This window comes from Sneathiella sp. (assembly GCF_036960985.1).
In the GTDB taxonomy this organism is placed as follows: domain Bacteria; phylum Pseudomonadota; class Alphaproteobacteria; order Sneathiellales; family Sneathiellaceae; genus Sneathiella.
Genome location: NZ_JBALWD010000029.1, coordinates 1 through 56,897 on the forward strand (window position 1 = coordinate 1; position 56,897 = coordinate 56,897).

Below are 56,897 nucleotides of genomic sequence, written 5' to 3' on the forward strand. Positions count from 1 at the left end.
ATGATGAAGGGATTGATCGTATCAATCTGTTAGATGCGCACCGCCGCGCCAATCAGGACTTTCTTCGGCATCGGCAGAACAAGCGACTACGATCCCGAATATTTGGAATTGTCGCGGCGATCGTGGTTGTTCTCTCTTTTGTCGGCAGCTATTGGCATTACGCCCTGGGCTAACTGGCTTATGCCGCCGGGGCGTCTTCATCTTCGGTCATATGGCGTTTGATCAGCGGGATTTGCGTAAAGAAAAACAGGCAATTGAGGCCGAGGATGCCATAGACGCGAAAGGCCACCCACATCTCGTTTGAGGTGATATGGCGGACCCCTTCGTTCAAAATTCCGATGGCGATGAGAAACAGGCCCAGCCGGAAAGTGAGCTTGCGCCAGCCCTCGTCATCCACGTCCAGCACCTGACCAAAGGCGGTTTTCAGGAAGGATTGCCCAAACATCAAACCGGTCAACAGGAAAGCGCCGCACAGCGCGTTGGTGATGGAGACTTCGATCTTGATAAATTCTTCGTCGCCCAGAAGCAGCGTGAGACTGCCGAAAAATAGCACGAAAATTAACGAGACAGTCGGCAACACCGGAATTTTTCGTGTCATACTCCACGAAGCCATAAACGAGATGACACAGGCGATCACCAAGGCGCCGGTGGCAACGAAGATATCCGACATTTGATCGACCACGAAAAACAGCAGAAGCGGCCCGATATCGATGAGCAACCGGATTAACGGCGACATTTGCGGGGCGGGGCGTGTCGAACTTTCTTGCGTCATGGGCCAAATCTCGAATTCAGTTATACGGCGTTGCCCGGTACGTGTCGGGCTCTGATCCGCCAAAGTAGCGCGAATTTCCTAGTATTTCATTAAAAACCTGCGGCGGCAGGTTTACACCTGTTGCGTCAGTTGGATAGGGCGTTCCTTTTTAAGATCTCGCCGAGCAGCGCATCTGACCCTTTTCCCAGATGTCTGAGGTTGTTCACCGCCGTTGCCATCGTGGCGTCGATCGGTTGAATGCGATCCTCAGTAAAAATGCAAACGGATCCCGACCAGGGGTTTGGCGCGCCCGGCAAATAAACCGCCACATGACCCCCGGCAATCCGTTCAATCTCGAAGGCTATTTGGTAGTTGTCGTCCAGTTTCGCCAAAACAGCCTTCATGTTGTTGCCTTTTTCGCCTTCCTCGAAACTCTGCGTCATGCCTTTGACAAACGCGTAAGTCGGAATTTGCGAGAGGAAATTATTCTCGATATAGCGGACAAATGTCGTTGCCCGGTTTGACCTGGCGGCAATGCCAGCACCAAAGCAGATAAAGACGATGAGCAGGAGGGCTAAAATATTGACGATGGCGATACCACCAAGCATGTCGATCGGGACAATAGCAGATAAGGGTTCGGCGACCCTGGACATGATATCAAATGCCTTGCCCAGAATTATCAGAATGACAACAATTGGGACAAGAAATAAAAGTCCACCGATGATTGTTGTTTTCAAGAAACTGTATTTGTTACCCATGACTACTCCCCCTGTGGCATGAATTTGGAGCCATTCCAAATTGCGCTGCGTCTTGACTAAAAAGAATGGACATGTGCCAGACGATCTCAAGACTAGCGCAAATATTAGCATAATAGAAAGTTTGACATAACTGGCGGTGTCACTCCTCCGTGGTTTTTTTACCCATTGTGGCAAGGTTAGGGACAATAAAAGAGACGCCGGATATGATATTCTTGAGGCCGGTGCGGAGAAAAATTCAATCTATAAAAGTTTAAAAACTTGACATTTAATATATAAACGGGTACAGTATTGGTCTTAGGAGTCATTCAGGGTTTCTTCCTTACAACGAGCGGTACTCGGGTACACAGGCTCCCTGACATGAGAATAGAGGCACGAACGCCGGGCGATGCGAAACATCCCCCAAAAAGCTGCCTCGCCCTTGAATTACTATTTTCTGGTTATGTTTTTGCGGGCAGCTTTGCCCGATGGAGGATGATGTCATGGGGAGTGAAGGCCAGCAACAAATGGAACGAGAGCTCGACGAACGGGCGATGCGGGCCCGGGCGCTTGGCTCAACCAATACAGACTATATAAATAAGCTTGAGAAAGACCGGGCGTGGCGGTGGAAATGGAAATTCCGTCTTACGTTCCTGGCCGTTATCGGACTTGTGACCTTTTTGGCCAGTTTGTATTTCAATACGTGAAACGAACCGGCCGCTGCCAAGAAAGTGGTTGAGGCGGCGACGTTGATCACGCTATTTTGCCTCTGCAAAAGGGGGAGCCGCCCTTATATGTAGCGCAAGCTATTCAAGCAGTTCAATCCGGGGGAGCGGTTTGTTTTCCGTTAATAAGCACGACGGAGCGACAAAGTGCTTATGCTACTTTTAATCATAAAAAATGCCTTACGGACAGGTGACGGATCCGGTTGCTTTTCTTAGTGAAAACATCCAGCTTTGCGGAGCTGTCGTCTTGGGATCTCGGTTGTCTTCGCCATAATTGATATGAGGTGTCACCGAAACTTTGCCACGGTTCACCTTGCCTGAGGCATTGTCAAAAAGGAAAGTGCAGTTTTCCCTGGTGTCTGCTTGCAAGGAATCCGGGGAGAGCACCATCGCCCAGATCCCGGCCACCAGAGCCAATAGGAGAAATCGGTCCAACAGTTTCATGAGAAGGTCCTTTATTGTCTAATTGCGAGATTGTAACTCTGTCATTTAAATTTGCGGATGACATCGCCGCGGAAACTGCCATGATTGAAAAACGGGAGAGCCCTAAAGTCAATCACTTATCAAGTTGAGGAGAGCAGGATGTCGGGGATCAAAACAAAGTTGGGAGCAAAACCAGCGCGGGCGGCGGCGATCCTGCTGTTTGGGGCAGCGTTAACTGTCGGGGCGAGTTATGCGCTAGCGGCGGAGAAAAATACCACCGATGTGGAAGATTTCGTTTTTGGCCGGGCCGAAGCGTTGCTGGTGGCGTTCAATAATACGATCATTTCACTGTCCGTGGATACGGAGCGAACAGCCATTGATATTGCGGCCCTCACACACCGCATGGGACGGCTTGAGCTGAAGCTAGCCGATATGGAAAAACAGTTGGCGGCGGCTCAAAACAAAGAATAATGTTAATCGGTCGCTTCGGCTTTGCGTAACGCTGCGGCGATCATCGGATCACGGCTGTCCAGTTTTTTCAGATTGGCAATGATCTTTTGCCGGACATTTTCTGAATCAGCGAACGTCAGACGTGGCGCCCAGAATAACTTGGAGTGTCGGAAAAACCCGGCTTCATCCAGAAACGAGACGCCAAAATAATAGGCGTCGCCGATATTGTCATAGGCATCTTCATAAAACCGACCCTGACCATCCATGGAAAGACGTAAGGATCGCGCCAGCATAATGGAGATTTCGGCCGACACGGCGGCCCGTTCAAACGCGCCGAGATACGGCCAGCCATAGCGCAGTAATTTGACCACATCATAACTGTGGTGATTGTTTTTGGTGCCGCGATCCTGCCATCCATACGGATAAGGCTGTTCGCGCAGATTAAGGGTGGTAGCGACGATTTTGTCCAGATGCGGGACATCGCCGTTGCGATAGGCGACGATATGAAAGGTAATACTCAAATCATCGCTTTTGTTCATGTCACCATCGGTTTCATACCAGGCGCCCCAATAGCCTGTTTTGGGATTTTGCCAGCGTTCATCGACAATTTTGATCAAGGCTTCCGCCATTTCTTCCCGCGGATAATCTGTCCCTTCGAGGATGCCCGCATAGTCGGGTATCCACAGAAGTTGCCCCAAAGATGAGGTGACGTAATTGAGATCCCGGCGATGGCTGACCCCATCGACTTCCAGGCGGGAGACAATAATTTTGTCGTAGAGGGCGTTAAGTTTCTCCGGTGTATTCACCGGTTCTAGAAACTTGAGCGGATATTTTGCTTTCTTGCCGACCAGTACAAGTTCTTTCAACGGATCAATTGAGGCATGCAGCCGGAACATCCAGGTCTTGTAGCAAGGTCCCCACGAACCATCACTTTGTGTTTGTTCCAAGGCCCAGGATTGATCCTTTTCCTTGAGGCTTTCCTTTAAATCCTCCAGTCCTTGCAACACTTTGGCGTCATATGAGGTGTAGTTGATCAACCAATGGACTTCCCGTGCAATCTGGATGGAGCAGGTGACCGTATCGCCGGCATCCTGGCGGCGGGTGACTTCCTGTGTGAGGGGGGTCAGAAGGGGTTGAAATTTCTTCTTCATCGCTTTCTTGATTTTGCGTTCCGGCTTCTCAAATTCGACCGAATAGCTATAACGCAGCTCGGTCGCGGACGCGGGCACGCTTGCAAAAACGAAAGTGGCGGCCAGCAACGCCGCTCCGAAAGCATGAAGTTTCCTCATAGACATCGCCCCCTACATCACCTAATAACCCGGTCTAAATTCATATAGGTCAGGCTAGCATGAAAGGCCAACGTGTGTGAAATAATTGAAACATCGAAGTTCTGCCAATGTGCCATCTTGCCTTTGACAGCCGGTAAGGCGTAGGCTTCCCAAAGCAGCGGATCGATGAAGCGGAGGAGATTTCGATGACGATGACCATCACACCGACCCAGCTTATTGAACGGTTCTATCACGAACTCTGGAATAAGCCGGACGAGGCGGTGGCCTTTGAGATCCTACATGCCGATTTTCGCTTTCGCGGATCTTTGGGGCCGGAAAGGCGCGGGCCTGAGGGCTTCCTTGATTATTTGCGATCTGTTCGCGACGCCCTGCCAGATTTTATATGTATTATTCAGGACATCGTTTCTGAAAACCGGCAGGCAGTCGCCCGCATGGAATTCGTCGGCACCCATGACGGCGTTTTCTATGAAATGTTTCCTACCCACAAAAAAATCACCTGGGCTGGCGCGGCTTTTTTCAAAACCGATGGAGCGCAAATCACGGAGCTTTGGGTTTTGGGCGATATCGACGCCATCAAGCAGCAACTCGGGACGGGGGATCCCACAAACTTCGGTTGAGATAGGCGGGTGGTGTTGGCGCTAACTATTGCCAACGGTTTCCTTGATTTTTTCCAGGATAAAAGCTTCTGCCTGTTCCGGATTGCCTGCCGACACGGTCTCTGACGTTATACCCGCCAGTTTCGAGACCGCTCCGGTCAGTTTGATGATATCCGCATACCGATGATCATTGGTGACCACGGCATTGAAAAAATGGGTAATGCCACCTTTGGTCAGCATTTTGCTGAAAAACAGCATGTCATCATAGGACAAGTTATTTTCGTGCCCCTGACTATTGTCAACAATACAGAAATAATGCGGAGATTTGGTGAGTTTCAAGGTCTCTTCATAAATTGGGATACGTTCTTCACGCCCGAGGGGGCCGAGCACTTTGATGCGGTGAAGGACGGTGTCGCCGGCCGCTTGTGTTTCGATCTCGCAATGCTTGGAATCAAAAAACGATATTTTCCGAAATTTCATTGGGCGCTCGCAATTTTGGAGAACAATGAAGTATCTGTAATTGTATATAAGAAAAATAAAATACGCAAATTCGCCCTTTGATAGTGTAAATTCTACTCCTTAAAACGCTTTGAAAATCCCGCCAGCTGATTTCCTGATTTACCTCAAGGAGTATCTAAGTAATAGTCATTATCAATTAACAAAAAATGTCTATTTGGTTGAGAAAGCCACTTTGACCATAATTCTTTTGTCTTATCAGGGAGATATCGATGGCTCTTTCAATCATTGGCGCGGGCTTCGGCCGAACCGGGACAGACTCATTGAAAACCGCCTTGGAAATGTTGGGTGTTGGCAATTGCTATCATATGCATGAAGTCATTCCCGATCAGGCACGGGTCGATAGCTGGCGCGCGGTAGCCACAGGGAAATCACCAGATTGGGACAGCATATTTCACGGTTATGGCGCGACGGTGGATTGGCCGGCGGCTTTTTACTGGCGCGAACTGAGTGAATATTACCCGGAAGCCAAAGTCCTGTTGAGTGTGCGGGATGCGGACCTCTGGTATGACAGCATCGAAAAGACCATCCTCACCAGTTTGCGTAAGAGTACGGATCCAGCGTCTCTGGGGCTGACACTGATCCGCGATCAGGTTTTCGGTGGCAATATCGACAATCGGGCGCATGTGATTGCCGCGTACAATAAGAATACCGCCGATGTTCAGGCGAGCATCCCACCAGAACGGTTATTGACCTATCACACGGGAGATGGCTGGGACCCGATTTGTGAGTTTCTCGACATTCCCATCCCAACCGACCCCTATCCCCATCGTAATCAGGCCGGCAGTTTTCACGACAAACTGGACGCCTTAAACAAGGTTCGCGACGCGGGTAAAAGCTAGCTGAATCCTATCATCTGCGTGATATGATCACTCGCTTTTGCCCTCAAATAGATTTTTAATTCCGGAACCTACAGATTCAAGAATATTGCCCACACCTTTCACGGTGCCTCCGATCAGGCCCGAATTCGTGGATTGTTCTTTTGTCAGGGTCAGATCCGCCGGTGCCTTGGTGTCGGCAACTTTTTCAAAGGCGAGGGCGCAGGGAGGTTTGTTGCCGCCCAGAATATCCGTGCCAAATACAGTATCGACAGCATTGACGGGATTAATAAGACTGAGTATTCCGGCACCGAGGTTCTTTGTTCCGGCGACGGGATTGGGAATGGCTTGTGGCGATTTCAAGGTGCCGGTAACCAAAATCGGGACCACCAGATCGGCAAGACCGATGCTTCGGGTTTTTGTCCCGATGGTGAGGCCGAGGGTTTCATCTTTCAGGTTGATGTCGCCGCTGGCGGCGATAACCAGGTCATCTGAATCGACCATGGCGACGGCCGGGGTCATCAACCCGTCCTTGATATCAAAGCGAATGACCATGCAGGAGAATTTCGCAACTTTCTTATCGCCGAAAAAGGTCGAGAAAATATTACCGGCGCCAAAGCTCAAAAACCCAAGAAACCCGCTGTCTATTTGCCCTTTGCGGGAAATCCAGTCGGTTCGTCCGTTAAGGCTGCTCACCAGCTTTCTGGGGCTATTACCAAAGGCCGTCAGGTCACTGTGGCTATCAAGGATCATCTGGACATCGTCGGTTACCACCACATGCAGATCCTGTATGGTTGAGCTTAAAGTGAGCTTCGGTATCTCGACTGCGGTGTTGTAAACAAGGCTTGTCTCCAGGGTTCCTTTGCCTTTTACCATCCGCAGAGGGTCGAGGGACAGAACCTTGTTTTCCAGCAGGATATTGGCGCTCACATCATGAAATTCCATGACATTGCTGACTTTCAGCTTCTTGATACCGACGATCATGTTGGCGTTGTACTGGGCGAGAAATTCAAGCGGTAAAGGCGTATCCTTGAAAATATATTTGTCGTCGCCGGTTGCCGCCGGTGTTGTTTTTACATCGGTTTTGGTAGCCGGTTTCTCCGTTTGGAAAATCGATAAATCAATAACATTTGAGGTCAAGGATCCTTGGATATCCCGAGGGTCGCCTGCCAGGCTGACCGTAAGTTGCCCTGCCAGGTCGGAGGGGCCGACGCGTGCCGTTAAGCCGCTCAGATTTATGGTTTTCTGGTTGGCGACAAGGCTTGCTTCGGCAGTGACCGGCGCGACATCGGGCAGGTCCTTAATCAGCGTTTGGAAGGCGGTCAGGCTGGGCGCCTCAAAGCTCATCTCAAGATGTGCCGTCGGCGCCGTCCGCGCGTTGGAGACTTTGCCAACAAGCGAGAGTTTGGACTCGCCCAAGCTCACCGTCAAATCGATGGGCATTTCTGAATCCTGCACCAGACTGATTAACCGGCCTGTTTTCAAGTCGGTTGTCAACGGTAACTCGATTTTATTCTTACCAAGGATGATCGTGCTATTTGCTTTTAATTCCAGGGTGTTGGGTGATTCAGGAATAATCAGGTTCAAGGAAATTTTCGAGAAACCTGCAACTTCTGTCCCACTGAACGTGATACCCGGAACGTTGAGGTTCAGTTTGCCTCGAAGACTGGCGACTAATGCCCGGGGGCTGCGCCCGGTCGCCGTGAAATCACCTTGGCCGGTGGTCCCATTTTCCAGGGCGACCTTGCTCTCCCGAGTTTTTGTAACGACGTCGCCTTTCCATTGCGCGATATTGAAATGGGCCTTGAAGTCATACACGGAAGGTTTGGTATCCAGGGTCATATCCGCCGTTAAATCAGAGCCGTCATATTGCAATGCACTGATTTTCGTATTCACCTTACCTTCTTTCAAGGCTGTGGTCGCGGCAATGGGCCCGATTTCAATATCTTCGTACACCGCTTTATTGATCTGCAGTTTCACGTCCATATCAAAGGTTTGTAAATCGGACAGATCCAGGGCTTTATCCGACAGGAAAGCAACGAAGTTATTGTCGGTTTTTTCATTCTTACTGGGATGATCCGGCCCCTCGGGCGTTTTCGGCAGCAATGTGAGAAGACGATCTACGTCTATAACATCGCCGTCTACGTTGAGTTGAAGCAACGGAATTTCTCTGCTGCCGTCAAATTTTCCGCTGGCCTTTGCCGCCATCAATGGGCCGGTAAAGGTCACTTTTTCAAAAATCGTTATCTGGTTTTGATGCAATAGGTTGCCGACGACGGTGATCGGGTCTGCATCGGCATCCTTATCTTTTTGCGGTGCCGGCAGACCAAGCCAATTGGCCAGGTTCTGCGCTGAGGTGGCTTTGAAATCCAAAGTCGCCTGCGTTTTCGGTGTCTCGGATAAATCGCGGCTGCCTGCCACATTCAACGTCGCCAACTCCGACTGCAGCTGCGCCTTGAATTTCATGCCAGTTAGCTTTTTCTCCGTGTCTGTGGGAACGACATTTCCGCTGAGCTTTACTTGCCGTCCTTTGAAAGTCATCGTGCCGTCAAGTTCGCCCGGTCCGCGAAGTTCTTTCCGTTCCAGGCGGATCTTGGCGGCCGTTATCATGGCGTCTTTGGATTTGTCGGTGATCGGGCTCAAAGCCAGATCCAGATCAAAACGGGCGTTCTGTGCGAGCAGCAGGATCGTTGAGCCGTCGCTGGTGAAAGTCAGGCTACCATTTCCGATACCGGACACGGGCAGGGTCTCTAGGGCCAGGCCCTCGCCAATTTTATCGAACGGAATTTTCTTCATGCTGGCGTTGGCCGTGAGGCTGGCATTGCCGTTTTTTTCAGTCAAGGCGACATCGCCGGACAGGGTGCCACCATATAAAGCGAGCTGTTCGACTTTTGCACTCAGGTTACCGTCTTTCAAGGTAGCCATGGCGACAACAGGGCCCATGGTGATGCGGTGCGTAATGATTTTTTCCAGCTTGATGTTAAAGGTCGCGTTTGCCTCTTTCAGGAAAGCGAGGTCCAACGGCTGATTGAATTTTTTGCCGGCTGTGGCGAGATTGACCTTGCCGTCTTCACTGACAATAGGTGGCGCCAGTTTGCTGTCGGCAGGGGCTGGGAAGTAGCGCGAGAAATCGAGGACCTTTCCCTCTAGCTTAAGAACGGCGGTTGGTGTGTTCGCCGCAAGGTCCAGTTCTCCGGACAGGGTTGCGTTCAGGTCCTTGCCTTCAAGCACGGCTGTCAGGGCAGTCTTTTGATCAACCTCACTCTTGAACGTGGTTTTAATGTCGACCGCCCCTGGATCGTCTTCAAGGGGCCGGTTGAGCCACTTCGCAATCGCGCCGACGGAAGTTACCTTGATATCCAGAGTACCGTCGATGTCAAAAGGTGGCGCAAGATCAAGCGTTAATGCTGTTCCCATGTCCAGGAACTCGGTTTTGACGGCACCGGTGATTTTCGCCTCGCGCCTATTTTCCAGATCAGCAAGGGTTGTCAGATCAAGCTTCCAGGTGACGACTTTGTCATTGAGCTTTGTCTCGCCATCGATCAATAGCGGAGAGGCCCGGTTTGGCAGACTAACATCCGTTTTTAAATCAACCGCCAAAATTTCCTGCCCCGTACGATGATCCAGGAAATGCACGCGGCCGTTTTCAATGCGGACATTGTCAAGGGCGGCGATGGCAACCGGTAAAGGGCTCGAAGAAGATGTGTCGTCCGTGCTGTCTTCGGCAGGTTGGCTTATATAAGGGCGCCAGTTGGTGTCGCCTTCTTCACTGACTACCAGCGCGATTTTTGGTTCCGAGATGACGAAAGACTGAACATTTAATTGTCTGATAAAGAGCGACAATATGCTGATCTCGCCAGAAATTTCCTTGATTGTTGCAAGGGGCGTCTTCGTCTTGAAAGTCGGTTCTACAAACTTCAGGCCGGTCGCGCGAAAGGTGAGGCTCGGTAACAACGTGAGCTCAATATCGCCGTCAATGGTCAATTCCTTACCGGTTTCGGTGGACACCAGTTCGGCGATCTGCGGCTTAAAATTGTTCCAGTTGATCAGGCGTGGCCCAACGATCAAGCCGGCAATCACCAGTACCAGTAATCCAAGTATCGAAAATCCAATTTTCCGCTTCACGGGGATAGCCTCCTGCCTCTGTGATGCCGGGTTTCCACCAGCGGTCTTCTCATCCCTTATGGTAGTGCGGATTAGGGCAAAAGGAAATTGCTGATGTTAATTTGCGAGAGAAGAAAATACAGACACTGATTGATTTTGTGCACGGAATGGCTTCGCGGCGATGTCACCTATTTCAGTGTACGCAATACCGACCTTATACGGCACATCCGCTTTAACATTTTTTCGACTGCCGTTAGCGACGTTAGTTCTACAAAGTTTTCATCTACGGGTGTGCTCTGTGTTCTATAAAGTTTTCATCTACGGGTGTCGTCTGGCATCCAACCAAGACGCTGGCTATTGTGATGACCAAAGCAACAATAAGAAATTTCAATTTCATGATTTTATATTCCTCCTGATTACATTAGGGATGATTTTTATTATTGAAACAAGCCCCTCCTTCACCAAAACATAACCGTTTTCCTTGATGACCTTGGCGGCGATGAAAGAGGGTAGATATGGTGGATGGCCAATGAATTAGAATTTAGCACATGTGACCAGTCACTAGGGGATTGTACTCTAAAGGATGGTAGAAATATTTTATCGGCCTGTGGTTCAGTAATCCTTCTTTGGCTCTTAGATCTCTATCCACGGAAGGCTAGCCTATTTGGGATGAATATTGGGGAAATTGAAGGAGACTGGGTTTGGTGGCTCTTCTTAATCCTAATTGCCTATTACTGGCTACAATTTCAAATGCAACTCCTTGGAGACTGGAATTAATTTACTTACGGCCCATGACTTTTGCTTCGGGAATACCGAATGGCGACGCCAATCACCGGTTAGGTAGTTTGTAGCCCAACAATCTGGAAAGGCATTAAAAATAAGTAGCAATAATGCCTAATTAAATGCGAAGGAAGTCGAATTGGCGGCCGCTAAATTCGGCTTTGGGCTGACTAAAATAGTTTACGCGAAAATGACAGACTATCTTTCTACTTCCAATCAACCGGGTGTTCGAGCCTAGCGAACGATATCGGTCACGTCGAAGAAATCATACCGATTGCTGTCGCTCGGGATCGCATAATTACGGTCTGGTAATAGCGCTAAGCTCGTTCCAAAGTATGAATTAAAGAGCAGCCGGAACGAATTTACAGGAGTGATTTGATTGTAAAATATTTCCGTACCCACTTGAGGAAAGTAGTAAGCGTTTAGTATCCGGGATTTTTGTCGTATTTCTTGGTCTGTTGCCGATGCCCATTGAAATCCATATTGATCTTTGCGGTAACGGGTTGGATATGGGCCTTCGTCTGCCTGGATTATAATGATGGGTTTTGGCCCAGGTTGGGACAGAAGCGCCTCAATTAAGGAAGTCAAAAACTTGTTAGCATACTGAAGCTGCGCCAGATAGCTTTCTTCCAGCGATCGCGATACGCTTTCTTCAAATTCCAGACAGCGTCCGTTTTTATCAAAAACAAATGGATCATGAGGAACAAGGAAATGTGCAAATGTAAATGTTGGGTCTTTGCTTACGGCCAGCTCCTTTAAACGTTTGAGCTTTTGCGGAACCCGTGAACACTGATCCGGATCAATTGAGCTACTAGATACGCCATTGTTGCTCAAAGAATAAAGGGGAGCGAAGATACTTCGCAGCAAAAATTTTCGGTTGAACTGCCCAAGGCTAGTCGTTCTGAAGTTCTCGTCCGCCATAGGGCTTGCTTCGCTGGGCCCCCACCACGACCCCATATGGGCATATTTGTAACCGATATTCTGCAGATATCGAGTTACGCTGTTTTCTTGCAACAAGCGAATAAATGGCACCAAATCATTTTTATGAGATGGAATTTGCTCGGCTGTAAAATTGTGATAGTCCATATTAAGGCTGGAGCTAACAGATTGCGCGGTAAAGGGATAGTTTGAGGCACTTTCCGTCGCGACGAAAAATCCATTTTTCTGCATAAAAGCAGTGAATTCAGAGTTGTCGAAATTATAGTCGGCTGTGAGAGTTCGCTGGTCCGCATATCGATCTAGAATGATATAGAAAATATTTGGCTTCTTGTTTGCTAACTTCATCTGAGCGGCCAGATCCGCGTTAAAACTACTATTAGTATTCGCGGTTGATGACCGATCTGCCTCATAGATAATTATGTTCGTGGTAGCAAAACCTGAACTAACAATAATCAGAACAGCGACGAACTGAACAGGCAATTTAAAGGTTGCCTTTGCACGCGCAAGGCCACGCGATATAAGTGCCAACAGGACAACAAAAATTACAATAGTTGCCCAAAAAGTTACGAGACCGTCCGATAGGTTAGACAACACCCGGAATATTATAAAGCCATAGACAGTCAAAATAACTATCAGAGAAGAAATGAGAGCAGATTTATATGGCCCTAGGCTTGTCGCCCGAAATACGAGTGTTATCGCGGCCCCGAACCCAACCATGGCAGTGAATAGTAAGATTGCATCAGAGGACCTGACGACAGCGATATTCGTCTCTAAGAAATTCAAGGCTGCGTATATTCCCACAATCGACGGTAATAAATATGCCAGTATGCAGGCAGGCGCCAATTTATCCGTTCTCATGTTTACGCCTTTGAATTAGAACCGTCGGAATTTCTCTTGAACCAGTATAAGACCCGGCCAGCCTCCGTAATTTTCTCCATCTTAACGATGTCAGCGTGTCGCGTAAGAAAATTTCGGAATGTTTCTTCGGAATATTCGTCGAAAATATCTTCGCGTAATTTGAGTAACTGACGAACCATCGGATCATTTTTGGGAACAAACTCGATGACCCCTTCAGGTGCAAGACTTACAAGCCAGCGAATGACATTTTCCAACGGAATATTGCGGCCAATGGCGATGTGGTGAATAAAGGCCAGCGCAACAATAGCGTCTGCATTTTTACGTTGGGATAAACTGCGCCTTTCAGTTTCGTTCCAACCTTGGCTCGGCGATGGGTTTGCGCCATCCAGGAAAAGCGGTTGAAATGCCAATCCTTCCTTTATTGCACGGGCATAACCTTTGTCTAATGCTCCTTGATCAAAATCGAAACCAATAGAGAATTCCGCTCCGTTTTCAAGAGCTATTTTTGAGTAGTCACCTGTATTGCAGCCGATATCCCAGAGAATTTTCGGTTTGATGGATCTTGTAAACTCAGCGACAAACTTTGTCTTCGCCAGTTGTTCCGCGTCCTGATAACTGTGCTGAGTTGAATATTCTTGCCATTCCGTTTTCGTCGCTTTCGCGGGCACAAGAACTTGAATCCAGTCTCTCATTTTTGTCAGCATTTTCTTGTAAGCTGAGAGCGGATATTCAATTTTTTCTGCTGCGCTAGCTGTTGAATTCAAACTTACATTCTGTAACGCTGATTGTGCCACTACTTGTGTCAGCATATTCCAGCTTGTTTTTTTATACCAAGGCAGGATGCGGTTCAAATCAGGCGTTGAAATTCCCTCTTGAGTACCTCGATACCAAGCGTTTGGTATCAAATCGATTTTCGCTCTTAGAAGCAGAGGGTTTAAAAATTGCTCGCAGAATTGCCGGTGGCCTTCCCATGTTTCGCCTTTTCGTAACTTACGAAAAGATAAAATATCGATAAACACGGGAGTGGAACCACGAAATTGCACATTATAGGCGGAGGCGTCTGATAGCGTTACGCCGACTTCCAATGCCTGCAAATGAATATCAAGATGAAGCAATGCCGCTGATTTCAGGAAGGAAAAGGACCACTCATATGGATAGGAAATAAACGGAATTTTGTCATGTTCGATAACTATCCCATCCGGCTTACTATAGTCATCGAGAACAGTATTCGACACAATTGAACTGCCTACAATTTGACCTTTATCGGCAAGAGCTGCTAGCAATCCGGTGCTTTGGACGAATTCAAAGTCTTTCTTTCCGCCTGCCCTTATCACTCTGTAGACTTTTTCACCATCAAGGAAAACCTGCCCTTTAGGGTCTCTGAAAGAACCCGGGTCGACCACCATTTTATTCATTTTTGGATGCGGCCTTTTCTTCATCTTCTGCAAACTCGAGTTCATCAGCATCATTAGTTAGCCCAAACAGGCTAGCAAATTTGTGAAAATAGAGCTTGCCCACGACCAATAGCCCAGCAAAACCACCTAACATAAGTTGGAGTAGCATACTTCCTGTACCTGGATCGAGGTAAGCATATGCAGGGCTTGCAACGCTTAGGCAAAAGAGAACAGCAGACACAAACAGAATAAATTTCGATTTTTTCATAGCTATAGCCACCTTTAATAACCCAAATCTTCAAATCCAGAGGTAGCCTGTAGATTAAGGAAAGTAGGTTAATAATTTGTAACTTTCTCACGAGATTTAGAAGTTTTCTGTGGTCGGAAGATTACGAATAAAATCCAATATATTTAGGAGAGTTGGTCGGGGCGAGAGGATTCGAACCTCCGACCCCATCGTTCCGAACAATGTGCGCTACCAGGCTGCGCTACGCCACCTCCCAAGTCACTCCCTATTCTTGCAATTCGTGTAGAAATTCAAGGAGCTAAATAGTAATTAGGGATCGCCAATACTACTTGAAATTGGTGTTTTACCTTGAAATTATGCTACTTAAATAAGATAATGATACTGGTGTTTGGCGCCAAAAAAATAGTAAAATTTCAATTCGTGCGATCTGGAAGTGATTAATAATGTTGAAAAAAATGGCTCTTTGTCTGTCCGTTCTCCTGGCTTTATCAGCGTGTCAGACGATTCCTACCGGCCCTGACTTTAGTGATATTGCGGTTCCCGTGCCTCCCCAAAATAAAGCGCTGATTATTGTCTATCGCAGCTACGCAGAGCCGACAGGAGTTGATGCAACTGTCTATGTTGATGGAGAGGAACTTTTTCCATTATATCAGAAAAGCTTTGCATTTGCCGTAGTTGAACCTGGTCGACGAAACTTGGAAATAAAATGGCCGGCAATTACCATGACGCCTGGTTGGCAGGGTGAAGGCAATTTCGAAAAGGACCGAACCTATTTCTTTCAATTAACGGGAACGTCAGGCAATGGGGTTTATTTTAAATCGATGTTGAGAGGCCAAAGTGAAGCTCTGGCTTCGGCCAATCTATCTTCGTGCTGCAGGTTAATTACCGACCTGAAAGATAGTGTTTCATTGGCAAATGCGACCTATAAAACGGAGGAACAGGCGAATGATGCGGTTGGCCGATTTGGAAATTTGAAAGTAGGTATGTCGCCTGAGGATGTGATCAACGCCATCGGCAAACCCGATCAAATGAATCTGAAATCAACAGGTAAAGCGTACATCCCCTTTTTTTTTGGGACAGATACCCTGCGATCATATTGGTCCTACAAGGGGCAGGGATACGTTGTTTTTACCCGCAATGAGTATACCGGATCATTGAAACTGGTCGAGACCATAAATGATCCAAAAATCTGATAGGTTGCATTGATGTCAACGGGTAAGAATATAGTGATATAAAAAATTGGTCGGGGCGAGAGGATTCGAACCTCCGACCCCATCGTTCCGAACAATGTGCGCTACCAGGCTGCGCTACGCCCCGACCGGTGGCAGGTATGCCAATAGACGCATTTTATACGCCCAAAACCGAGCTTTCTGCAAGCGAGAAATGGGTATTTGCAGGCGCCTAATAGGCACGCTCGATGGAAAAATCAACGGCGTCTTGCAAGGCCGTTTTAATGTCGCTGTCGGTGAATATTCCTAAGGCATCCTTAGCCATGGCGCCGTAATGCCGGGCGCGTTCGATCGTATCATCCAACGCCCGATGTTTTTGAATGATCTCAAGCGCGGTTTCAAGGTCGCCCTCTTTTTGATTACCGGCTTCGACAACCCGTTTCCAAAAACTGCGTTCCTCTTCATTGCCACGCCGAAAGGCGAGAAGGAGAGGTAGTGTAACTTTTCCTTCGCGGAAATCATCGCCAATGGCTTTACCCAATAATTGCTGCTCGGCAGAATAATCCAGGGCATCGTCGACCAACTGAAAGGCAATACCAAGGTTTCGACCATAGCTTTCGAGAGCCTCCGCTTCGGCTTTTGGACGGTTGGCGACAACAGCACCAACCTGACACGCGGCTGCGAATAAAGCGGCGGTTTTGGAGGCAATGACCTGAAGGTAACTGTCTTCTGTGGTATTGGTATCGCCAATATTCATCAACTGCATTACTTCGCCTTCGGCAATAACAGCCGACGCATTGGACAAAATGGCGAGAACCTCAAGAGAGCCATCTTCGACCATCAGTTGGAAGGATCGGCTGAACAGGAAATCCCCAACGAGGACACTTGCCTGATTACCCCACAGAACATTTGCGGTTTCATTGCCACGCCGCAGATCACTTTCATCCACCACGTCATCATGGAGGAGAGTTGCGGTATGAATAAACTCAACGCAGGCCGCGAGCTTCTTGGCGCGATCCCCTTCATATCCACACAGGTTAGCCGCCCCGAGTGTCAGGACGGGTCGCAATCTTTTGCCGCCGGCAGCGATTAGATGCTTGGCCAATGTCGGGATCAATTCCACTTCGCTATGCATGCGATTGAGGATGATCTGATTGGTCTCTTCCAGGTCCGCCTGTATAATATTCATCAACGGCTGCAACGATGCTTTGCCTTGCTGGTTTTTGCGCTCTTCTATATTGACAATAACGGCCACGTTCGTCTCGTTCCTCTTTACATGCTTAGGACTATGATTTGGGGTGAGCATAGCTTAAGATCAAGCCCGGTCAAGTAACAGCCCGGGGCTAGCGTTAATTTCTGTCTATCCGGATCAATTTGTAGGAGCACAGAGCCCTTGGAAGAGTTAATACGTAGTAACGATCCCGTGCTAATTTCCTATATTCTTGCGGTTTTGGCGGACGAGGACATAGAAGCCGTTGTGCTGGACGAGTATACGTCCATTTTGGAAGGGAGCATTGGCGCGATCCAGAAGCGGGTCATGGTTCTATCTGAAAAAATTGTGCAGGCAAAACGGGTTTTGAAGGACCTTGATCTCGCCGATGAAATTAGAGAAAAATGACCGGATTGCAGATTACCATCGACGGATTTTTGGACAATACCTTGAAGGTGAAACAGCCTCACGTTGGTTTTCGCGCTGGATCTGATGCTGTTTTATTGGCGGCGGCAGTCGAGGCCAGCGACCCGGTCTCTGTTTTGGATGTCGGATGTGGTGTCGGAACTGCCGGATTGTGTCTTTTACATCGTATGCCGGACGCGACACTTTGGGGATTGGAAATGCAACCCGAACTCGCCGAGTTAGGCGCGGAGAATGCAGCTATAAACAATATGTCGCACCGGGCTCAAATTATGTGTGCTGATATTGCCGATAGAGGCGTCTTTCGCAAGTTGATCGGCCCCGACCAGAAGCCCTTATTGGAAGCCGGCTTTGACCATGTCATTACCAATCCGCCCTTTTATGAAAAGGGCCGGGCACAAACGGCACAGACAGCCATCAAATCACTCGCTCATATTGAAAGCAATGTGGATCTTGCCAGCTGGTTGCAATTTTGTGTGGCGAGGTCGAAGTCGAAGGGCAAGGTAACAGTTATCCATCGCACTGATCGGTTGGCAGAAATCTTATCAGTCTTGTCGGTGCGGTGCGGTAGCATAATTGTCACCCCGCTTTGGCCGGATGCAGAAAGTTCTGCGAAAAGAGTGATTGTCCAGGCGGTCAAAAGCGGAAATGGCCCGTTGGAGCTGAAAAATGGCCTAATACTTCATGATTCAGACGGACTGTCAACGCACCCCGCAGACCTGATTTTACGTCATGGGGCCTCCCTGAATCATGCATTGAGTCGAAAATACTTGTAGATACAGATCAAATCCTTACTTTAACGCTCATGAAAATATCTGAATTAATAGCCAAGACGCCGTTGAAACGGTTTGTCGATAAATCGCCTGTTGTGGCCGTTCTTCCGTTATACGGCGTGATTGCCTCCGGCGGTGGTAAGCTGCGCGGTGAAAATATCAATTTGTCAGGCATGGCAGAAAAAATTGAGGATGCCTTCGCGACGAAAAATCTGAGTGCTGTCGCGCTACCCATAAATTCACCTGGCGGCTCGCCCGTTCAATCGTCGTTGATATTCGATCGCATTCGCCAACTCGCGGATGAGAAAGAAATTCCGGTTTATGCTTTCGCCGAAGATGTGATGGCGTCCGGGGGCTATTGGCTGGGACTTTGCGCTGATGAAATTTACGTCAACCAGAATTCAGTGGTTGGATCAATTGGGGTCGTATCTGCGAGCTTTGGATTTACGGGCCTTCTTGAAAAAGTAGGCGTAGAGCGGCGTGCTTATTCCGCCGGCGAAAACAAGATGAAATTGGATCCTTTTAGTCCGGAAAAGGCAGAGGACGTCGTTTGGCTTAAGAAACTGCAAGGAGAGATCCATGAAAATTTCAAGGATCTAGTCAAAAGCCGGCGTGGTGATCGGTTAAAAAAACGCAAGGACAAAGAGCTGTTTTCAGGCGATGTCTGGACAGGGCCAAAAGCTGTAGAGCTGGGCCTGGTCGACGGTATCGCCGACATACGATCTTTTATGCGCGAGAAATACGGCGAGAAAGTTAAATTCAAACGGTTTGAGGGACGGCAAGGCTTTTTGCAGCGGAAACTTGGTCTTGGCGCCTCGGTTGGTGAAGATGCCGTGGAAGGATTCCTTGCTGCGGTGAAAAACCAAGCGCATTGGGGGCGATTTGGTTTATGATTCGCTTGCCGCAACTTGAGATAGGAGGGTAGATGTTCTCGCCGACAAAAATCATCTTTATCGTTATCGCCATAGCGCTGGTCTATTTTGGCAATAAATTCTATCGATCTACAATTGCACCGAATCTTGAAAAGAATAAAAAGAACGCGGAATTCAAAGGCCGGTCGTCCGATAAAATGCTCGATCTGGAAGAATGCCCTAGCTGTGGTTCTTTTGTTGCGGACCTGTCAGAGCATAGCTGCAAAAGCGGAAAATAAAACGCGGTTTTAATGCCGGTTGACCGAGACCAGCCTGACCCTTATGTTGCGGCGCACATATCAACAATCAGTCTATGGTCAGTATTATGGCGAATAATGTGGCGTCTTCGCCGTCAACATCTTTTCAGGACTTGATCCTGACATTGCAACATTTCTGGTCAGAGAAGGGATGCGTTATACTGCAACCCTACGATATGGAAGTGGGCGCCGGGACATTTCATCCGGCAACGACATTAAGGGCTTTGGGTCCGGAACCTTGGAAAGTCGCCTATGTTCAGCCGTCTCGTCGACCAACCGATGGTCGATACGGTGAGAATCCAAATCGGGTGCAACATTTTTACCAATTTCAGGTTTTGCTAAAACCGTCTCCCGACAACATTCAACAGCTCTATCTTGAAAGTATTTATGCTTTGGGGATTGATCCAAAATCTCATGATATCCGATTTGTTGAAGATGACTGGGAAAGCCCGACTTTAGGCGCTTGGGGACTGGGTTGGGAAGTCTGGTGTGATGGTATGGAAGTCAGCCAGTTTACATACTTCCAACAAGTCGGCGGCTTCGAATGTAATCCAATCTCCGGTGAGCTCACCTACGGGATGGAGCGCCTTGCCATGTATATTCAAGGCGTTGATAGTATGTTCGATTTGAAATGGAACAATGACGGCGTGACCTATGGCGATGTGTTCTTGCAAAATGAGCAGGAATTCTCGGCTTATAATTTTGAACATTCAAATGTCGATATCCTGTTGCGGCATTTTAAGGATGCCGAAATTCAGTGTCAGGAAATTCTGGACGCCGGACTAGCGTTGCCGGCGTATGATCAGTGCATGAAAGCCAGCCATGTGTTTAACCTTCTCGATGCACGCGGGGTTATTAGTGTGACGGAGCGGGCGGCTTATATTGGCCGGGTGCGGGCGCTCGCCAAAGGCTGTGCAACGCAATGGTTGCGCGGTCGCGGGCATCTGGCGGAGGGCGAATAAATGGCCGAATTGCTGTTAGAACTGTTCTCTGAGGAAATTCCTGCTCGGATGCAGAATAAAGCCGCGGCTGATTTGGCGCGGCTGGTTGGCGAGGGCTTGAAAGCGGCCGGGCTTACTTTTGATAATACGGCAGGCTATGTAACGGCCCGTCGGTTGACCGTTGTTGTCAGTGGCTTGCCGACAGCGCAGCCGGATGTCTCTGACGAACGCCGCGGCCCCCGTGTAGGTGCGCCGGATAAAGCGGTTGACGGTTTTCTGAAATCCGCAAACCTGAACCGGGATCAACTGGAAGAGCGTGAGACCGAGAAGGGCAACTTCTATTATGCGGTAATTGAAACCAAGGGACGGGATACCGCCGAGGTTTTACCCGATCTTCTGAGCAGCGCCATTTCAGCGTTGCATTGGCCAAAACCCATGAAATGGGGAAGCTATTCTGCGCGCTGGGTGCGTCCCTTGCATAACATGCTGTGCCTGTTTGGTGGCGCCGTCGTGGCGTTTGATTGGGAACATTTGACGGCGAATAATCAAAGCTATGGTCACCGGTTTATGGCTCCAGAGGCATTGGAAATTAAAGATTTTGCCGATTACCGAGTGAAAATGAAATCGGCATTTGTGGTTCTGGATGCGGCGGATCGGCGCACCATCATAAAACAGGACGCAACGCGACTGGCGACAGAAGAAGGCTTGTCCCTTATTGACGATCCAGCCCTTATAAGTGAAGTGGCGGGTTTGGTTGAATGGCCGGAAAGTCTTATCGGGTCAATTGACGCGCAATTTATGGATGTTCCGCAAGAGGCCTTGATTTCGGCGATGCGCAAACATCAGAAATATTTTTCGCTTCAGGATGAAACGGGCAAAATGGCGCCGCGCTTTATTGTAGTCGCGAATTTGCGGGCGGAAGATGGAGGAACACAAATCGTTGCCGGTAACGAGCGGGTCTTGAGTGCGCGACTTGCCGATGCCAAGTTCTTCTGGGATCTGGATCGAAAAAACACTCTTGAAAGTCGGGTGGACCAGCTGGAGAAGATTATTTTTCATGCGAAGCTTGGTACCGTCCGGCAAAAAATTTCTCGGGTCGTCGACCTCTGCGCTGCGATCGCGCCTTTTGTTCCGGATGCAGACCCAGCTCTTTGCGCCCGGGCAGCTTTGCTGGCGAAAGCGGATCTTTCTACGGAAATGGTCGGCGAGTTCGCGGATTTACAAGGCTTGATGGGTCGGTATTACGCGGAATATGACGGAGAAAAGACAGCCGTGGCCAAAGCAATTGAGGAGCATTACTCGCCTTTAGGCCCGAAAGACGATTGTCCCTCAGATCCGACCAGTGTTGTTGTCGCCCTGGCAGATAAAATCGATACCTTGGTTGGCTTTTTTGCGATTAATGAAAAACCGACGGGCTCGAAGGATCCATATGCTTTACGTCGGGCGGCTTTGGGCGTGATCCGGCTCGTGATTGAGAATAACCTTCGTTTATCGTTGCAAGATATTTTTGACGAAGCCGCAATTAAACCCCAGATCATTGATCATGTGTTTAATGTAAAAGATCTGTTGAAGTTCTTCGCTGACCGGCTGAAAGTACATTTGAAAGAGCAGAGCGTCCGTCATGATTATATAGAGGCGGCTTTCGCCGTTAGTGAGGACAAGAGTGATCTTGTCCGTCTGATGGCGCGGGTTGAGGCATTGTCGAGCTTCCTTGGATCGGACGACGGAGCGAATTTGCTCATCGCGTACCGTCGTGCCGCTAATATTCTCCGTATCGAGGAGAAGAAAGCAAAACCATTTGCCTACGCACCACCGGTTGATGAAGAACTGCTGACGGATCCGCTCGAGAGAGCACTTTATGAGCAGATCGAGAAAGTCAGTGGTCCTATTAACGGCGCGATCGCTTTCGAAAGATTTGAGGAAGCTGGAACCGCCATGGCAACTTTAAGAAAACCAGTTGATGATTTCTTTGAAAAGGTGACGGTCAACGTCGAGGAGCCTAAAATCAGGGTGAACCGGTTACGGCTTTTATCCAGCATTCGCAATTTACTAGGGCAATTGGCGGATCTGTCGAAAATAGAAGGCTAAAATTTACCTTTACCATATAAATATGACGTATTCGAAACCTGAAAGTAGGACTTGAAATGACGAAGTGGGTATATTCTTTTGGCGATGGCAAGGCGGACGGTACTGCAGAGATGCGGAATCTCCTCGGCGGTAAAGGGGCAAACCTTGCAGAAATGAGCAATCTCGGTTTGCCGGTCCCATCAGGTTTTACACTGACGACTGAGGTTTGTACGGCTTATCTCGACCAGAATGAAACTTATCCCGATACATTGAATGTTCAAGTCGGTGATGCTATTGCGCAAATAGAGCAATCGGTTGGCGGCGGCTTTGGTAATCCCGAGCAACCGCTTTTGGTGTCTGTTCGGTCCGGCGCCCGGGCGTCTATGCCGGGTATGATGGATACCGTCCTAAATTTGGGACTCAATGACGAAACCGTGGCGGGACTGGAAAAGCAAAGTGGCGATAAACGCTTTGCCTATGACAGCTATCGTCGGTTTATTCAGATGTATTCTGATGTGGTTCTTGGTGTTGATCATTATCACTTCGAAGAATTACTGGAAATATTGAAAGAAGAGAACGGCTATTTCCTTGATACGGATCTATTGGCGGATGACTGGGAAGTTCTCGTTGGACGCTATAAAGCCAAAGTAGAAGAAGAACTCGGTCGGCCTTTCCCGCAAAATGTACAGGATCAATTGTGGGGCGCGATTGGGGCGGTCTTCGGCTCGTGGATGAACCAACGAGCGATTACCTATCGCCGCTTACATGAAATTCCAGCAAGCTGGGGAACAGCAGTCAATGTCCAGGCGATGGTGTTTGGAAATATGGGCGATGATAGCGCAACCGGCGTTGCCTTTACCCGCGATCCGTCGACAGGCGCAAAATTGTTTTATGGGGAGTTTTTGGTCAACGCTCAAGGTGAAGATGTTGTTGCTGGTATTCGGACACCCCAGAATCTAACAAAACAATCCCGTCTGGATGCTGGCGCTAATGCGCTTTCCATGGAGGAGGTTTTTCCAGAAGTTTACGATCAGCTGGTGGCTGTCTATAAGCGACTTGAAGCCCATTACCAGGATATGCAGGATATTGAATTCACGGTTCAGCAGGGTAAACTTTGGATGCTGCAGACACGCTCCGGCAAACGGACGGCGAAAGCGGCTCTCAAAATCGCCATTGATATGGTCGATGAGGGGCTCATCGACAAAGAAGAAGCAATTAAGCGAATTGACCCGGCCTCCCTTGATCAGTTGCTGCATCCGACTTTGGATCCGGCCGCTGAACGGAACATTATAGCCCGCGGATTGCCGGCTAGTCCTGGTGCCGCCTCCGGCGAGATTGTCTTCAATAGTGATGAAGCTGAGAGTCTCGCCAATGACGGTAAATCTGTCATTTTAGTGAGAGTGGAGACGAGCCCCGAAGACATTCATGGCATGCATGCGGCGAAAGGAATTCTCACCAGCCGTGGCGGTATGACCAGCCATGCGGCCGTTGTCGCGCGTGGCATGGGTCGGGCTTGCGTCTCGGGTGCGGGGTCACTGAATATTGATTACAAGAACCAGACGCTGAGCGTTCTGGGTGAAACCTATAAAAAAGGCGACATTATCACCATTGATGGTGGTTGCGGTGAAGTAATGCTGGGCTCGGTCGACATGATCATGCCCGAAATGTCCGGCGAATTTGGTGAATTGATGTCCTGGGCCGACGAAGTCCGGCGGATGAAAGTTCGGACCAACGCGGAGACTCCGCTGGACGCGAAGACTGCCCGCAAATTTGGCGCTGAAGGTGTCGGACTTTGCCGGACGGAGCATATGTTTTTTGATGCCGATAGAATTGTTGCTGTGCGTCAAATGATTTTAGCCGAAGATCTGGCGGATCGTCAGGCGGCGCTTGCTAAACTCCTCCCGGTACAGCGAGCAGATTTTATCGAGTTGTTTAGGATTATGGCCGGGCTCCCCGTTACAATCCGGCTTTTGGACCCTCCATTGCACGAATTTCTACCAAAGACAGATGCGGAAATTGACAGTTTGGCAGAAGCGCTAGGCGCCGACGCGGGTAAATTGCGCCACCGTGCGCTTCAATTGCACGAGTTTAATCCAATGTTGGGGCATCGTGGTTGTCGGTTGGGTATCTCTTTCCCGGAAATCTACGAAATGCAGGCACGGGCAATTCTTGAGGCGGCTGCGGAAATTTCCAAGGAATTGGGAGAAACAGTTGTGCCGGAAATCATGATCCCATTAGTAGCAACCAAACGCGAGCTTGAGATACTAAAACAAAAAATTGAAGCCGTAGCTGATGCAGTGAAGGAAGAAAGTGGTAAATCTGTCGAGTATTTAATCGGTACCATGATTGAATTGCCGCGGGCGGCTTTACGCGCTGGAGATATCGCACAAGAAGCCGAGTTCTTCTCATTCGGTACCAATGACTTGACGCAAACTACCTACGGTATCAGCCGGGACGATAGCGGATCCTTCCTGGAAGATTATGTGAATCAAGGGATTTACGAAGTTGATCCCTTTGTCTCTTTGGATCAGGAAGGCGTGGGCGAACTAGTGGAAATAGCCGTCAAGCGCGGTCGGGAAACGCGAGAAGATATCAAGCTCGGTATTTGCGGCGAACATGGTGGAGATCCCAATAGTATTGATTTTTGTGAGCGGATTGGGCTGGATTATGTATCCTGTTCACCCTACCGCGTTCCGATAGCTCGACTGGCTGCTGCACAAGCTGCATTGGGATTGAAAAGAGTCTCAGAAGCTTGAGAAAGATAGAAAAAGCCCGGATTTTCCGGGCTTTTTTGTTGGTGCTATTCAATCACAATTCTGGGTCCTGATTGGCCCAGATTTTCTTCTATTTTTTCCTGAACGCGTTCACCGAGAGCTCTGTAAATAGCCGCATGAGTGCTGTCAGGTTCCGTCACCGTGATCGGCGTGCCGGCATCCGATGTTTTGCGAATATCCATATGTAGAGGCACCTCGCCAAGGAAATCTACGCCGAGTTCAGCAGCCGTTTCACGGGCGCCACCATGACCAAATATATCGGACCGCTCGCCGCACGAGGGGCACAGGAAGTAGCTCATGTTCTCAACAATTCCCATTACTGGAACATCAACTTTTCGAAACATATTCAAACCCTTGCGAGCATCAAGTAATGCGATATCTTGAGGCGTAGAGATGATCACAGCGCCCGTCAGGGGTACTTTTTGTGCCATGGTCAATTGCGCATCTCCTGTGCCTGGCGGCATGTCGACGACAAGTACATCCAATTCTCCCCAGGCAACATCAAATACCATTTGCTGAAGCGCGCTCATTATCATCGGTCCGCGCCAGATCATTGGTGTGTCTTCTTCCACCAAAAATCCCATGGACATGACTTTCAATCCCCATTTTTCCTTGGGAATGAGCTTCTTGCCATCTTTAGAATCGGGCTTTCCCGAAATTCCAAGCATCCGTGGAAGGGAAGGGCCGTAAACATCCGCATCCAGCATGCCGACTTTTAATCCCTGCGCCTGCAGGCCGAGGGCTATATTTACGGCACAAGTTGATTTTCCAACGCCGCCTTTACCCGAAGCTATGGCAACAATTGCGGCAACTCCGGGAACTTCCGGTTTCTGAGACGGCTGCTGCTGTTGCGGTGGTGGGGCTTTTGGAGCAGATGCAGGTGCAGCTGGAGCCTGTTCGGCGGTCATAACCGCACTGACAGAAGAAACACCGTTTAAAGCAAAGACTGCATCCTCACACTGCTTACGGACGATTTCCATCTCGTTTGCGTCGGCAGGGTTGATTTCCAGAGCGAATCCAATATTGCCGTCCTTGACGACTAAACCGCTGATAATTCCCAGTTCTACAACATTTTTGCCGGATTTCGGCTCAATAATCTTCTCCAGACAACTGAGAATGACCTGCTCATTTATCACTGACATGCTTGACAACTCCGACTTGAACACAAAATGGTTAGCGTAGGGCTTAGAATTACTTATGTTGGTACGTTGCAGAAATGTGCAGGGTGTCATATAACGCGACTACGTAAAGTTAGCAAACGCGCAAATCAGCGCAGTACAGAGGAGACACGATCTCATGCCTTGGAGCAATCAGGGTGGTAACGACGGAGGCTGGCAAGGCGGCGGTGGAAATCGCGGACCTTGGGGGCAGGGACCAAGTGGTCAGCAACCCCCCAATCTGGAAGATATCATTAAAAAAGGTCAGGAAAGATTTAAAGATGTCATTCCGGGTGGAGGCGGCGGAAAAATTGGATTACTGATTGTTCTGCTCGTCGCCATCACGGCATGGCTGCTGAGCGGATTCTATAAAGTCGAGACAACAGAACAGGGAGTGGTCTTACGATTCGGCAAATGGATCACTACGACACAACCAGGGCTGAACTATCATTACCCGTATCCGATCGAAACCGTTCTGACACCGCAAGTAACAAAAATCAACTCGGTTGAAGTCGGTTTTCGCGCGACGCGTAATGGCGGCACAGCACCGGTTGAAGCCGAAAGCCTGATGTTGACCGGCGATGAAAATATTGTTGATGTCGGGTTTACGGTCCTTTGGAAGATCAAGGATGCCGGAAAATATCTGTTTAATGTGAACGACCCTGAGCAGACCATCAAGGCCGTTGCGGAAAGCGCTATGCGTGAAGTCATTGGCAGGACAGACCTGACGGCAGCAATTACCGAAGGACGTTTGCTGGTTGAAACTGAAGTGCGTAAGCGTTTGCAGGAAGTCTTGGATGAGTATGGGACGGGCGTTGATGTTGCCCAGGTACAACTGAAAAATGCGGAGCCACCTAACCAGGTTATCGCGTCTTTCCGTGATGTGCAGGCAGCGGAAGCCGACAAAGAACGGGCGCAAAATGAAGCGCTGGCTTATTCCAATGATATCATACCCCGGGCCCGTGGTCGGGCAGAGCAAGTGCGCCAGCAAGCCGAAGGTTATAAACAGCAGGTAATCGCTGAAGCGACAGGTGAGGCAGCGCGCTTTATCTCCATTTACGATGAGTATGTGAAGGCACCGTATGTGACCCGTCAGCGGATCTATCTTGAAAGTCTTCAGGAAGTCTTTACCGGCAAGAAGAAGATAATAATCGACGGCGGTACAACAGGTGGCACAGGTGTTGTGCCATATCTGCCGCTGACTGAATTGCAAAAAGGAGTGACCAACAAATGAACAGAACATTCCTAACAGTCATTGCAATTTTGGTGGTCGCCGGTGGCTTCGTTGCGGCAAGCTCAATGTTTACTGTGTACCAATCTGAGCAAGCTATTGTTATGCAATTCGGTAAGCCACAGAAAGTTATCCAGGAGCCGGGTTTACAGTTCAAGATACCGTTTGTTCAAGATGTTGTCTTTGTCGATAAGCGGGTTTTGTCGGTCAGTACAAACCGTGAAGAAATTGTCACGTTGGACCAGAAGCGTCTGATGGTGGATAGTTTTGCGCGTTTCCGGATCGCCAATCCCTTGCTATATTATCAGTCGTTTGGGAACATTCAAATTGCCTATCAGCGCTTGGAAACAATCCTGAACTCGCAATTGCGACAAAATTTGGGCCGCCAGATCCTGACAAACATTGTGTCTGGTGAACGGTCAAATTTGATGAACCAGATCAAGACGCAAGTGAATGTAGAAGCGAAAGCATCGGGCATTGAAGTCGTGGATGTGCGAATTGTCCGTGCTGACCTGCCGCAGGAAAACAGTGAAAAAGTTTTCGAAAGAATGCGGTCACAGCGTGAGCAAGAAGCCAAGGAGATCCGCGCGACGGGTGCGGAAATTGCGCAGCGTATCAAAGCTAATGCCGACAGGCAACGGACGGTCTTGATTGCGGAAGCACAACGGGATTCCGAGATCCTTCGGGGTACTGGTGATGGTGAGAAGAACCGTATCTTTGCGGAAGCATTTGGTAAGGATCCCGACTTTTTCTCCTTCTACCGGTCCATGCAGGCGTATCGGGAATCAATCTCTGATGACGATACCTCCATGGTCTTGTCGCCAGATTCAGAATTTTTCCGGTTCTTTGATCAGGAAAACGTGAATCCAGATAAAGCAAACTAATTTCTGTTTTTTGGTAAGGCCCGCAAATTTTTTTGCGGGCCTTTTCATTTGGAGGTCACGTGTTATCCGATTTTATTTTAGCAGGCGCACTCATTTTGTTTATTGAAGGTGCTCTTTATGCGCTTTTTCCCGATGGCATGAAGAAAATGATGATCTCCGTCCTTGAAACGCCCAGTCATATTTTACGCATATTTGGCCTTATCGCGGCGATAGCTGGCGTTGCCATTGTATGGGTTTTGCGTGGATAGGACCCTCAGACGAAGCTATTTTCACAGTTTCGAGAGTTAACCACTATTCTTTCGCTTATGTATGTACATTACACATTTTCGCCTTATTTGATTTCTAGGTAACTATCCAGAGTGCATTCGCGGTATTTAACCGGTTGGAAGCAAGTTGTGTCATCAGTTGTTCTTCTGCCCGCAGTATGGCTATATATGGATCGTCATTGGCAGGTGGTGTAAATCGGAGGAAATAGAGTCTTGTATAATAGATATTCAGAGTTGCCGAAAAAGGCAGAAGTCAGAGCGCGAAGCCTGGAAAATCATGTTTCTCGAGAGAGAAAATACGGTTTGTTCGTCCTCTCGGCTGTAACAGTCTTCGTTTTTACAGTTGGTCTTGCATTGAATGCTAAAGCGCGTGGTGCTCCGGAAAGCTTTGCTGATCTGGTGGAGCAATTGTCACCAGCTGTTGTCAATATTTCGACGACACAAACTGTTAAAGCCGGCGGAGGCGGCGGTGCCCCGCAATTACCTGAAGGTCATCCTTTTGAAGATTTTTTCAAGGACTTTGGACCAAAGGGTAAAGACGGAGAGCGGAGCAGAAAGGCGACTTCGTTGGGATCCGGATTTGTTGTGGATGCGAAGGCCGGATATGTCATTACGAATAACCATGTGATTGATGGTGCTGATGAAATTACGGTTGTTTTCACTGATGGTGAAAAGCTCCCTGCAACGCTAGTAGGAACGGACCCCAAAACAGATATCGCTGTTTTGAAAGTTGATCCCAATGGTCATAAGCTTGTCGGCGTGAGCTGGGGAGATAGTGAAAAATCCCGTGTGGGTGATTGGGTGTTAGCCATTGGCAATCCCTATGGATTAGGCGGGACGGTAACCGCTGGAATTATCTCCGCGGATAATCGCGATATACGGTCTGGTCCTTATGACGACTATATTCAAACAGACGCTTCTATTAACAAAGGTAACTCTGGCGGTCCCTTGTTTAATATGGACGGTGAGGTAATCGGAATTAATACGGCTATCTTCTCACAATCAGGCGGCAGTATCGGAATTGGCTTTTCAATTCCTTCACAACTAGCGGAACCTGTCGTCAAGCAATTGATCGAATTTGGTAAAACACGCCGTGGATGGCTTGGCGTCGTTATTCAACCTGTAACCGAAGAATTTGCCGAAAGCCTCGATCTCAAGAGCACGGACGGAGTATTGGTTGCCGGCGTTCCTGAAGAAGGCCCCGCCTTTAAAGCAGGTATCAAGGCTGGTGATGTAATCTTGGAGTTTAATGGTGAAGTAGTTGCGGAGCCGCGAGAGCTTTCCCGTTTGGTGGCGGATACAAAAGTTGGATCAAAAGTAACGGTCGACTTATGGCGCAACGGCGAGAAAAAAGAAGTATCTGTTGTTCTTGGAGAGCTTGAAAAAGCCGAGACTCAAATGGCCGCTGTGTCGCCTGCCGAAGTTGAAGACGGAAAAACCGTCGAAAAGCTTGGGATGGAACTGGCCACCGTTAATGATGGCCTTCGGAAGAAATTTAACTTAGGTGCCACCGCTGAAGGTGTCGTCATTACGAATGTTGATCCAGCTTCTGAAGCGGCAGAGAAAGATATTCGCCCTGGAGATATCCTTTTGGAAGTTCAGTTGGAACCAGTCTCAACGACGGATCAAGTGAAGTCGCAGCTTAAAGCCATTGCCGATACAGATAAGAAGTCAGTGCTGATGCTGCTTAAACGGGGTCAAAATTCACGGTTTGTTGCGTTGAGCTTGGGTAAAGACAAGGGATAAGAGCATCCCGAAAAGTAAGGGCGCCCATCATACCGATGCGGCGCCCTTTTTTATGCGTGAACGAATTCCGCTGAACTGTAACCTTGAAAATAAAGAAGTGTGGTTAGGTCACCATGCCGTATTTGTGCATCGGCTGCCGCTGCTGCTTTTGGCTTCGCATGAAAGGAAACTCCAAAGCCCGCGGCTTCTATCATAGGAATATCATTTGCGCCGTCGCCAACAGCCATGGTCAATCTTCTCTCAATGGATTTCTCTTCCATTAAACGGAGCAAAGTATCGAGTTTTGCTTGCGAGTTCAAAATCGGTTCCGCGGCGACGCCGGATAGGACACCATCTTCGAACAGGAGTTCATTACTTAAATCCATATGAAAGCCTACGGCTTCTTTCACACGGCTGGTAAAGAAAGTGAAACCACCAGATACAAGCGCCGTATATACTCCGTTTGACGTCAGGGTTTTGAGAAGCGTTCTTGCACCTGGCATCAAGGCGACACGATCTTTGTAAACTTGCTCCAATACGTCTTCTTGAAGGCCTTTGAGCATAGCGACACGGGCGCGAAAAGCATCATTAAAATCCAACTCCCCGTGCATTGCCTTTTCAGTTATCGCGGAAACTTCGGTTTTCAGGCCGACAAAATCTGCAATCTCATCAATACATTCTACCGTGATTATTGTACTATCCATATCCGCAAGGAATAACTGCTTCCGTCGATGCTCAGCCGGTTGAAAACTATAGTCTATGTCCTGGAGTAAGGCGTCTGTTGATAAATTGGAAATTACATCATGATGGTCAGCTGTCCTCAGGGTGATGTCGCAGGCGATCTTTTCATGCAGCCATCTGATGTCCAGAATCTCGCAGTTGGCAGCACTTAGCTTTGCCATCACCTCGTCAGCAAGATTGCGCATTGACGCGGGCGCTGTATGATCAGCAACTAAAGTTAATACTGAATTTTTAGCCATCATTACGACAGATCGTCTCCATATGGATACTAAGGTTATTCCCATAATTCGGCAGGAAGGATGCCTTCTTTTAGCAGGGCCAACGGCAAGCGGCAAATCCGCATTGGCCGTTGCGATTGCGCAAGAATTTGACGGTGTCATAATTAACGCAGATAGCATGCAAATTTATAGTGGATTGCATGTTTTAACAGCCCGTCCTAGCCCAGAGGAAGAGGCTGCTGCCCCTCATCGCCTCTATGGTATATTAGCTCCAGAAGACTATTGTACTGCTGCCAGATGGCGAGATATGGCTCTGACAGAAGTTGAGTCAGCGCGGAATGCGGGCAAGCTGCCGATTGTTGTTGGTGGTACTGGTTTGTATTTTGATATTCTGACGAAGGGCATAGCGGAAGTTCCGAAAATATCGGAGGATCTCCGAGCGCGGCTTCGCGACAAGCAACAGTTAGAAGGCAATGCGGTTATCCATGCCATGTTGCGCGAAAAAGACCCTGCTATGGCGGAAACTCTTAATGAAGGTGATACGCAACGGTTGCTACGGGCGCTAGAAGTCGTAGAAGAGACGGGTATTCCTCTTGGGGATTGGCATCGGAAAGCACCGAATGGTCCTATATTAGAGGGTGCGCGACTATGGCTCGCGCTCACACCGGAACGGCAATGGTTGTATGATCGGTGTGACCGACGCCTTGATTGGATGATTGAGTTTGGGAGTGCCTTAGATGAAGTGAGGGAACTGCGAAATCGCCGACTTGATTCAACCTTACCGGCACTGAAGGCACTGGGTGTTCCGGAACTTATCCAGTTTATTGACGGTGAAATGGAGTTGGAGGCCGCAGTAAACCGGATAAAAATGCTCACGAGGCGCTATTCAAAACGTCAATTGACATGGGTTCGGAATAAGATGTGCGAAGCTAAATTGTCTTCCGCGCAAGATTTGGAAAGTTTAAAGGTAGAATTCTTTCCATTTATTCGCCGTTTTTTGTTGACCTGAGGGTTTTGACGAGCTAGGTTCCGCAAATTGGCGGTCCATGGGAAACCATGAGATGAGCTAGGAATCGCCCGGGAATTACTCGGGCGCATTTTTTTCATGTTCTTTCAGTTAGAACAAAGCAGACAGATTAGGAAAAGCCGATGGCTAGCCAGAAGATGACAGGAGCGGAAATCGTAATAAAGGCCTTAACGGATCAAGGCGTGGAAGTGATTTTTGGATACCCTGGTGGCGCCGTCCTTCCACTTTATGACGAGCTTTTCAAACAAAATAGCATTCGGCATATTCTGGTGCGCCAGGAAGGCGGCGCGGTTCATGCAGCAGAAGGCTATGCGCGATCAACCGGTAAGCCTGGTGTTGTCCTTGTTACATCGGGGCCTGGTGCAACAAATGCGGTCACAGGTCTTGCTGATGCATTGATGGATAGTATTCCTATTATCTGTCTGACAGGGCAGGTGGCAACCCACATGATCGGAAATGATGCTTTTCAAGAAGCAGATACCGTTGGGATTACGCGACCGGTTACCAAACATAATTACCTGGTTAAAGACGCCAATGATATGGCGCGGACAATCCATGAGGCTTTCTATGTTGCAACCAATGGCCGGCCAGGTCCGATTGTTGTCGATTTGCCGAAGGATATTCAGCTTTCGGAAGGCACTTACCAACCACCTGGAATGATCAAGCACAAAAGTTACAAACCGGTTGTCAAAGGCGATCTAAAGGCGATCAAAGCAGCCGTTAAATTGATTGCCGGTGCCAAAAAGCCAGTATTTTATTCTGGGGGTGGCGTTATTAACTCCGGCCCTAAAGCCTCCAAGTTGCTTACGCAATTCGTTCGTATGACAGGATACCCGATTACGAACACTTTAATGGGGCTGGGTGCCTACCCGGCCTCGGATAATCAGTTTCTGGGCATGTTGGGAATGCATGGCACATATGAAGCAAATCATGCGATGCATGATTGTGACGTGATGGTGTGTATTGGCGCTCGTTTTGATGACAGGATCACCGGTCGGTTAGATGCGTTTTCTCCCCACTCAAAAAAAATCCATGTGGATATTGATCCTTCATCGATCAATAAGAATATTTCGGTCGATATTCCGATCGTTGGCGATGTAGGGCATGTTCTTGAAGATATGATCAAGATCTGGAAATCTGAAGTTCACAAACCTGATACAAATGCCCTTAAAAAATGGTGGGCTGAAATTGAAGGTTGGCGCTCTGTGGATTGCCTGAAGTTCGTACAAAAAGGTAAATTTATTAAGCCGCAATATGCTTTGTCGCGCCTCAATGAGCTGACGAAAGGCATGGATCGATACTTCACGACAGAAGTTGGACAGCATCAGATGTGGGCCGCTCAATATCTGGAATTTGATGAGCCAAACCGCTGGATGACATCGGGAGGGCTTGGTACCATGGGATACGGGCTTCCAGCTGCAATGGGTGTGCAAATCGCGCATCCGGACTCTTTGGTGGTCGATGTGGCTGGTGAAGCTTCTACGATGATGAACATTCAGGAAATGTCGACTATCCTTCAATACCGATTGCCGGTCAAAATATTCATTCTGAATAATGAGTATATGGGAATGGTGCGGCAATGGCAGGAACTTCTGCATGGTGGCCGCTATTCGGAAAGTTATATGGAAAGCTTGCCGGATTTCGTAAAACTGGCGGAAGCTTTTGGGTCCACTGGATTGCGTTGTACAGACCCCTCAAAAGTCGATGACTGCATTAAGGAGATGTTGGCGATCGATGGCCCCGTATTGGTCGATATGGTCGTCGATAAGGAAGAAAATGTCTATCCAATGGTTCCATCCGGTGCAGCGCATAACGAGATGCTGCTCGGCGGTGAACAGGACAACGAAGGGCCTAAGGTTACGTCCGACGGATTATCATTGGTTTAGGCAAAAATTGCTACACGCGAAAAGCTATGGATTTAAGCAAGACGCTGGGTTAAAAGAGACCCGCGTTTGCAGAAGGAATGCTATGTAATGGGTCACGATACCGAAATTTTTCGTCATACTATTTCCGTTCTTGTTGATAATGAGTTCGGCGTACTCGCTCGCGTGGTCGGATTATTCTCCGGGCGCGGATACAATATTGAAAGTCTGACTGTTGCGAAAGTGGATGATCAAGACAATCTATCGCGTATTACTATTGTAACCTCCGGAACATTGATGGTTATTGAGCAGATTAAGGCGCAATTGAACAGGCTTGTTCCTGTACATAAAATATCTGACCTGACCGTTGAGGGCCCAAGTGTTGAACGGGAAATGGCATTGGTCAAAGTTATTTGTAAAGGTGAAAAACGCGTAGAAGCGCTGCGGATGGCCGACATATTCAGAGCGAGAGCGATTGATACCACTGAGGATTCGTTTATTTTCGAAGTTACGGGCGTACGCGACAAAGTCAAAGCCTTTATCGCTTTGATGGAGCCGCTCGGAAAAGCAGAAGTTTGTCGGACAGGCGTGGTCGCTATTCGGCGAGGTATAGACACCATCTGACCAGATGGAACAAGTAAACATTATTCAAACAAAGCTATCAAATTAGAAGGAAGATGAAGATGCGCGTTTATTACGACAGCGATGCCGATGTAAATCTGATCAAAGGTAAAAAAGTTGTCATCGTTGGCTACGGAAGCCAGGGGCATGCCCATGCAAACAATCTGAATGATTCAGGTGTAAAGGAAGTTGCTGTTGCATTGCGTGAAGGTTCTTCTTCTGCAGCAAAAGCTGAAGCGGCAGGCCTTACAGTAATGACACCAGTAGATGCAGCTAAGTGGGCTGATGTCGTCATGATGTTGACACCGGATGAATTGCAGGCTGATATCTACGAAATGGATCTTGCGCCAAATATGAAACCAGGTGCTGCTCTCGTCTTTGCTCATGGTTTGAATATACATTTCAATTTGATTGAAGCTCGCGGTGATCTGGACGTATTTATGATTGCTCCGAAAGGTCCTGGGCACACGGTACGGTCTGAATATCAGCGTGGTGGCGGTGTTCCATGTCTTGTTGCTGTTCATCAGGACAGCTCTGGTAACGCGTTGGAAATAGCGCTTTCCTATGCTTCTGCAATCGGTGGTGGTCGTGCCGGTGTCATTGAAACATCCTTTAAAGAAGAATGTGAAACTGACCTGTTCGGTGAGCAAGCCGTTCTTTGTGGTGGACTCGTAGAATTGATCCGAGCCGGCTTTGAAACACTTGTCGAAGGTGGATATGCGCCGGAAATGGCATATTTCGAGTGCTTGCATGAAGTTAAGCTAATTGTTGACCTGATTTATGAAGGCGGTATTGCCAATATGAATTACTCCATCTCCAATACAGCTGAGTATGGTGAGTATGTGACGGGGCCACGTATTATCACGGCTGAAACCAAGGCAGAAATGAAGCGCGTTCTGGATGATATCCAAACAGGTAAATTCACCCGCGACTTCATGCTGGAAAATAAAGTTCGTCAGACAAGCTTCAAAGCTATTCGGGCGCGCAACGATGCCCATCCAATTGAAGAGGTTGGCGCACGTCTTCGGGCCATGATGCCGTGGATTGCTGAAGGTCGTTTAGTCGATAAAGCTAAAAACTAATATTACAAATAGTTACTCAGACAAAGCCGGCATTTATGTCGGCTTTGTTATGTTCAGCCTCTACACACTCTGCTATGCTAGCATCTGCTATCTTTGTCTTTCATAAAGAGAGTATTAAGATTAACGGAATTTACGCAAATGATCGCTTCCGAAGAGAAATCATTTGCCTGAAAGCCTTGAAAAATCGTAAGTAAGTTTATTGAAAAAGGTTGGAAAAAATTAACTATCTTCTGCGATAAACATTAGGCTGTCGTAATAGCTTGTCTGTATAAAGCGTCGTTATGGCATAGTAAAATAATATCAGTACTAGGAAAAACAGGGCATTTAGTTCAATTTTTCCAAGCAAGAATTGAGTGCCTGATAGTATTTCGGTATTGGATTTTGGGGGCAGTCATTGCGTCCAGTTGAAATTGGTGAATGAGGCGAATTAATGTTTTCCAGATTACTCGGATGGATGTCTGCCGATATGGCGATAGACCTTGGTACAGCTAATACGCTGGTATATGTAAAAGGTCGGGGTATTGTCCTGAACGAACCGTCAGTTGTGGCGATTCTTCATAACAAAGGCAAAAAGCAAGTTCTAGCTGTCGGCGACGAAGCTAAAATGATGTTGGGCCGTACGCCTGGAAACATTGAAGCCATCCGGCCACTACGGGACGGCGTGATTGCTGATTTCGAAATTGCCGAAGAAATGATCCGGCATTTTATTCATAAAGTGCATAAGCGTCGTAGCTTCGCCCGGCCTTTAATTATTATTTGCGTACCTTCCGGATCAACAGCAGTGGAACGTAAAGCGATTAAGGAAGCCGCTGAAAATGCGGGCGCTCGCCAGGCGATCCTGATCGATGAACCGATGGCAGCCGCGATTGGCGCCGGTCTACCAGTTACTGAGCCTACCGGGTCCATGGTCGTCGATATAGGTGGCGGAACTACTGAAGTAGCTGTGTTGTCACTTGGCGGCATTGTTTATTCAAAAAGCGTCCGGGTAGGCGGCGACAAGATGGATGAAGCGATCATCGCTTATATCCGTCGCAATCATAATTTACTTGTTGGGGAAAGCTCTGCTGAACGGATCAAGAAAATGATCGGCTCTGCCTGTCCGCCTGAGGACGGTAATGGGGAAACCATGGAAATTCGGGGCCGAGATCTTATGAACGGGGTACCGAAAGAACTTGTGATCAGTGAGCGTCAAGTGGCGGAAGCTCTTGCCGAGCCAGTGGGTGCTATTATTGAGGCCGTTAAAGTCGCATTGGAACATACAGCTCCGGAATTGGCTGCAGATATTGTGGACAAAGGGATCGTTCTGACAGGCGGCGGCGGATTGCTTGGAAATTTCGATCATGTGCTGCGTCACGCAACCGGATTGCCAGTTTCCATCGCTGAAGAACCACTGTCCTGCGTCGCTATAGGGACAGGTCGGGCGCTTGAAGAACTTAAAACGCTCCGTCACGTATTAAGCGGCGAAACACGCAGCTTTTAATTTGCTGACGTAAAACTAAAATTACCACTGGAGTGCAGGTGAATGGCACCTCGACAAGGAAAAGTATTTAATCTGGCATGGCCGCTGAAAACGATTGTTCAGCGGTTTGCCTTTTTAGCCCTCGTCGCAATTTCCATTGCTTTGCTTTTCATAGGTAAGGCCAATATTGTCGGCATCGACAAACTTCGTATGGCGACGGCAGATGTTGCAGCTCCAATACTCGCGACAATATCGCAGCCAGTAGATGCCTTCAATCAGGCAGTAGCACGCCTTCAAAAACTTACTAATATTGTTGAAGAAAATGAACGTTTGCGGGAAGAAAATTCCCGCTTGTTGAAATGGCAGGCTGTTGGCCGCTCTCTTTCTCAGGAAAACGAAAACTACCGGCAACTTCTCAATGCTCTTTCAGATCCACTCGTTCTTCCGATTACTGCGCGAGTTGTTGGAGATTCCGGGGGACCGTATGTAAGAACGCTGCTGTTAAGCGCAGGAAGCCGCGATGGTGTGCGCATTGGCCAAGCTGTTGTTGGGCCTTTGGGATTGGTTGGACGTATCTCTGAAGTTGGAGAACGGTCTGCCCGTGTTTTGCTGCTGACAGATTTGAACTCACGCATACCTGCAGTTTTGGAAAATTCTCGCCACAAAGGAATTCTTGTCGGAGATAACTCGACTTCTCCAGCGCTGGAGTTTTTGCCAAACACAGCGGTGGTTGCGGCCGGTGATCGAATTGTTACTTCTGGGGATGGGGGTATGCTACCTGCCGGGAGACCAATTGGTATCGTATCTTCTGTTTCCGAAAGCAAAATACGTGTTCAGACATTTACGGATTGGAGCAGGCTGGAATATGTCAGTGTACTTCGATATGATTTACCTGGCATGAGCAGCCCCGAAGAAAATCCTGGTGATATGGGCGAAAGCAGATTGGGTGGAAAGTGACCCCTACAATAGCATATCAGCTTAATCGGTTGCTGCGCGGAAGTACCCCTTTCGTCCTTACACTCCTGTTAGCTTTGCTTAGCGTTGTCCCTACTGGTATATCGGGGTTTGCGGTTGTTACACCGGCATTTGTATCGATTTCAGTATTCTATTGGAGCATTCACCGGCCCTATTTAATGTCGGCCCCGCTCGTCTTTCTTATTGGAATTTTCTCGGATTTCCTCACGGGTGCTCCCTTGGGCTTGACTTCTTTAATGTTACTGATTGTCCACGGAATTGCGCTTTCGCAGCGACGCGTATTTATTGGAAAGGCTTTTTTACTGACGTGGTGGGGGTATTTGCTGGTTGCCTTTGGTATTTCCGTTATTAGCTGGCTAGTTACCTGTTTGTACTCACTTACCCTAATCCCGTTGACGCCGATCATGACTCAATTTCTTCTGACGTTGCTGGTGTTTCCTCTCTGCGCTTGGGGCTTTGGGTTTTTGCAGAACAGCCTTCTGAGGCATACCTAAATGGCTAATGATCAACATAAAGAAAAGGGTCGTTTATTTACGCGACGCGCGCTGATGATGGCAGGCGGGCAGGCTGCTTTGATGTCAGCTCTCGCTGGCCGATTATATTATCTTCAAGTCCTCCATTCCGACCAGTATACGACGATGGCCGACGAAAATCGGATGAATATTCAATTGCTGGCACCGCTTCGCGGCCAGATCGTCGATCGGTTTGGTGTGGAAATTGCCAGCAATCGCCATAATTATCGCGTTGTCTTAATCCCGGAGCAAACCAAAAGTGTTGAAGATACGCTCGAAGCTTTGGCACAATTTGTTCCTTATGAAGAAATTGACCTTGAGCGTGTTCTTAAGGAAGTAAAGAAAAAGCGAAGCTTTGTACCAATTCCGGTTGTTGATAATCTCACCTGGGACCAATTTGCGCGGATCAATGTACATAGCCCGGACTTGCCGGGTATCCAAATGGATGTGGGCGCCACCCGGAACTACCCATATGGCGAGTTATTCGCTCATATTGTTGGATATGTTGGCGCAGTGTCAGAAAAAGATCTGCAGACATTGGAGGCAGACCCTCTCCTCGAACTACCAGAATTTCGCATTGGTAAAAGTGGCATAGAAAAATTTTATGATAAGCCGCTGCGCGGGAAAGCCGGATATAGTCGTGTCGAAGCAAATGCCTATGGGCGAATTATCCGTGAGTTGAACCGCGAGGAGGGAACGCCGGGTACCGAAGCCGTTCTGACCATCGATAAGAAGTTGCAAGAATTTACTGCGAAACGTATGGGCGCAGACAGTGCCGCTGCCGTTGTCATGGATATACATACTGGTGATATCCTGTCGATGGTATCCGTGCCATCCTTTGACCCCAATGCATTTGCCAATGGGATCAGCAGTAAAGAGTGGAAAGAGCTGGTCTCAAATTCCAAACGGCCACTTGGAAACAAAGCGATCGGCGGGCAATACCCTCCGGGATCTACCTTTAAGATGATTGTCGCACTAGCTGCATTGGAAACAGGCGTAATTACCGATAGTCATGAAGTGTTCTGCAGAGGACATACAAATTTAGGCAAACACCGCTTTCATTGTTGGAAACGTGGTGGGCATGGAAAATTGAACCTTGAGAATGCAATTTCTCAATCTTGCGATATCTATTTCTACGATATTGCACGAAAGGTAGGCGTTGATCGTATCGCAGAGATGGCTCACAGATTTGGACTTGGCGAGAAATCGGATATTGATATTTTAGGTGAGCGCGCAGGCTTAATCCCAACCAAAGCATGGAAATATGCGGTACAGGGTGTGAAATGGCAACTGGGTGAAACCTACAATACCGGGATCGGTCAAGGGTTTGTCTTGACCACTCCACTGCAGCTCGCCGTAATGACCGCTCGCCTGGCAAATGGCGGAAAAGTTGTCAAGCCGAGATTGGTCCGGACTGTCGGTGGACGGGATACAGATGCTCTACTGCTCGGTGAGACAAATGTCGAAGAATTTCCTTCAATTGGTATTACGCCTTCATCTCTCAGGACTGTGCTTCGGGGAATGAATAAAGTGGTGAATGGTAAGCGGGGTTCTGCGCGCGCGGCTAAGATAAAGACAGAAGGCTGGGAGATGGCCGGAAAAACCGGTACAGCTCAGGTTCGCCGAATATCAAAGAAAGAACGAATTGAGGGTGTTCGTAAAGCTCATGAAAGACCATGGGAAGAGCGGGATCATGCCTTATTCGTTGGATTTGCGCCCTATAACGACCCCAGATATGCCGTAGCGGTTATTGTTGAGCATGGGGGGAGCGGGTCAAAAGCTGCTGCACCTATCGCTCGTGATTTGCTGCAAGAAACTTTACGTCTGGACCCTTTGAGACGCCCGAGCCACGATGTTCTTGCGCGGCGGAAGCCCGGAGGGACAGATGCTTAGGGAACTCGGCGAGAAAAATGTCTCCATACCTCTGACACAAAAAATATGGGATATGAATTGGGGTTTCATATTGCTGATTTGCGCGACGGCCTCTGTTGGTTTCTTGATGCTTTACTCAGCAGCTAGTGGAAATCTGGAGCCCTGGGCCTCCCGCCAAATGATGCGTTTTGGTACCGGTTTGGTACTTATGTTTGTTGTCGCGTTGGTTGATATCCGAATTTGGCTCAACCTTGCTTATCCTCTTTATGCTGTGGCTCTTCTTATGCTTGGGGCTGTAGAGATAATGGGGGTTGTCGGCATGGGCGCGCGTCGATGGGTCGAGATTGGACCCATCCAGCTGCAGCCTTCCGAAATTATGAAGATTACGCTGATAATGGCGATTGCGCGCTACTTTCATAATATTGGGCTGGAGGATGTCAGGAAAATTCGTTGGCTCATACCGCCACTGCTACTTGTAGCGGCACCAGTGGCCCTCGTGCTACGGCAGCCAGACCTTGGCACCGCTTTGTTATTGATCGCTGGGGCAGGGATCGTCTTTTTTGTCGCTGGTGTTAGCTTGTGGATGTTTGCGGCGGTGGTTGGCATCGCGGTGCCGGCGATCTTTTTCGGATATCAATTTCTTCATGAGTATCAGCAAAAACGTATCCTGACATTCCTGAACCCTGAAAACGACCCTTTAGGTGCCGGTTATCATATTCTTCAGTCAAAAATTGCTCTGGGGTCTGGCGGGGTTTTTGGCAAGGGATTGTTGCAGGGGACACAAAGCCATCTGAACTACTTACCGGAAATGCGGACGGACTTTATCTTTAGCATGCTTGCCGAGGAATTTGGCATGATCGGCGGGTTACTTCTGTTTGCCTTGTATGTTCTCCTCATTGCGTATGGATATGCCATAGCCTATCGGTCGCGAAACCATTTTGGTAAGCTGCTGGCAATTGGTATGGCAGGCGTCTTCTTCCTTTATATCTTTATTAACGTGGCAATGGTGATGGGTTTAGTTCCTGTCGTCGGTGTCCCATTGCCGCTCATCTCATATGGCGGTACCGCAATGCTCACGCTGTTAGTCAGCTTTGGCTTGATTATGAGCGTATACTTGCATCGTGATGTTGATATCCCTGGTAAACGGTAGAAGAAGGTACGTCATCAGTAACTTGATATAGAATCAGTTTGTGGTAATTAACCATAACCAAAGAATATTTAACAATAGTGCCGTAAATTAACTATATCGTTTATCCGTAACGTATGATTTATAGGCGAAAAAAAGACGCTCCGATATTCCTCGTACCTTCTGAGATAAGGGATTGAAGTAGCCGTCATTCTACAAAATAGTGATTTAGTTTCAAAGGGTTGTGGCGGCGCTATTATATTTGGCTGAAAAAATTAACCATAATGCCTGCTGTTGACTTATCCACAGTTTAAATCGTATAAATAGAGCATAAACATACGAAAATTTTATGCTTTTTTTTAATTATATTTCTAGCGACATAATAAGTTGAGTGGGAAATGGTACAATGAAAAAACTTTTAGCGACCTTAGCAATTATAGCTTTCACAGCCACGAGCGCACAAGCAGCCGTGATTACTAAATTAACCGATAACTTCGACAATGAGGGAACTCCACAGGCTAATTACGCGGGCTTCACCAATTGGGATATCACAGAAGGCTCTGTCGATCTTGTTGGACCGGGTTACTTTGCGCATCTTTGCCGCGAAGCCCTTGGGAATAGCTGCGTCGATCTGGATGGCTCTACGGGTAACGCTGGCGTAATGACAACGAAAGACGAGTTTGCAGCTGGTACATATGATGTATCCTTTTGGATTTCCGGAAATCAGCGCAGTGGATCTGACGTAGTGGAGTTTTTCTTCGGTGATTACGCGGAAACATTTGAGCTCGCTTTTAATGACCCTTGGCAATTGATCGAGAGAACGATCACAGGGGGCGGTGGACCTAAATTTGGTTTTGAATGTGCTGATGGAGATAATATTTGCGCTGTTATTGATGACGTAGAGATAAAAGTTTCAGCGGTTCCACTTCCAGCAGCATTACCTCTTTTTGGGGCTGCATTATTGGGTATAGGTTTGCTAAGCCGTCGCAAAAAAGCGAAAATGCTACAGACTAGCTAACGTTAGTCAGATTTTGAAATCAGGCGGTCTTTAGGACCGCCTTTTTTTATTTTGTAGGCTTACGCGGTTCAGTGCAGTTTCTCTTGCACCGCCATTGTCATTCAGGTAAATTCTCAACCCTTCAAGAACTGCTTGTTTGCGGTCTCTGGGGGCGCTTAGCTCAGTCGGTAGAGCAGCTGACTCTTAATCAGCGGGTCACAGGTTCGAACCCTGTAGCGCCCACCATATTTTTCAATGACTTACATACAGTTTCGCCTTACACACATTTCGTTAGGTAAGCGTTAGGTAAGCTTCGACGGCAATTTTATTGCTGATTTCACTTTACCCGAAGCCTTTCATTGTTCAGGCTGTGCCCTCCAGAGGGAGGATGATATGGGCCATATTCGGCTTGGCACGTTACCGCGATCCAAGAAGTGGCGGAATGTTGTCGAATTGCTCGACACGAACGCACCATTGGATGAGGTGGCTGCGGCAGCGGCAAAGGCGTCAGAGCTAGATTTAAAACGTGCTTCAAACGATCCGGTGTTCCAACTCGTGGCCAGTCTTCTTGTGCAACTACCTCTTTGGGCCCGCGCGCCTGGATTTGAAGAGGTGTTGTCGACATTAAATATGAGCGTTGAATCGCTCTCTTCCGTTTCTGCCTTCTTGTCAGACATAGATAAATCAATAAATCAAAGTATTTTTGAACTCGGTCGCTCGTCAGACATAGGTGAGCTGTCCCGGCTTGCTCTATTGGAAACATTGTCCGGTGAATTACGCAGCTGCCTTCCGTCTTTATTTGATCCGACACCGAAAGAAATACGGCAAGCATTGGCCTCTTTTTCAAGCGGTTCTAATTTTGCACATTTGGCACGAGCGTTTTTTGCGAAGCTATCCTACAAATCCCTGGACTATTACCTGAGCCGCGAGCTAGCCAATCATACTGGACCGTCGAAACGTTTTTCGAGCGATGCTGCCCGCGTTGATTTCGAACGGGCATTGGCACAGCATACGAATGAAGCCTCCCGGATCGTAGAGGAGTTTGCTGGAGGATGGTACGGCAAAACCGTCTGGAAAGAACAGAAGCTCGACCAAGCAGCAATTAATAAATTCACAGGCTACGCTTTTAAGAAGATGAGGTCCGAACTTGCCCGGCGCCGCGAAATCGCCTGAGCATCATGTCAGATGCCTTGAGCCGATTGCTGATGCAAGTGGCGATGAACAACTGCGGTTTGAGATAGATGGCCATTTAAAAGGCGTCACTGTCCAAATTGCGAGCCTGACCAGAAGTCTCGTTTCCTCACTTCCGGATCATGTCATCGACCTTATTGAAATTGCGTCGTTTATCTATGCCATTGACGCAAGCATTAGCCGCGGAGGGCTGATGGACCAGAAAATGGGCGCAAAGTGGCACCGAAAGTTCAAGGTATGCGTTCCCGTGCGGGATATTGGACTGTGGTCGCGAGCAGAGGTCAAGCAAAGCCTGGAAGAGACATTGATGTTTTTGTCTGGCGATAAGTTTGAATTCACATTCAATAAGTTGACAGACAAACCGCAGACACGAGAACGCTATTTTCATTTTGGCGATGAGGAAGCCTGGACGCCGGATACAGTGATGTTGTTTTCTGGTGGTTTGGATTCCTTTGCTGGCGCACTCGAGGAGATCGTTGAGCATAATAACAAAGTAGCACTTGTCAGCCACTTTTCCGCGACCAAGATAAAGCCCATACAACACGCCTTGCAGAAAGCTATGGCTGATAAGTTGGGAACAAAGAACCTGAAACATTTCCAGACAAAAGTGCAGTTAAAGGCCGGAACGAATAATGAGGGGACGCACAGAACAAGATCGTTCCTGTTTGCAACTCTCGCCATGACTATCGCAACGGTATTCGGCAAAGACAGGATATCCTTTTATGAAAACGGCGTCGTCAGCCTCAATCTTACTCCCGTGGGGAATGTTGTTGGAACGCGGGCCACTCGGACGACGCATCCGCAGACGCTTACCCGCTTTGGCTCCTTCTTCAGTCATGTTTTTAGTAAACCGCTGCGGGTCGACAATCCGTTTTTCTGGCGCACGAAAAAAGAAGTCGTCGAGAAAATCTCTCGCCTCGGTTTGGCCGACCAGATTGCCCACACGAGAAGCTGTGCCGATGTTCACAATCAGACGAAGCAATACCCTCATTGTGGACGCTGCTCCCAATGTATCGATCGCCGGTTCGCTATATTGTCAGCAGGATTAGAACGGTATGATCCGGAAGAAGCGTATTTTGTCGATCTGATGAGGGGCTCGAGAAAAGCGGTTCAGGATAAGGAAGTTGCGCTGTCATATGTTCGCAGCGCTCTTGCTTTTGACACATTATCTTCAATACAACTGGAGCAGGACTTTCCTACTGTGTTTGCGGTTATTCAATATCTTGATGAAAAACCTGGTACGGCCTTGGAGCTAATATCCAACCTTCTCAAACGTCATGGAGCCGGAATTATCTCCGTAATGAACAAATTTGCGGATCGCGATGAACCCGATGCGTTCTCGGTCAATAGCCTGCCGTCCCTATATGGTGATATAAAGCGGAAGCAGGGCCGGGAACTATTCAGCCCGACCATTGCAGAGAGTACTATAGAAATCCCCCTTGAACAATTACGACTGAGATTCGATATCAAGCGCAAGATACTCTTGATCGACGACAAAGTTGAGGTTACGGATGCGTCATATCGTTTACTGTTAGAACTGGCAAACATAAATCGGAAAGCGGCGGGTCAAGGAAAAGAACTACTTGATTACCCGGCAATATCTTCATTTAATCTTTGTAAGCGTTTAAATCTAGCCAGTGAAGAAACCGTTCGACGTAGTATTAAACGCACTCGAGATAACCTTAACAGAAAGTGCCTCTCAGCTGGTATGGCGCCTGGACACGGCAGTGAGCTTATCGAAAATCTACTCGGAAAAGGATATCGACTGAAACCTGACTTAGTGGAAGTCATTCTAAAGAGCATGGATTAGTTTTTTGCCGATCATAATTTAATCTTCATCCCCATTGTTCAACGGACCGCGTTTGCGAAATTTGTTGAATAGCTCTATCTGGCGGCCAGTAGCGACAGATCCATAAGAGTGGATGGTCGTGAGCACATCGTCATGCCCCATATTTTGGGACCATGCCGTGAGGTCTTCAGGCGTTCGACAATGCTTTTTGGCAAGCTCTACAATAGTATCGCGTATTCTGTGCGGGGAGAAAGATGGCAGCCCCGCATCCAGGAAAGCCTGCTTGAATATTTTCGCGGCCGAAGATGGGTTGGCCCACGGCTCTCGAGAAATGCCAATTGCTTCAAATAGTCGGGACTTTCCCACAGCAACTTCAGTCTTCGGGAATAACGGGTCACTTCCTGAAAACAGATGGTCAGTTTTTAACTCATCGATCCAGTCGCGAACAATCTGCTCTACCCGTTCGTCTACTGGAAAAAAGCCTGTGACGAACGACTTTCCGAATTTTGTGTTGACGGTTCGGCCATCAAATCCCACGCATGAATTTTCCAGATCAACATGTCCCAGTTGTAACGAGATGGCTGCGCCTTCCCGTGAAGCTGTCAGGAAAAGGAATGCAATCAAGGCTCTGTTGCGTCTTTGTAGTACAGTATCTGTCGGCATAGACAGTAGCAGACGCGTTACTTGCTTAGGTGACGGGTGAGGCTTCCACAAGCTACCTCTACGGGCTATTTCCGACTTACGGCCCGGCGATAGATACGCAACGTCGGAATATGATACCTTGGACTTGTACCCTGGCTGATCGGCTAACCACGAATAGAAGCCCTTGAGTTCTCGCAACATACCGTTGATCGAGCTTTGAGAGAGACTTGCCCCTGTGCGCTCATTCTTCCGGGCTGATAAGAAGCGCTTGAAAGCGCGTGCCTGTTCAGAGTGGAATGTTCGAAAATCCTTCTTGCCGAGGAACTTTTCGTAAGCAGAAATTACGGCAGCGGCTTTGTCAATGGATGCTTCCGACAATCCCCTGGCATCCTTTAACCAGACAAGGTATTTGCGCTTGATCCGCAGGTTATTTGATGTGTGTTTTAACATTGGTTTTTGCCTCATCAGTTAAGGTTACATATAGGGGGGCTTCTATTGAGGACACTATTCTTGCGTCCGCTTGCTGGATTGTGATCTCGATTTTAGCCCGGATTACATCAAGATCATTGCGACAGATCACCTTGTTAATGATAGATCCACAGGACGGACAGAGAGCCGTCAGCATGCCTGTTGTCACTGTTTTCTGGGTGTAGTCGGCGATTTTACCGTCCGGTTCCTGTGGCAACCTACAGCCCAGGCAATAAAGGTGGTGGAGAGCCAGCTTGCACTTGGCCTTTTGCCGTTTATGGCCCAGGAATAATTTTAAATCCCATCCCGTGACCAACCACGGTTTTTGATTGGTATCGGCAATCAATCCATCAAACTTGATCCATCGAATTACTGTCTGCTTGTGCTTACGAACTGCTTCGGCAGCTTCCCAGACCGTATATATACGATGGCCTTTTATACTTGTTGGATTTCCGCGCTTTCCCATTAGAATTTCTCCGAAGACAACGGACCTGACGTATTCTGGCAGAGGCGTTCAGCCTCATACTTTTCGATACCTTCCATTGGATAGATAACTCCGGCTCCGATCTTCAAGAAGACAGGCCCTTTTCCAAGCCAACGCCATTGTTCTAAAGTTCGGGGAGATTTGTTCCATCTAGCTGCAAGTTTCTCAGTTGATAATCCAAACATTTTTTACCTCATCTTTTCTACTGAACCCGTGGGAGTACGAGTTAGTTCATGAAGAAAATTTACAATTCTATGAGGGGACAGTATGTGTACAGACAGCCGAGAGGCGTGAACAAATGAGGGCGTAAGCTATTGAATTAATTAGGCTTAAGAAAAGAAGGTGTGGCACTGAGATATTTTGATGTGACTCAATTAGAGGTAAGGGCTCCTGTAGGCAGATTCCTTCTCTTCATCACTACCGGGTAGCGGCAGAAATCATGAGATGAATTGGTGGTATTGTATAAGGGGTGATTTGTCTCGTAAATGCTGGCGGGAAACAGTGCAATGCACTTCGGCTTTGTAGCAACAGCGGCTGTTTTCTATACCCAAAAATGACTTCGGCTTAGTCACCTCATAACGGGCATTTAGTATCTGAAATTGGATTTCCCGATTTCAACTTCCGCTTTTCGCTCGGTTGCAGACATATATTCACCGCTCTAAAAGAGTCTGTTTTGTGCCACAAGCGGACATTGTAGCGCTATTGCCGCGGCAGTCTTCCTCAGCTTTATCGGAATTATCTTTAGGCTTCTGTTATTTCCATATTATTGATAATACTATTTAGTACTGCTTTTACTAATTAACCAAAAAAGCCCAACACAATAAACGAGGTGGTGCTGTGCGTAAAATGCCCGAAATTAGCTATGTACGCAATAATGACGTTTCGATCGCTTACTCTCGTTGGGGGCAAGGCGAGCAAGTCATTTTGTTTACCCCGCCGCTTGTAAGTAACGTCGAACTAATGTGGGATTTAGCAGAGTGGGAACGAGCGTTTGATTGGATTGGCCAACATTGTCAAATGATATTGATCGACAAACGGGGCGTTGGTCTTTCTGACCGGGTTCTAGAGCCGTCAACGCTTGAAGAAAATGTCAGCGATGTGCTCGCCGTTATGGACGCCGAAAACCTGCAATCTGTGAATATAGTTGGACAAAGTGAAGGCGCTGTGATCGGTGTGGCCCTGGCCGCTAACCATCCTGATCGAGTAAAAAAGCTTTGTCTTGTCGGGACTCTAAATATTGGCTTTAAACGTGAAATTCTCTCCAGCTTCCTAAAGGAAGGAGAGCAACTCAATACCGCTGTTGAAAGTAGAAAGTTCTGGATTGAATTGATTAGATCATGGGGGCAATCCAATAATCTACGGTTGAAAAAATTCGCTCCGTCAGTGGCATTAGATTCACGTGTGGCGCGCTGGTGGTCCAAGTTTGAACGCCAATCCAGCAGCCTGGGTGCAATGGCAGCAATGCTGCGAGGATTTGATAATCTAAACATTGTTCATTTAGCGAAAAAGATCGGAGTACCAACTCTGGTCTGTCATTCAGTTGGCGATCTGGTCGCACACGTTGCTTGCGGCCGGGCCATTGCGTCTATTATACCGGGCGCGAAGTTTGTCGAATGGCAAAGTCCTGACCATTTGTGGAGTTTTACCTCTAATTGGCGAGAGTCTGGAAACGACCTTCTTGAATTTATTACTGGCTCACGCCCAGGGACAGGTGCCCGCAAACAAATGGCTACAGTCTTGTTTACGGATATTGTCGATTCAACAAAACACGCCGGTGAACTTGGCAATAGCGGATGGCGCAAGATAATGGAATTACACAATTCCATAACGGCCGCGCGGGTGGCAGACCACGGCGGAGATGTTATCAAAAGCACTGGCGATGGGACATTGGCAATTTTCCCCGATCCCATTTCTGCCGTATCCGCTGGCCTCGAACTGTCACGCGACATTGAGTCTACTGGTGTTTCCATCCGCGCTGGCTTACATACTGGGCAGATAGAAGTCCACGATGATGGTGATATTTCTGGTATCGCAGTTAATATAGCGGCACGCGTTCAGGCTTTAGCAATAAGCCGAGAAGTTCTCGTATCCCAGACAGTAAGAGACATGCTTATGGGTTCTTCGGTAATCATGAGCAATCGCGGAGAGCACCAGCTAAAGGGTGTGGACGGCATGTGGCGGGTCTATACGGCGAGTTTATAACCGGCGTCTCCAAGCGCTAGAGAACTTCCGCTTTGGGTCATTAGCAGACGTTCAGTAAGGTGTCTCCACACGTCCGTTAAGTGCCATAAGCAGACATCTACTGTTTTCGGAAACTAGTTTCGCTATTTGTCAGGAAGTAGCCCCAAACTGCCAGTTGACGGAAATCCGCTGAGAAACCGCTGCATTTTTCCAACGTAAATATATCAAAGGGTTATAACTAGGATGCCTCGTTGTTGAGGCAAATCCGGTGCCAGCGGTTTGTACTCATTCAGGAGAAAATCACGACTTTCTATTTTGCCAGACCATTGATAATCGGGCAATCAGGTCGGTCATCTCCACTGCAGGTCTCGGCAAGGTGAGAAAGTTCGTCGTGGAGAGAGTGGAGTTCGACTAGCTTTTCTTCGATCTCCGCGATCCGGTGTAGAGCGATGGCCTTGACATCGCGACTTGATCGACCCCGGTTTTCATAAAGGTCAAGGAGCTCTCGGCATTCCTGCACTGAAAATCCGAAGCTTCTGGCACGTCGGGTGAAAATAAGTTTGTTTATTTCCTTGTCGCTGTAAAGACGGTAGCCCTTATCAGTGCGCCCGCTTGCCTTAACGAGATTGATGTCTGCGTAATAGCGGACAGTTTTTGTCGGTAAATTAGTTGCTTTCGCAGCATCGCCAATACTGTACATATTTTTCCTCTTGACCTTCCAGTAACTGGAAGCCTTACAAATTTCCTTAAGTAAGTCAATTCACTAAAGTATACGAGGTTAGAATGAGTTTCGCAGATACTGTTGTTGGAATTAGCTGGAACTGTCGGCATACTTGGAGGCGCGCCTCCGCCAATACTCTTTGGTGCCTACTTGGTTGTTCCATTGGTGACATGGGGACAATCCTGTTCTTTCAATTTACCGGGATACCTTGGCCGACGCTTGCTATTATGGTACTGGCTATTATCAACGGATTGTTGACCTCCATCGCCTTGGAAACAATTATTCTTTCGCGGCAAATGGTGCTCAATTTGGCGTTTAAAACCGCTATTGGCATGTCCCTGATTTCAATGATCTCAATGGAAGTTTCCATGAATTTTATTGATTATCTTTTAACGGGCGGTGCGCGGCTCACGCTTTGGGTTCTGCCTCTTATGTGGTTCGCCGGATTCATAACACCACTTCCATACAATTACTGGCGCCTGAAAGCATTGGGCAAGGCTTGCCACTAAGGAGAATTCGATGAATTTATCGGGTAATAACAAACTTTTTGCCATTTTGATTGTGGCTTTGATTGTTGCGGGAGGCTACTTCTGGCTCACTTCTGGTCAAAATGAAAATAAGCCGGGAAGCCCACTTGCTGCTGTCGAAGTACCAGTATTGACGGCCAGGGCGCAAGCGGGCAACAAAGCTTTTGATACTAATTGTGCTTCCTGCCACGGTATTAATGCAGCAGGGCGGGATGGTAAGGCGCCTCCACTCATTCACCGGATATATGAACCTAATCATCATGGCGATATGAGCTTTGTCATGGCTGCAAAGAACGGCGTACGTGCACATCATTGGCCATTCGGAAATATGCCACCAGTGGGCGGCATTACGAAGGCTGAAATAGAAAATATTATCACTTTCGTTCGTGAATTACAGCGTGCAAATGGGATAAATTAGGGGCCATTTATACTAAGTGGATTAATCGGAAAAATGAAGACACCTGAAAGGACAGAATTACTATCCCTTCAGGCAATTGACGTCGTTATTCTGGCGGATCAGAACATTATGAATAGGCACTAGTTGGATATTAACAATTTTCGTTATGATGGCCCGGCCCGCCTAATAAATTTTTGGGGATTTAACGTGCGCCTCAAACGGTATTTCGCCCCTGGAAAGACGCAAAACCAGCTTGATTTTTTCATGAATTGAAATTGGCTCGGTAAAGCCGGACATCTTGATGAATATATGAGACGTCGTCAGATTAAGAGTTTCTTCTCGGCCGAGGGAAATCGAATCCAACTCCACATAATTTGTGTCATCAATCCGTACCAAGATTGCGGACTCCCCATTATTTGGGCCTCCGACACCGAGAATTGTCAGGTTGCTTAAGGCCTGATTAGTAATTCGAAAACTCAAGACTCCGGTCTTTTCGTCCTCTTCAAGTTCGAGATGAGCGTCATCAATTTGGGCCGTCTGAAAATCAGCGATCAAATTATCTGCCTGAGCGGCGGTGATAGTGCTGGTCATCAAACCAAAAAAAAGGAAAGTAATAAGTAATTTAGCCATTGTAGTTTCCTATATCTTGAAAATACAGCATCCGGAAGGAACTTCAATATTCCTTCCGGCTTGCTGCGTTATGTTCACATCCTGTTAAAACATCAATTTTGCGCCTATAACCGCAAACCATATATCGGCGCTTTCACCTTCAGCCTCGACAAAGTTGGCGGTCTGTCCGAATTTGCGCTCGTAGACGACACCGACATACGGGGAGAAGGTGCGATCCCAAACATCGTAGCTAAGCCTCAATCCAGCCTCCACACTATTTACGCCAGAGCCAACGCCGATTTCCGGATCACTTGAAAAAGCGACATCTACACTGGCCGAAGTTGTCAGGATCAGGTAATTGGTGAGAAGCACCGGATATTCGGCATCAAGATCAGCAGAGAAATCGCCTTTCTCACTCAAAAACAAGTTAGTATCGACCTCAAACCATTGAGGGGCCAGGCCGCTTAAGCCGACAGCCGCATACCACCGGTCTGGCCCTTCAGGGCTTGTATACCTCACCCCGCCCTTGATATCCCAAAAGTCAGAGATCGGAGTTTGCAAAGATAGTTGGTTAGAGAGGGTTTCGAATTTTTCAATATTCAAGTCATATTCCCCATTGCCTTCCCAACGCAACTTCAGTTCATCTGTTCCGACGAAAGCATCGCCGTCAAATGCGAAGACCTCTTCTCCACCTTCACCATAGCGATACTCAAACTCCTCCATTTGAAAGCCATAATAGATATTGGCTGGCTCTTCTGCGGTAGCCACGGCAGGAAGCAAAATACCTAAGCTAATAACCACTTTTGAAAAGCCTCTCGCAAAAATACTCATTCCAAACCTCCTGCTTCAGGTGTGGTATTGCTTGCAGATTTCGGGCCGCCTTCGACTACGATCTTGCGGAACATGCCCGCGTCCGCATGATATGATAGATGACAATGGAATGCCCATTGACCGGCCGCATCTACTTCAGTCTCGGAATAGACGGTTGTACCCGGCGCGACACTAATCGTATGCTTGGCCGGGTTCCATTTACCCGCACCGACATCCAGGATGCTCCACATCCCATGCAAATGCATCGGGTGGGTCATCATGGTCTCATTAACAAACTTAAAGCGGACTCTTTCTCCGTATTGTAGTTTGACCGGTTCGGCATCTTCATACTTCACACCATTTATTGACCATATATAACGCTCCATATTACCAGTAAGGCGCAGTTCTATTTCTCGAGTCGCCTCGCGATGCGGGTAGAGGGGTTTCTGTGCCTTCAGGTTCGCGTAGGACAGGAACTTTCCACCGTCAGCTGCAGCTGGTGCCAACCCGCTTCCACTGGCATAGAAATTATCCTCATCAGATCCCATACCTTTCATATTGGAATGGTCCATACCCTTCATGTTGGAGTGATCCATGCCTTCCATAGAGGAACCTTCGCTGCCTTTCATCATGGATGAATGATCCATTCCCTTCATATTGGAGTGGTCCATACCGGCCATATTGCCGTGGTCCATCCCCATATCAGCCATGGTGAGTAAGGGGCGTTCTGTCATCTCAGGAATTGCCGCCGTCATCCCCTCACGTGGGGCCAGCGTGCCGCGGGCATAGGCTGTTCTTCCCATGCTCGCACCGAATATGGTGTAAGCTTTATCTTCTTTAGGCCGGACAATGACATCATAGGTTTCGGCAACACCGATCCGAAGTTCATCCACGGTAACCGGTTGCACATGGTTTCCATCGGCCGCGACAACGGTCATTTTGAGACCCGGTATCCGCATATCGAAATAGGTCATGGCAGACGAGTTGATAAGACGTAACCGAATGCGTTCTCCGGGCTTAAACAGTCCCGTCCAGTTTTGCTCAGGCCCTTTGCCATTGATCAACGGCGTAAATCCCTGAACATCTTCAATATCGGACGCCATCATCCGCATACTGCCCCAGTCCATCCGGTCCGTAACTGTTGCATTAAACCCATTCTTACTGACGTCGGAGAAAAAATCACCGAGAGTTTGTTGTTTTCGATTGTAGTAATCCGCCGCCATCTTCAGATTCCGCATTATACGTTTTCCGGAATGAGGATGCTTATCTGTAAGCTGAACAACATAATCTCGGTCAAACCGAAAAGGTTCTTTCTTTTTGGGTTCAATGACGATCGCCCCATAAGCACCATCTGGCTCCTGAAAGCCGGAATGACTATGGAACCAGTAGGTCCCATTTTGAATAATCGGGAATTTGTAAGTGAAGGTTTCGCCGGGCTTTATTCCGGGATAACTGATTTTTGGAACGCCGTCCATTTGGTACGGTAAAATAAGGCCATGCCAATGAATAGACGTGGTTTCATCCATTGTATTCGTCACATTGATGGTGACGTCTTCCCCTTCCTTAAACCGAAGAACCGGTCCGGGAGACTTGCCGTTATAACCAATGCCTTCCTTGGTGAATTCACCCGTGTCGATTTGTACTCTATCGACTGTTAAATTATATGTCCCGGCAGATGAAATTGCCGGAAGTAAAACGGCTCCGATACTAGCCAATAGGCCAAAGCGGAAGACACGCATTATGGATTTTTTCATGTTTCGCTTCCTTGCTACAGAAAAAGAATGCGCGACCGGGTATCGAGCCGCGCAATGTCTCATTATTGGATAGTTAGCTCGCCCATCATCCCGGCGTCATAATGACCGGGGACATTGCAGGCAAATTCCAGTTCACCGTCATCGGCAAATTTCCAAAAGATCTCGGCGGCCTCTTTCGGAGCTAGCAGAGCACTGTTCGGATCGTTATGTTCCATGGTTTTCCCATTTCCCATATCCATCTTCATCATTTCGCGATTGATTTTATCAGCTTCCAAAACGCCATGTTCGACCATCATCATCATTTCTTCCTGATGAGCAGCGTGGGTTTCAGCGGTACCGATATTGAATTCATGAACAAATTCACCCGCATTGGTGATCTTAAAGAGAACGGTTTCTCCTTTTTTCACCGAAATTTCTTCTGGTTCGTAATAGTTGTCAAACATCTTGACTTCGATTGTACGGGAAACTTCCGAAGCTTCACCAGGCGCTCCGATTGCTGATTTATGCCCATGACTTTCATCATGACTACCTGCGGCAAAAGCAACAGCTGAACCAAAAGTAAGAGCAGCTAAAAGGGTGATGCTGGCGGCACTGGATAAAATGGTACGCTTAATTTTCATAATTCGATTCCTAAGCTTATCTCCGAAAACAGGGCATAAAGCGCCAAAGTGTTTTTGACGGAGAAAGGTTTAATTTTCAGTATTGAGAAATTCAGGTCATAGCAATCAGTCAGTCCTGTTCTTAGGAACAGCGACCAATAGATGCTAAATAATCGAATTAGCTGATGGGGGGGCGATCAGTGGGCAACAGATGGAGTGACGTCAGCTGCGATGCATTTACTTCGAAGAGAACTTTCGCACCGAAGATTGTTGAGGCATAGGTGAAGAACCCAGGCAATGACATTGAACATGAAGCGACACCGCAATGTTCAACGTGAAAATTCCCATCTTTTTGATGGTCTGACGTCGTGTGATTGTCAACAGAGACAGCATGATGAGTTTGAGTATCTGCATCAGCATGATGAGCTGAGACCGGCATCATGGAAAAAACACTGAACGTAAAGAACAGAGCGACGAAAAAACTCATCCCTCTCAAACGCCAGTTTAAATTTCCATTAGTGCTTTTCAAGTTTAACCCTATATTCAACGCTGATCTTCCATAACATATAAATCAACGTTCGTGGATAACAAGATAAAAAATTTTATTTCTCAACGAGCTACACGTATTCTTGTCGGCACCATACTATCGATTGTTACTTTCTTTGCGGTCCAAACAATCCCCATAGGTATGCCGATAGCCAACGACCATACTGTCAAAACGCCGTTCGCTACATCGGAAGAAATAGCAACCGGACGAATTATTTATGGTGCAAATTGCGCATCGTGTCATGGCGAAAATCTGGAAGGCGAACCAAATTGGCGATCCATTAAACCGGATGGCACAATGCCGGCACCGCCTCATGATGAAAGTGGCCACACATGGCATCACGATGATCAATTATTATTCGCTTATACAAAAGAGGGGGGACAAAGTGTAATCGGAGGCAATTTTAAGAGCGGCATGCCGGGATTTGGAGAAATGCTAACAGATGAGGAGATATGGGCGGTCTTGGCGTATATTAAAGATAGCTGGCCGGAAACTATCAGAAAACGCCAACAGAAGATTTCCTCCGCCAGAAAAGAAAAACAGTAGTAATTGACGCAAGCTGTGGAATATTTAGTGCGTTATAGTCATAGTAACAGACGGCGGTTGAACATCGTAGTTATGTCGACACCTATATTCCGTAAAAAAGTGGGCTGATTGCTACCATCAAAATAATCGAACGAAAAAGGGAATATGAAATAAAAGGCATTGCCCAGAGTGTCTATTACAAATGAAATGTCCGCTGTGGGTCATTAGCGGCTGTTTTTGATAGTTTAAAAACACGTCTGCTTTGCCCCTCAAACCGGACATCGATATTGTATTTTCAGATTCCTCAGAAATAACTTCCGTTATCTGCACAGTTTCGGACATAAACTCGCCGACCTCAAAGAGTCTGCTTTGTGCCAACAGGCGACATTGAGGGAAGATGTCTAATGTCAGCTCTGAGCCCATCTTCACCGATTTTCTGCGATGCCGCTAATGCCTGCTTTTTGGGATTTTGCTCATTCCAACAGAATGCCAGAATTTGGCTCCCATATGCCAGTAAAAATAGTTTCCACTGAACCTGAGAGGATCACACCTGTTTTTCCATCCCAACTTACGGATACAGTTCCACCGTCACACTCTACGGCAACTGGGCTACAAGCAAAACCGCGACGTATCGCGTTAACTGCTGCGCCACATGAGCATGATCCGGAGCCTTCTGGAATGCCCCCACCGCGTTCCCAAATACGCAGCCTAATGTGGTGTTGGCTTATTACTTGAACAAAATGGACATT

General features: G+C 47.9%; 52 protein-coding genes, 3 tRNA genes and 2 pseudogenes. 33 read left to right on the top strand and 24 right to left on the bottom strand.

Annotated features, from left to right (window positions below; genetic code table 11):
* Window positions 1-178 precede the first annotated feature (178 nt).
* Together V7723_RS14905 and V7723_RS14910 are read right to left on the bottom strand one after the other, a co-directional pair.
* A complete protein-coding gene (locus V7723_RS14905) occupies window positions 179-772 on the bottom strand; it encodes a septation protein A (protein WP_335685283.1) in 594 nt (197 codons plus the stop codon).
* 125 nt (window positions 773-897) lie between these two features.
* Window positions 898-1,509, bottom strand: a complete 612-nt coding sequence (locus V7723_RS14910) for a DUF502 domain-containing protein (protein WP_335685284.1) — start codon at window positions 1,507-1,509, stop codon at window positions 898-900.
* A 464-nt stretch (window positions 1,510-1,973) separates the two neighbouring features.
* Here V7723_RS14910 and V7723_RS14915 point away from each other — a divergent pair, with 464 nt between their 5' ends.
* Window positions 1,974-2,192 carry a hypothetical protein gene (locus V7723_RS14915; RefSeq protein ID WP_335685285.1) on the top strand — a complete coding sequence of 73 codons (219 nt, stop codon included), beginning with the start codon at window positions 1,974-1,976 and terminating at the stop codon, window positions 2,190-2,192.
* A 198-nt stretch (window positions 2,193-2,390) separates the two neighbouring features.
* On the opposite strand, the gene V7723_RS14920 is transcribed toward V7723_RS14915, so the two are convergent.
* On the bottom strand, window positions 2,391-2,654 hold the full coding sequence (locus tag V7723_RS14920; protein ID WP_335685286.1) for a hypothetical protein: 264 nt from the start codon (window positions 2,652-2,654) through the stop codon (window positions 2,391-2,393).
* 138 nt (window positions 2,655-2,792) lie between these two features.
* On the opposite strand from V7723_RS14920, the gene V7723_RS14925 reads away from it, so the two are divergent.
* Complete coding sequence (locus tag V7723_RS14925) at window positions 2,793-3,104, top strand: hypothetical protein (RefSeq protein ID WP_335685287.1); 312 nt, start codon at window positions 2,793-2,795, stop codon at window positions 3,102-3,104.
* 2 nt (window positions 3,105-3,106) lie between these two features.
* On the opposite strand, the gene V7723_RS14930 is transcribed toward V7723_RS14925, so the two are convergent.
* On the bottom strand, window positions 3,107-4,372 hold the full coding sequence (locus V7723_RS14930) for a hypothetical protein (RefSeq protein WP_335685288.1): 1,266 nt from the start codon (window positions 4,370-4,372) through the stop codon (window positions 3,107-3,109).
* Window positions 4,373-4,557: 185 nt separating this feature from the next.
* On the opposite strand from V7723_RS14930, the gene V7723_RS14935 reads away from it, so the two are divergent.
* A complete protein-coding gene (locus V7723_RS14935; protein ID WP_335685289.1) occupies window positions 4,558-4,989 on the top strand; it encodes an ester cyclase in 432 nt (143 codons plus the stop codon).
* Window positions 4,990-5,010: 21 nt separating this feature from the next.
* Here the strand turns inward: V7723_RS14935 and V7723_RS14940 are convergent, their stop codons facing one another.
* Window positions 5,011-5,448 carry a hypothetical protein gene (locus tag V7723_RS14940; protein WP_335685290.1) on the bottom strand — a complete coding sequence of 146 codons (438 nt, stop codon included), beginning with the start codon at window positions 5,446-5,448 and terminating at the stop codon, window positions 5,011-5,013.
* A gap of 248 nt (window positions 5,449-5,696) precedes the next feature.
* Between V7723_RS14940 and V7723_RS14945 the strand changes: the two genes are divergently transcribed.
* Window positions 5,697-6,326 carry a sulfotransferase family protein gene (locus V7723_RS14945; RefSeq protein WP_335685291.1) on the top strand — a complete coding sequence of 210 codons (630 nt, stop codon included), beginning with the start codon at window positions 5,697-5,699 and terminating at the stop codon, window positions 6,324-6,326.
* Window positions 6,327-6,353: 27 nt separating this feature from the next.
* Here V7723_RS14945 and V7723_RS14950 read toward each other — a convergent pair whose 3' ends face one another.
* From V7723_RS14950 to V7723_RS14970, 5 genes are all read right to left on the bottom strand, one after another.
* Window positions 6,354-10,427 carry an AsmA family protein gene (locus V7723_RS14950; protein ID WP_335685292.1) on the bottom strand — a complete coding sequence of 1,358 codons (4,074 nt, stop codon included), beginning with the start codon at window positions 10,425-10,427 and terminating at the stop codon, window positions 6,354-6,356.
* Window positions 10,428-11,420: 993 nt separating this feature from the next.
* Complete coding sequence (locus V7723_RS14955) at window positions 11,421-12,983, bottom strand: sulfatase-like hydrolase/transferase (RefSeq protein ID WP_335685293.1); 1,563 nt, start codon at window positions 12,981-12,983, stop codon at window positions 11,421-11,423.
* A gap of 2 nt (window positions 12,984-12,985) precedes the next feature.
* Complete coding sequence (locus V7723_RS14960) at window positions 12,986-14,398, bottom strand: class I SAM-dependent methyltransferase (RefSeq protein ID WP_335685294.1); 1,413 nt, start codon at window positions 14,396-14,398, stop codon at window positions 12,986-12,988.
* Window positions 14,391-14,645: a hypothetical protein gene (locus V7723_RS14965; RefSeq protein ID WP_335685295.1), complete on the bottom strand. Its 255-nt coding sequence runs from the start codon at window positions 14,643-14,645 to the stop codon at window positions 14,391-14,393. Before V7723_RS14965 ends, V7723_RS14960 begins: the two co-directional genes overlap by 8 nt.
* Window positions 14,646-14,798: 153 nt before the next feature.
* Window positions 14,799-14,875 (bottom strand) — tRNA-Pro (locus V7723_RS14970).
* Window positions 14,876-15,067: 192 nt separating this feature from the next.
* On the opposite strand from V7723_RS14970, the gene V7723_RS14975 reads away from it, so the two are divergent.
* Entirely contained in the window at window positions 15,068-15,817 is a 750-nt protein-coding gene (locus V7723_RS14975) for a hypothetical protein (RefSeq protein ID WP_335685296.1), read from the top strand.
* A gap of 47 nt (window positions 15,818-15,864) precedes the next feature.
* Here V7723_RS14975 and V7723_RS14980 read toward each other — a convergent pair.
* Window positions 15,865-15,941, bottom strand: a tRNA-Pro gene (locus V7723_RS14980).
* Window positions 15,942-16,025: 84 nt separating this feature from the next.
* The gene (locus V7723_RS14985; protein WP_335685297.1) at window positions 16,026-17,048 is read right to left on the bottom strand and encodes a polyprenyl synthetase family protein; all 1,023 of its coding nucleotides are present in this window, start codon (window positions 17,046-17,048) and stop codon (window positions 16,026-16,028) included.
* Window positions 17,049-17,186: 138 nt separating this feature from the next.
* Between V7723_RS14985 and V7723_RS14990 the strand changes: the two genes are divergently transcribed.
* The 7 genes from V7723_RS14990 (at window position 17,187) to ppdK (ending at window position 25,131) form a co-directional block, all read left to right on the top strand.
* Window positions 17,187-17,411, top strand: a complete 225-nt coding sequence (locus V7723_RS14990) for a putative signal transducing protein (protein WP_335685298.1) — start codon at window positions 17,187-17,189, stop codon at window positions 17,409-17,411.
* Complete coding sequence (locus tag V7723_RS14995) at window positions 17,408-18,202, top strand: tRNA1(Val) (adenine(37)-N6)-methyltransferase (protein WP_335685299.1); 795 nt, start codon at window positions 17,408-17,410, stop codon at window positions 18,200-18,202. Before V7723_RS14990 ends, V7723_RS14995 begins: the two co-directional genes overlap by 4 nt.
* Before the next feature lie 29 nt (window positions 18,203-18,231).
* Window positions 18,232-19,092, top strand: a complete 861-nt coding sequence (locus V7723_RS15000) for a S49 family peptidase (protein WP_335685300.1) — start codon at window positions 18,232-18,234, stop codon at window positions 19,090-19,092.
* Between the two features lie 32 nt (window positions 19,093-19,124).
* Window positions 19,125-19,349, top strand: coding sequence for a hypothetical protein (locus tag V7723_RS15005; protein ID WP_335685301.1), 225 nt, complete (start codon window positions 19,125-19,127; stop codon window positions 19,347-19,349).
* A gap of 86 nt (window positions 19,350-19,435) precedes the next feature.
* On the top strand, window positions 19,436-20,329 hold the full coding sequence (locus V7723_RS15010) for a glycine--tRNA ligase subunit alpha (protein WP_335685302.1): 894 nt from the start codon (window positions 19,436-19,438) through the stop codon (window positions 20,327-20,329).
* The gene (gene glyS, locus V7723_RS15015; protein ID WP_335685303.1) at window positions 20,330-22,396 is read left to right on the top strand and encodes a glycine--tRNA ligase subunit beta; all 2,067 of its coding nucleotides are present in this window, start codon (window positions 20,330-20,332) and stop codon (window positions 22,394-22,396) included.
* 56 nt (window positions 22,397-22,452) lie between these two features.
* A complete protein-coding gene (ppdK, locus tag V7723_RS15020; protein WP_335685304.1) occupies window positions 22,453-25,131 on the top strand; it encodes a pyruvate, phosphate dikinase in 2,679 nt (892 codons plus the stop codon).
* Window positions 25,132-25,175: 44 nt separating this feature from the next.
* Here ppdK and apbC read toward each other — a convergent pair whose 3' ends face one another.
* Window positions 25,176-26,291 carry an iron-sulfur cluster carrier protein ApbC gene (gene apbC, locus V7723_RS15025; protein ID WP_335685305.1) on the bottom strand — a complete coding sequence of 372 codons (1,116 nt, stop codon included), beginning with the start codon at window positions 26,289-26,291 and terminating at the stop codon, window positions 25,176-25,178.
* Between the two features lie 154 nt (window positions 26,292-26,445).
* Here apbC and hflK point away from each other — a divergent pair, with 154 nt between their 5' ends.
* The 4 genes from hflK to V7723_RS15045 all read left to right on the top strand — a co-directional run bounded on the left by hflK (window position 26,446) and on the right by V7723_RS15045 (window position 30,433).
* Window positions 26,446-27,540: an FtsH protease activity modulator HflK gene (hflK, locus tag V7723_RS15030; protein WP_335685306.1), complete on the top strand. Its 1,095-nt coding sequence runs from the start codon at window positions 26,446-26,448 to the stop codon at window positions 27,538-27,540.
* Entirely contained in the window at window positions 27,537-28,421 is an 885-nt protein-coding gene (hflC, locus tag V7723_RS15035) for a protease modulator HflC (RefSeq protein ID WP_335685307.1), read from the top strand. The genes hflK and hflC overlap by 4 nt, the downstream gene beginning before the upstream one ends.
* Window positions 28,422-28,480: 59 nt before the next feature.
* Window positions 28,481-28,669, top strand: coding sequence for a DUF2065 domain-containing protein (locus V7723_RS15040; protein ID WP_335685308.1), 189 nt, complete (start codon window positions 28,481-28,483; stop codon window positions 28,667-28,669).
* Window positions 28,670-28,900: 231 nt separating this feature from the next.
* On the top strand, window positions 28,901-30,433 hold the full coding sequence (locus V7723_RS15045) for a DegQ family serine endoprotease (RefSeq protein ID WP_335685309.1): 1,533 nt from the start codon (window positions 28,901-28,903) through the stop codon (window positions 30,431-30,433).
* Between the two features lie 50 nt (window positions 30,434-30,483).
* Here V7723_RS15045 and serB read toward each other — a convergent pair whose 3' ends face one another.
* A complete protein-coding gene (gene serB / locus V7723_RS15050; RefSeq protein WP_335685310.1) occupies window positions 30,484-31,395 on the bottom strand; it encodes a phosphoserine phosphatase SerB in 912 nt (303 codons plus the stop codon).
* 19 nt (window positions 31,396-31,414) lie between these two features.
* Between serB and miaA the strand changes: the two genes are divergently transcribed.
* The 13 genes and pseudogenes from miaA to V7723_RS15115 all read left to right on the top strand — a co-directional run bounded on the left by miaA (window position 31,415) and on the right by V7723_RS15115 (window position 45,905).
* A complete protein-coding gene (gene miaA, locus V7723_RS15055; RefSeq protein ID WP_335685311.1) occupies window positions 31,415-32,380 on the top strand; it encodes a tRNA (adenosine(37)-N6)-dimethylallyltransferase MiaA in 966 nt (321 codons plus the stop codon).
* 140 nt (window positions 32,381-32,520) lie between these two features.
* Window positions 32,521-34,284, top strand: a complete 1,764-nt coding sequence (locus tag V7723_RS15060) for an acetolactate synthase 3 large subunit (protein ID WP_335685312.1) — start codon at window positions 32,521-32,523, stop codon at window positions 34,282-34,284.
* 87 nt (window positions 34,285-34,371) lie between these two features.
* Window positions 34,372-34,884 carry an acetolactate synthase small subunit gene (ilvN, locus tag V7723_RS15065; protein WP_335685313.1) on the top strand — a complete coding sequence of 171 codons (513 nt, stop codon included), beginning with the start codon at window positions 34,372-34,374 and terminating at the stop codon, window positions 34,882-34,884.
* A 35-nt stretch (window positions 34,885-34,919) separates the two neighbouring features.
* Window positions 34,920-35,963: pseudogene (gene ilvC, locus V7723_RS15070) on the top strand (ketol-acid reductoisomerase); the annotation flags it as partial.
* Window positions 35,964-36,393: 430 nt separating this feature from the next.
* Window positions 36,394-37,443 (top strand): rod shape-determining protein, encoded by a 1,050-nt coding sequence (locus V7723_RS15075; protein ID WP_335685314.1) that lies wholly within the window; start codon window positions 36,394-36,396, stop codon window positions 37,441-37,443.
* A 42-nt stretch (window positions 37,444-37,485) separates the two neighbouring features.
* Complete coding sequence (gene mreC / locus V7723_RS15080) at window positions 37,486-38,379, top strand: rod shape-determining protein MreC (protein WP_335685315.1); 894 nt, start codon at window positions 37,486-37,488, stop codon at window positions 38,377-38,379.
* Window positions 38,376-38,891 carry a rod shape-determining protein MreD gene (gene mreD, locus V7723_RS15085; RefSeq protein WP_335685316.1) on the top strand — a complete coding sequence of 172 codons (516 nt, stop codon included), beginning with the start codon at window positions 38,376-38,378 and terminating at the stop codon, window positions 38,889-38,891. The genes mreC and mreD overlap by 4 nt, the downstream gene beginning before the upstream one ends.
* A complete protein-coding gene (gene mrdA / locus V7723_RS15090; protein WP_335685317.1) occupies window positions 38,892-40,802 on the top strand; it encodes a penicillin-binding protein 2 in 1,911 nt (636 codons plus the stop codon). It abuts the gene before it with no gap.
* The gene (rodA, locus tag V7723_RS15095; RefSeq protein ID WP_335685318.1) at window positions 40,795-41,931 is read left to right on the top strand and encodes a rod shape-determining protein RodA; all 1,137 of its coding nucleotides are present in this window, start codon (window positions 40,795-40,797) and stop codon (window positions 41,929-41,931) included. Before mrdA ends, rodA begins: the two co-directional genes overlap by 8 nt.
* Before the next feature lie 382 nt (window positions 41,932-42,313).
* Window positions 42,314-42,925, top strand: a complete 612-nt coding sequence (locus tag V7723_RS15100) for a VPLPA-CTERM sorting domain-containing protein (protein WP_335685319.1) — start codon at window positions 42,314-42,316, stop codon at window positions 42,923-42,925.
* A 149-nt stretch (window positions 42,926-43,074) separates the two neighbouring features.
* Window positions 43,075-43,150, top strand: a tRNA-Lys gene (locus V7723_RS15105).
* 147 nt (window positions 43,151-43,297) lie between these two features.
* On the top strand, window positions 43,298-44,077 hold the full coding sequence (locus V7723_RS15110; RefSeq protein WP_335685320.1) for a hypothetical protein: 780 nt from the start codon (window positions 43,298-43,300) through the stop codon (window positions 44,075-44,077).
* Window positions 44,052-45,905, top strand: coding sequence for a 7-cyano-7-deazaguanine synthase (locus V7723_RS15115; protein ID WP_335685321.1), 1,854 nt, complete (start codon window positions 44,052-44,054; stop codon window positions 45,903-45,905). The genes V7723_RS15110 and V7723_RS15115 overlap by 26 nt, the downstream gene beginning before the upstream one ends.
* An 18-nt stretch (window positions 45,906-45,923) precedes the next feature.
* Here V7723_RS15115 and V7723_RS15120 read toward each other — a convergent pair whose 3' ends face one another.
* From V7723_RS15120 to V7723_RS15130, 3 genes are read right to left on the bottom strand one after another with little or no spacing between them, the layout of a single operon-like run.
* On the bottom strand, window positions 45,924-46,976 hold the full coding sequence (locus tag V7723_RS15120; protein ID WP_335685322.1) for a tyrosine-type recombinase/integrase: 1,053 nt from the start codon (window positions 46,974-46,976) through the stop codon (window positions 45,924-45,926).
* On the bottom strand, window positions 46,954-47,460 hold the full coding sequence (locus tag V7723_RS15125) for a hypothetical protein (protein ID WP_335685323.1): 507 nt from the start codon (window positions 47,458-47,460) through the stop codon (window positions 46,954-46,956). The genes V7723_RS15120 and V7723_RS15125 overlap by 23 nt, the downstream gene beginning before the upstream one ends.
* Window positions 47,460-47,663: a DNA-binding protein gene (locus V7723_RS15130; RefSeq protein WP_335685324.1), complete on the bottom strand. Its 204-nt coding sequence runs from the start codon at window positions 47,661-47,663 to the stop codon at window positions 47,460-47,462. The genes V7723_RS15125 and V7723_RS15130 overlap by 1 nt, the downstream gene beginning before the upstream one ends.
* A gap of 661 nt (window positions 47,664-48,324) precedes the next feature.
* Between V7723_RS15130 and V7723_RS15135 the strand changes: the two genes are divergently transcribed.
* Window positions 48,325-49,680 carry an adenylate/guanylate cyclase domain-containing protein gene (locus V7723_RS15135; protein WP_335685325.1) on the top strand — a complete coding sequence of 452 codons (1,356 nt, stop codon included), beginning with the start codon at window positions 48,325-48,327 and terminating at the stop codon, window positions 49,678-49,680.
* A gap of 289 nt (window positions 49,681-49,969) precedes the next feature.
* Here V7723_RS15135 and cueR read toward each other — a convergent pair whose 3' ends face one another.
* Window positions 49,970-50,359: a Cu(I)-responsive transcriptional regulator gene (cueR, locus tag V7723_RS15140; protein ID WP_335685326.1), complete on the bottom strand. Its 390-nt coding sequence runs from the start codon at window positions 50,357-50,359 to the stop codon at window positions 49,970-49,972.
* 83 nt (window positions 50,360-50,442) lie between these two features.
* On the opposite strand from cueR, the gene V7723_RS15145 reads away from it, so the two are divergent.
* Entirely contained in the window at window positions 50,443-50,889 is a 447-nt protein-coding gene (locus V7723_RS15145; protein ID WP_335685327.1) for a DUF4396 domain-containing protein, read from the top strand.
* 10 nt (window positions 50,890-50,899) lie between these two features.
* Window positions 50,900-51,325, top strand: a complete 426-nt coding sequence (locus V7723_RS15150) for a cytochrome c (protein ID WP_335685328.1) — start codon at window positions 50,900-50,902, stop codon at window positions 51,323-51,325.
* 162 nt (window positions 51,326-51,487) lie between these two features.
* Here V7723_RS15150 and V7723_RS15155 read toward each other — a convergent pair whose 3' ends face one another.
* The 5 genes from V7723_RS15155 to V7723_RS15175 form a co-directional block, all read right to left on the bottom strand.
* Window positions 51,488-51,934 carry a hypothetical protein gene (locus V7723_RS15155; protein WP_335685329.1) on the bottom strand — a complete coding sequence of 149 codons (447 nt, stop codon included), beginning with the start codon at window positions 51,932-51,934 and terminating at the stop codon, window positions 51,488-51,490.
* A gap of 84 nt (window positions 51,935-52,018) precedes the next feature.
* Window positions 52,019-52,744, bottom strand: a complete 726-nt coding sequence (locus V7723_RS15160) for a copper resistance protein B (protein ID WP_335685330.1) — start codon at window positions 52,742-52,744, stop codon at window positions 52,019-52,021.
* Window positions 52,741-54,477, bottom strand: coding sequence for a copper resistance system multicopper oxidase (locus V7723_RS15165; RefSeq protein WP_335685331.1), 1,737 nt, complete (start codon window positions 54,475-54,477; stop codon window positions 52,741-52,743). The genes V7723_RS15160 and V7723_RS15165 overlap by 4 nt, the downstream gene beginning before the upstream one ends.
* A gap of 62 nt (window positions 54,478-54,539) precedes the next feature.
* Window positions 54,540-55,097 carry a cupredoxin domain-containing protein gene (locus V7723_RS15170; RefSeq protein ID WP_335685332.1) on the bottom strand — a complete coding sequence of 186 codons (558 nt, stop codon included), beginning with the start codon at window positions 55,095-55,097 and terminating at the stop codon, window positions 54,540-54,542.
* A gap of 157 nt (window positions 55,098-55,254) precedes the next feature.
* A complete protein-coding gene (locus V7723_RS15175; RefSeq protein ID WP_335685333.1) occupies window positions 55,255-55,563 on the bottom strand; it encodes a hypothetical protein in 309 nt (102 codons plus the stop codon).
* Window positions 55,564-55,656: 93 nt separating this feature from the next.
* Here V7723_RS15175 and V7723_RS15180 point away from each other — a divergent pair, with 93 nt between their 5' ends.
* The gene (locus V7723_RS15180) at window positions 55,657-56,169 is read left to right on the top strand and encodes a c-type cytochrome (RefSeq protein WP_335685334.1); all 513 of its coding nucleotides are present in this window, start codon (window positions 55,657-55,659) and stop codon (window positions 56,167-56,169) included.
* 452 nt (window positions 56,170-56,621) lie between these two features.
* On the opposite strand, the pseudogene V7723_RS15185 reads toward V7723_RS15180, so the two are convergent.
* A pseudogene (locus V7723_RS15185) lies at window positions 56,622-56,897 on the bottom strand (diaminopimelate epimerase); the annotation flags it as partial.

Bases quoted from the DNA above. Each gene is read 5' to 3' on its own strand.
- mreC (WP_335685315.1), top strand. From the start codon at position 37,486: ATGGCACCTCGACAAGGAAAAGTATTTAATCTGGCATGGCCGCTGAAA.
- V7723_RS14960 (WP_335685294.1), bottom strand. From the start codon at position 14,398: ATGAATAAAATGGTGGTCGACCCGGGTTCTTTCAGAGACCCTAAAGGG.
- V7723_RS14940 (WP_335685290.1), bottom strand. From the start codon at position 5,448: ATGAAATTTCGGAAAATATCGTTTTTTGATTCCAAGCATTGCGAGATC.
- apbC (WP_335685305.1), bottom strand. From the start codon at position 26,291: ATGTCAGTGATAAATGAGCAGGTCATTCTCAGTTGTCTGGAGAAGATT.
- ilvN (WP_335685313.1), top strand. From the start codon at position 34,372: ATGGGTCACGATACCGAAATTTTTCGTCATACTATTTCCGTTCTTGTT.
- V7723_RS15170 (WP_335685332.1), bottom strand. From the start codon at position 55,097: ATGAAAATTAAGCGTACCATTTTATCCAGTGCCGCCAGCATCACCCTT.
- V7723_RS15075 (WP_335685314.1), top strand. From the start codon at position 36,394: ATGTTTTCCAGATTACTCGGATGGATGTCTGCCGATATGGCGATAGAC.
- V7723_RS14965 (WP_335685295.1), bottom strand. From the start codon at position 14,645: ATGAAAAAATCGAAATTTATTCTGTTTGTGTCTGCTGTTCTCTTTTGC.
- V7723_RS14915 (WP_335685285.1), top strand. From the start codon at position 1,974: ATGGAGGATGATGTCATGGGGAGTGAAGGCCAGCAACAAATGGAACGA.
- V7723_RS15060 (WP_335685312.1), top strand. From the start codon at position 32,521: ATGGCTAGCCAGAAGATGACAGGAGCGGAAATCGTAATAAAGGCCTTA.
- V7723_RS15130 (WP_335685324.1), bottom strand. From the start codon at position 47,663: ATGTTTGGATTATCAACTGAGAAACTTGCAGCTAGATGGAACAAATCT.
- V7723_RS15000 (WP_335685300.1), top strand. From the start codon at position 18,232: ATGAAAATATCTGAATTAATAGCCAAGACGCCGTTGAAACGGTTTGTC.
- V7723_RS14975 (WP_335685296.1), top strand. From the start codon at position 15,068: ATGTTGAAAAAAATGGCTCTTTGTCTGTCCGTTCTCCTGGCTTTATCA.
- V7723_RS15165 (WP_335685331.1), bottom strand. From the start codon at position 54,477: ATGAAAAAATCCATAATGCGTGTCTTCCGCTTTGGCCTATTGGCTAGT.
- V7723_RS14935 (WP_335685289.1), top strand. From the start codon at position 4,558: ATGACGATGACCATCACACCGACCCAGCTTATTGAACGGTTCTATCAC.
- miaA (WP_335685311.1), top strand. From the start codon at position 31,415: ATGGATACTAAGGTTATTCCCATAATTCGGCAGGAAGGATGCCTTCTT.
- V7723_RS15010 (WP_335685302.1), top strand. From the start codon at position 19,436: ATGGCGAATAATGTGGCGTCTTCGCCGTCAACATCTTTTCAGGACTTG.
- V7723_RS14930 (WP_335685288.1), bottom strand. From the start codon at position 4,372: ATGAGGAAACTTCATGCTTTCGGAGCGGCGTTGCTGGCCGCCACTTTC.
- hflC (WP_335685307.1), top strand. From the start codon at position 27,537: ATGAACAGAACATTCCTAACAGTCATTGCAATTTTGGTGGTCGCCGGT.
- V7723_RS14955 (WP_335685293.1), bottom strand. From the start codon at position 12,983: ATGAGAACGGATAAATTGGCGCCTGCCTGCATACTGGCATATTTATTA.
- V7723_RS15125 (WP_335685323.1), bottom strand. From the start codon at position 47,460: ATGGGAAAGCGCGGAAATCCAACAAGTATAAAAGGCCATCGTATATAT.
- V7723_RS15110 (WP_335685320.1), top strand. From the start codon at position 43,298: ATGGGCCATATTCGGCTTGGCACGTTACCGCGATCCAAGAAGTGGCGG.
- serB (WP_335685310.1), bottom strand. From the start codon at position 31,395: ATGATGGCTAAAAATTCAGTATTAACTTTAGTTGCTGATCATACAGCG.
- V7723_RS14995 (WP_335685299.1), top strand. From the start codon at position 17,408: ATGACCGGATTGCAGATTACCATCGACGGATTTTTGGACAATACCTTG.
- V7723_RS14905 (WP_335685283.1), bottom strand. From the start codon at position 772: ATGACGCAAGAAAGTTCGACACGCCCCGCCCCGCAAATGTCGCCGTTA.
- V7723_RS15155 (WP_335685329.1), bottom strand. From the start codon at position 51,934: ATGGCTAAATTACTTATTACTTTCCTTTTTTTTGGTTTGATGACCAGC.
- V7723_RS14925 (WP_335685287.1), top strand. From the start codon at position 2,793: ATGTCGGGGATCAAAACAAAGTTGGGAGCAAAACCAGCGCGGGCGGCG.
- V7723_RS15175 (WP_335685333.1), bottom strand. From the start codon at position 55,563: ATGAGTTTTTTCGTCGCTCTGTTCTTTACGTTCAGTGTTTTTTCCATG.
- V7723_RS15145 (WP_335685327.1), top strand. From the start codon at position 50,443: ATGAGTTTCGCAGATACTGTTGTTGGAATTAGCTGGAACTGTCGGCAT.
- V7723_RS15005 (WP_335685301.1), top strand. From the start codon at position 19,125: ATGTTCTCGCCGACAAAAATCATCTTTATCGTTATCGCCATAGCGCTG.
- V7723_RS15150 (WP_335685328.1), top strand. From the start codon at position 50,900: ATGAATTTATCGGGTAATAACAAACTTTTTGCCATTTTGATTGTGGCT.
- rodA (WP_335685318.1), top strand. From the start codon at position 40,795: ATGCTTAGGGAACTCGGCGAGAAAAATGTCTCCATACCTCTGACACAA.
- hflK (WP_335685306.1), top strand. From the start codon at position 26,446: ATGCCTTGGAGCAATCAGGGTGGTAACGACGGAGGCTGGCAAGGCGGC.
- mrdA (WP_335685317.1), top strand. From the start codon at position 38,892: ATGGCTAATGATCAACATAAAGAAAAGGGTCGTTTATTTACGCGACGC.
- V7723_RS14945 (WP_335685291.1), top strand. From the start codon at position 5,697: ATGGCTCTTTCAATCATTGGCGCGGGCTTCGGCCGAACCGGGACAGAC.
- V7723_RS15135 (WP_335685325.1), top strand. From the start codon at position 48,325: ATGCCCGAAATTAGCTATGTACGCAATAATGACGTTTCGATCGCTTAC.
- V7723_RS15100 (WP_335685319.1), top strand. From the start codon at position 42,314: ATGAAAAAACTTTTAGCGACCTTAGCAATTATAGCTTTCACAGCCACG.
- cueR (WP_335685326.1), bottom strand. From the start codon at position 50,359: ATGTACAGTATTGGCGATGCTGCGAAAGCAACTAATTTACCGACAAAA.
- V7723_RS14920 (WP_335685286.1), bottom strand. From the start codon at position 2,654: ATGAAACTGTTGGACCGATTTCTCCTATTGGCTCTGGTGGCCGGGATC.
- V7723_RS15160 (WP_335685330.1), bottom strand. From the start codon at position 52,744: ATGAGTATTTTTGCGAGAGGCTTTTCAAAAGTGGTTATTAGCTTAGGT.
- V7723_RS14910 (WP_335685284.1), bottom strand. From the start codon at position 1,509: ATGGGTAACAAATACAGTTTCTTGAAAACAACAATCATCGGTGGACTT.
- glyS (WP_335685303.1), top strand. From the start codon at position 20,330: ATGGCCGAATTGCTGTTAGAACTGTTCTCTGAGGAAATTCCTGCTCGG.
- V7723_RS15120 (WP_335685322.1), bottom strand. From the start codon at position 46,976: ATGTTAAAACACACATCAAATAACCTGCGGATCAAGCGCAAATACCTT.
- ppdK (WP_335685304.1), top strand. From the start codon at position 22,453: ATGACGAAGTGGGTATATTCTTTTGGCGATGGCAAGGCGGACGGTACT.